The organism is Streptomyces sp. A18, assembly GCF_059026065.1.
Map to the genome: position 1 here is coordinate 57,189 of NZ_JBWLKL010000023.1, position 56,544 is coordinate 113,732.

The 56,544-nt window shown below is 69.7% G+C and carries 56 protein-coding genes and 2 pseudogenes (2 of these 58 running past the window's edge); 44 read left to right on the forward strand and 14 right to left on the reverse strand.

The window, feature by feature from the left end; all coding sequences use genetic code 11:
* From proS to AC5P1C_RS28955, 18 genes are all read left to right on the forward strand, one after another.
* A protein-coding gene (proS, locus tag AC5P1C_RS28870; RefSeq protein WP_493868865.1) for a proline--tRNA ligase crosses the window boundary here: on the forward strand, positions 1-51 show its 3' portion. 1,365 nt of this gene lie to the left of the window's left edge; only the last 51 of its 1,416 coding nucleotides appear in the window; the start codon falls outside the window, past its left edge; it ends in the stop codon at positions 49-51.
* A gap of 211 nt (positions 52-262) precedes the next feature.
* Positions 263-859, forward strand: coding sequence for a hypothetical protein (locus AC5P1C_RS28875; protein ID WP_351165389.1), 597 nt, complete (start codon positions 263-265; stop codon positions 857-859).
* Between the two features lie 210 nt (positions 860-1,069).
* On the forward strand, positions 1,070-1,507 hold the full coding sequence (rpsP, locus tag AC5P1C_RS28880; protein ID WP_493868866.1) for a 30S ribosomal protein S16: 438 nt from the start codon (positions 1,070-1,072) through the stop codon (positions 1,505-1,507).
* Positions 1,508-1,509: 2 nt separating this feature from the next.
* Positions 1,510-1,749 carry an RNA-binding protein gene (locus AC5P1C_RS28885; RefSeq protein ID WP_030361979.1) on the forward strand — a complete coding sequence of 80 codons (240 nt, stop codon included), beginning with the start codon at positions 1,510-1,512 and terminating at the stop codon, positions 1,747-1,749.
* 134 nt (positions 1,750-1,883) lie between these two features.
* A complete protein-coding gene (rimM, locus tag AC5P1C_RS28890) occupies positions 1,884-2,447 on the forward strand; it encodes a ribosome maturation factor RimM (RefSeq protein ID WP_493868867.1) in 564 nt (187 codons plus the stop codon).
* Positions 2,447-3,268: a tRNA (guanosine(37)-N1)-methyltransferase TrmD gene (gene trmD / locus AC5P1C_RS28895; RefSeq protein ID WP_493868868.1), complete on the forward strand. Its 822-nt coding sequence runs from the start codon at positions 2,447-2,449 to the stop codon at positions 3,266-3,268. Before rimM ends, trmD begins: the two co-directional genes overlap by 1 nt.
* A gap of 132 nt (positions 3,269-3,400) precedes the next feature.
* Positions 3,401-3,751, forward strand: coding sequence for a 50S ribosomal protein L19 (gene rplS, locus AC5P1C_RS28900; RefSeq protein WP_160507458.1), 351 nt, complete (start codon positions 3,401-3,403; stop codon positions 3,749-3,751).
* Between the two features lie 45 nt (positions 3,752-3,796).
* Positions 3,797-4,516 carry a signal peptidase I gene (gene lepB / locus AC5P1C_RS28905; protein ID WP_493868869.1) on the forward strand — a complete coding sequence of 240 codons (720 nt, stop codon included), beginning with the start codon at positions 3,797-3,799 and terminating at the stop codon, positions 4,514-4,516.
* Positions 4,509-5,621: a signal peptidase I gene (lepB, locus tag AC5P1C_RS28910; protein WP_493868870.1), complete on the forward strand. Its 1,113-nt coding sequence runs from the start codon at positions 4,509-4,511 to the stop codon at positions 5,619-5,621. Before lepB (AC5P1C_RS28905) ends, lepB (AC5P1C_RS28910) begins: the two co-directional genes overlap by 8 nt.
* Positions 5,575-6,447 (forward strand): signal peptidase I, encoded by an 873-nt coding sequence (gene lepB / locus AC5P1C_RS28915; RefSeq protein WP_493868871.1) that lies wholly within the window; start codon positions 5,575-5,577, stop codon positions 6,445-6,447. The genes lepB (AC5P1C_RS28910) and lepB (AC5P1C_RS28915) overlap by 47 nt, the downstream gene beginning before the upstream one ends.
* An 80-nt stretch (positions 6,448-6,527) precedes the next feature.
* On the forward strand, positions 6,528-7,295 hold the full coding sequence (gene lepB, locus AC5P1C_RS28920; RefSeq protein WP_493868872.1) for a signal peptidase I: 768 nt from the start codon (positions 6,528-6,530) through the stop codon (positions 7,293-7,295).
* Positions 7,285-7,806, forward strand: coding sequence for an NUDIX hydrolase (locus tag AC5P1C_RS28925; protein ID WP_493868873.1), 522 nt, complete (start codon positions 7,285-7,287; stop codon positions 7,804-7,806). The genes lepB (AC5P1C_RS28920) and AC5P1C_RS28925 overlap by 11 nt, the downstream gene beginning before the upstream one ends.
* 55 nt (positions 7,807-7,861) lie before the next feature.
* Positions 7,862-8,170 carry a DUF2469 domain-containing protein gene (locus AC5P1C_RS28930; RefSeq protein WP_003965949.1) on the forward strand — a complete coding sequence of 103 codons (309 nt, stop codon included), beginning with the start codon at positions 7,862-7,864 and terminating at the stop codon, positions 8,168-8,170.
* A 161-nt stretch (positions 8,171-8,331) separates the two neighbouring features.
* On the forward strand, positions 8,332-8,709 hold the full coding sequence (locus tag AC5P1C_RS28935; RefSeq protein ID WP_493868874.1) for a YraN family protein: 378 nt from the start codon (positions 8,332-8,334) through the stop codon (positions 8,707-8,709).
* Entirely contained in the window at positions 8,709-10,328 is a 1,620-nt protein-coding gene (locus AC5P1C_RS28940; RefSeq protein ID WP_493868875.1) for a YifB family Mg chelatase-like AAA ATPase, read from the forward strand. Before AC5P1C_RS28935 ends, AC5P1C_RS28940 begins: the two co-directional genes overlap by 1 nt.
* Entirely contained in the window at positions 10,325-11,494 is a 1,170-nt protein-coding gene (gene dprA, locus AC5P1C_RS28945; protein ID WP_493868876.1) for a DNA-processing protein DprA, read from the forward strand. Before AC5P1C_RS28940 ends, dprA begins: the two co-directional genes overlap by 4 nt.
* A 337-nt stretch (positions 11,495-11,831) precedes the next feature.
* Positions 11,832-12,674 carry an RNA polymerase sigma factor WhiG gene (gene whiG, locus AC5P1C_RS28950; protein ID WP_493868877.1) on the forward strand — a complete coding sequence of 281 codons (843 nt, stop codon included), beginning with the start codon at positions 11,832-11,834 and terminating at the stop codon, positions 12,672-12,674.
* A 131-nt stretch (positions 12,675-12,805) separates the two neighbouring features.
* Positions 12,806-13,363, forward strand: coding sequence for a TetR/AcrR family transcriptional regulator (locus tag AC5P1C_RS28955; RefSeq protein WP_493868918.1), 558 nt, complete (start codon positions 12,806-12,808; stop codon positions 13,361-13,363).
* Positions 13,364-13,556: 193 nt separating this feature from the next.
* Here the strand turns inward: AC5P1C_RS28955 and AC5P1C_RS28960 are convergent.
* A pseudogene (locus AC5P1C_RS28960) lies at positions 13,557-14,129 on the reverse strand (peptidoglycan DD-metalloendopeptidase family protein); the annotation flags it as partial.
* Positions 14,130-14,419: 290 nt separating this feature from the next.
* Here AC5P1C_RS28960 and rpsB point away from each other — a divergent pair.
* The 12 genes from rpsB to AC5P1C_RS29020 all read left to right on the forward strand — a co-directional run bounded on the left by rpsB (position 14,420) and on the right by AC5P1C_RS29020 (position 27,662).
* Positions 14,420-15,367, forward strand: coding sequence for a 30S ribosomal protein S2 (gene rpsB / locus AC5P1C_RS28965; protein ID WP_493868878.1), 948 nt, complete (start codon positions 14,420-14,422; stop codon positions 15,365-15,367).
* Positions 15,368-15,460: 93 nt separating this feature from the next.
* Positions 15,461-16,297 carry a translation elongation factor Ts gene (gene tsf / locus AC5P1C_RS28970; protein WP_493868879.1) on the forward strand — a complete coding sequence of 279 codons (837 nt, stop codon included), beginning with the start codon at positions 15,461-15,463 and terminating at the stop codon, positions 16,295-16,297.
* Between the two features lie 186 nt (positions 16,298-16,483).
* Complete coding sequence (gene pyrH, locus AC5P1C_RS28975) at positions 16,484-17,245, forward strand: UMP kinase (RefSeq protein WP_344525377.1); 762 nt, start codon at positions 16,484-16,486, stop codon at positions 17,243-17,245.
* A gap of 151 nt (positions 17,246-17,396) precedes the next feature.
* Positions 17,397-17,954, forward strand: a complete 558-nt coding sequence (gene frr / locus AC5P1C_RS28980; protein ID WP_127829926.1) for a ribosome recycling factor — start codon at positions 17,397-17,399, stop codon at positions 17,952-17,954.
* 34 nt (positions 17,955-17,988) lie between these two features.
* On the forward strand, positions 17,989-19,071 hold the full coding sequence (locus tag AC5P1C_RS28985; RefSeq protein WP_493868880.1) for a phosphatidate cytidylyltransferase: 1,083 nt from the start codon (positions 17,989-17,991) through the stop codon (positions 19,069-19,071).
* A gap of 195 nt (positions 19,072-19,266) precedes the next feature.
* Positions 19,267-20,496: an NAD(P)/FAD-dependent oxidoreductase gene (locus tag AC5P1C_RS28990; protein ID WP_493868881.1), complete on the forward strand. Its 1,230-nt coding sequence runs from the start codon at positions 19,267-19,269 to the stop codon at positions 20,494-20,496.
* A 10-nt stretch (positions 20,497-20,506) separates the two neighbouring features.
* The gene (locus AC5P1C_RS28995; protein ID WP_493868882.1) at positions 20,507-21,457 is read left to right on the forward strand and encodes a sigma-70 family RNA polymerase sigma factor; all 951 of its coding nucleotides are present in this window, start codon (positions 20,507-20,509) and stop codon (positions 21,455-21,457) included.
* An 80-nt stretch (positions 21,458-21,537) separates the two neighbouring features.
* Positions 21,538-22,644 (forward strand): dual-specificity RNA methyltransferase RlmN, encoded by a 1,107-nt coding sequence (gene rlmN / locus AC5P1C_RS29000; protein WP_249587471.1) that lies wholly within the window; start codon positions 21,538-21,540, stop codon positions 22,642-22,644.
* A 248-nt stretch (positions 22,645-22,892) separates the two neighbouring features.
* On the forward strand, positions 22,893-23,981 hold the full coding sequence (locus AC5P1C_RS29005; protein ID WP_493868919.1) for a thiamine ABC transporter substrate-binding protein: 1,089 nt from the start codon (positions 22,893-22,895) through the stop codon (positions 23,979-23,981).
* Between the two features lie 80 nt (positions 23,982-24,061).
* On the forward strand, positions 24,062-25,672 hold the full coding sequence (locus tag AC5P1C_RS29010) for an ABC transporter permease (protein ID WP_493868883.1): 1,611 nt from the start codon (positions 24,062-24,064) through the stop codon (positions 25,670-25,672).
* 53 nt (positions 25,673-25,725) lie between these two features.
* Positions 25,726-26,772: an ABC transporter ATP-binding protein gene (locus AC5P1C_RS29015; protein ID WP_493868884.1), complete on the forward strand. Its 1,047-nt coding sequence runs from the start codon at positions 25,726-25,728 to the stop codon at positions 26,770-26,772.
* A gap of 98 nt (positions 26,773-26,870) precedes the next feature.
* On the forward strand, positions 26,871-27,662 hold the full coding sequence (locus tag AC5P1C_RS29020) for a maleylpyruvate isomerase family mycothiol-dependent enzyme (protein ID WP_493868885.1): 792 nt from the start codon (positions 26,871-26,873) through the stop codon (positions 27,660-27,662).
* Positions 27,663-27,849: 187 nt separating this feature from the next.
* On the opposite strand, the gene AC5P1C_RS29025 is transcribed toward AC5P1C_RS29020, so the two are convergent.
* The 6 genes from AC5P1C_RS29025 to AC5P1C_RS29050 form a co-directional block, all read right to left on the reverse strand.
* Positions 27,850-28,998 (reverse strand): LOG family protein, encoded by a 1,149-nt coding sequence (locus tag AC5P1C_RS29025; protein WP_493868886.1) that lies wholly within the window; start codon positions 28,996-28,998, stop codon positions 27,850-27,852.
* Between the two features lie 113 nt (positions 28,999-29,111).
* Positions 29,112-29,516, reverse strand: a complete 405-nt coding sequence (locus AC5P1C_RS29030; RefSeq protein WP_493868887.1) for a VOC family protein — start codon at positions 29,514-29,516, stop codon at positions 29,112-29,114.
* Between the two features lie 144 nt (positions 29,517-29,660).
* Positions 29,661-30,827, reverse strand: coding sequence for a hypothetical protein (locus AC5P1C_RS29035; protein ID WP_493868888.1), 1,167 nt, complete (start codon positions 30,825-30,827; stop codon positions 29,661-29,663).
* Positions 30,809-31,621, reverse strand: a complete 813-nt coding sequence (locus AC5P1C_RS29040) for an ABC transporter ATP-binding protein (protein ID WP_493868889.1) — start codon at positions 31,619-31,621, stop codon at positions 30,809-30,811. Before AC5P1C_RS29040 ends, AC5P1C_RS29035 begins: the two co-directional genes overlap by 19 nt.
* A 207-nt stretch (positions 31,622-31,828) precedes the next feature.
* Positions 31,829-33,208, reverse strand: coding sequence for an aspartate aminotransferase family protein (locus tag AC5P1C_RS29045; RefSeq protein ID WP_493868890.1), 1,380 nt, complete (start codon positions 33,206-33,208; stop codon positions 31,829-31,831).
* On the reverse strand, positions 33,193-33,705 hold the full coding sequence (locus AC5P1C_RS29050; RefSeq protein ID WP_367049304.1) for an Lrp/AsnC family transcriptional regulator: 513 nt from the start codon (positions 33,703-33,705) through the stop codon (positions 33,193-33,195). The genes AC5P1C_RS29045 and AC5P1C_RS29050 overlap by 16 nt, the downstream gene beginning before the upstream one ends.
* 161 nt (positions 33,706-33,866) lie before the next feature.
* Between AC5P1C_RS29050 and AC5P1C_RS29055 the strand changes: the two genes are divergently transcribed.
* The 5 genes from AC5P1C_RS29055 (at position 33,867) to AC5P1C_RS29075 (ending at position 41,113) form a co-directional block, all read left to right on the forward strand.
* Positions 33,867-35,306 carry a gamma-aminobutyraldehyde dehydrogenase gene (locus tag AC5P1C_RS29055; protein WP_493868891.1) on the forward strand — a complete coding sequence of 480 codons (1,440 nt, stop codon included), beginning with the start codon at positions 33,867-33,869 and terminating at the stop codon, positions 35,304-35,306.
* Positions 35,307-35,480: 174 nt separating this feature from the next.
* Complete coding sequence (locus AC5P1C_RS29060) at positions 35,481-38,081, forward strand: MXAN_6230/SCO0854 family RING domain-containing protein (protein WP_493868892.1); 2,601 nt, start codon at positions 35,481-35,483, stop codon at positions 38,079-38,081.
* Between the two features lie 189 nt (positions 38,082-38,270).
* Positions 38,271-39,434 (forward strand): ABC transporter substrate-binding protein, encoded by a 1,164-nt coding sequence (locus AC5P1C_RS29065; protein ID WP_493868893.1) that lies wholly within the window; start codon positions 38,271-38,273, stop codon positions 39,432-39,434.
* 159 nt (positions 39,435-39,593) lie between these two features.
* Positions 39,594-40,421 carry a hypothetical protein gene (locus AC5P1C_RS29070; protein WP_493868894.1) on the forward strand — a complete coding sequence of 276 codons (828 nt, stop codon included), beginning with the start codon at positions 39,594-39,596 and terminating at the stop codon, positions 40,419-40,421.
* Positions 40,418-41,113 carry a class F sortase gene (locus tag AC5P1C_RS29075; protein ID WP_493868895.1) on the forward strand — a complete coding sequence of 232 codons (696 nt, stop codon included), beginning with the start codon at positions 40,418-40,420 and terminating at the stop codon, positions 41,111-41,113. Before AC5P1C_RS29070 ends, AC5P1C_RS29075 begins: the two co-directional genes overlap by 4 nt.
* Here AC5P1C_RS29075 and AC5P1C_RS29080 read toward each other — a convergent pair.
* The 4 genes from AC5P1C_RS29080 to AC5P1C_RS29095 form a co-directional block, all read right to left on the reverse strand.
* A complete protein-coding gene (locus tag AC5P1C_RS29080; protein ID WP_493868896.1) occupies positions 41,065-42,261 on the reverse strand; it encodes a serine hydrolase domain-containing protein in 1,197 nt (398 codons plus the stop codon). The genes AC5P1C_RS29075 and AC5P1C_RS29080 overlap by 49 nt on opposite strands.
* Before the next feature lie 187 nt (positions 42,262-42,448).
* Complete coding sequence (locus tag AC5P1C_RS29085; RefSeq protein ID WP_451216606.1) at positions 42,449-42,616, reverse strand: hypothetical protein; 168 nt, start codon at positions 42,614-42,616, stop codon at positions 42,449-42,451.
* A gap of 30 nt (positions 42,617-42,646) precedes the next feature.
* Positions 42,647-43,345 (reverse strand): glycerophosphodiester phosphodiesterase, encoded by a 699-nt coding sequence (locus AC5P1C_RS29090; protein WP_493868897.1) that lies wholly within the window; start codon positions 43,343-43,345, stop codon positions 42,647-42,649.
* A 20-nt stretch (positions 43,346-43,365) separates the two neighbouring features.
* The gene (locus tag AC5P1C_RS29095; protein ID WP_493868898.1) at positions 43,366-44,433 is read right to left on the reverse strand and encodes an adenosine deaminase; all 1,068 of its coding nucleotides are present in this window, start codon (positions 44,431-44,433) and stop codon (positions 43,366-43,368) included.
* 124 nt (positions 44,434-44,557) lie between these two features.
* Here AC5P1C_RS29095 and AC5P1C_RS29100 point away from each other — a divergent pair, with 124 nt between their 5' ends.
* Positions 44,558-45,262 (forward strand): DUF4190 domain-containing protein, encoded by a 705-nt coding sequence (locus AC5P1C_RS29100; RefSeq protein WP_493868899.1) that lies wholly within the window; start codon positions 44,558-44,560, stop codon positions 45,260-45,262.
* 34 nt (positions 45,263-45,296) lie between these two features.
* Here AC5P1C_RS29100 and ybiA read toward each other — a convergent pair whose 3' ends face one another.
* Positions 45,297-45,929, reverse strand: coding sequence for a riboflavin biosynthesis intermediates N-glycosidase (gene ybiA / locus AC5P1C_RS29105; RefSeq protein ID WP_493868900.1), 633 nt, complete (start codon positions 45,927-45,929; stop codon positions 45,297-45,299).
* A gap of 176 nt (positions 45,930-46,105) precedes the next feature.
* On the opposite strand from ybiA, the gene AC5P1C_RS29110 reads away from it, so the two are divergent.
* From AC5P1C_RS29110 to AC5P1C_RS29145, 8 genes and pseudogenes are all read left to right on the forward strand, one after another.
* A complete protein-coding gene (locus AC5P1C_RS29110) occupies positions 46,106-47,608 on the forward strand; it encodes a gamma-aminobutyraldehyde dehydrogenase (protein ID WP_493868901.1) in 1,503 nt (500 codons plus the stop codon).
* 62 nt (positions 47,609-47,670) lie between these two features.
* Positions 47,671-48,915, forward strand: coding sequence for an ABC transporter substrate-binding protein (locus AC5P1C_RS29115; RefSeq protein ID WP_493868902.1), 1,245 nt, complete (start codon positions 47,671-47,673; stop codon positions 48,913-48,915).
* A gap of 59 nt (positions 48,916-48,974) precedes the next feature.
* The gene (locus AC5P1C_RS29120; protein WP_493868903.1) at positions 48,975-50,135 is read left to right on the forward strand and encodes an ABC transporter ATP-binding protein; all 1,161 of its coding nucleotides are present in this window, start codon (positions 48,975-48,977) and stop codon (positions 50,133-50,135) included.
* Positions 50,132-51,061 carry an ABC transporter permease gene (locus tag AC5P1C_RS29125; RefSeq protein ID WP_493868904.1) on the forward strand — a complete coding sequence of 310 codons (930 nt, stop codon included), beginning with the start codon at positions 50,132-50,134 and terminating at the stop codon, positions 51,059-51,061. Before AC5P1C_RS29120 ends, AC5P1C_RS29125 begins: the two co-directional genes overlap by 4 nt.
* Positions 51,061-51,864 (forward strand): ABC transporter permease, encoded by an 804-nt coding sequence (locus tag AC5P1C_RS29130; protein ID WP_493868905.1) that lies wholly within the window; start codon positions 51,061-51,063, stop codon positions 51,862-51,864. The genes AC5P1C_RS29125 and AC5P1C_RS29130 overlap by 1 nt, the downstream gene beginning before the upstream one ends.
* Before the next feature lie 22 nt (positions 51,865-51,886).
* Complete coding sequence (locus AC5P1C_RS29135; protein ID WP_493868906.1) at positions 51,887-53,305, forward strand: NAD(P)/FAD-dependent oxidoreductase; 1,419 nt, start codon at positions 51,887-51,889, stop codon at positions 53,303-53,305.
* Between the two features lie 129 nt (positions 53,306-53,434).
* Positions 53,435-53,905 (forward strand): hypothetical protein, encoded by a 471-nt coding sequence (locus AC5P1C_RS29140; RefSeq protein ID WP_493868907.1) that lies wholly within the window; start codon positions 53,435-53,437, stop codon positions 53,903-53,905.
* Between the two features lie 215 nt (positions 53,906-54,120).
* Positions 54,121-55,125: pseudogene (locus tag AC5P1C_RS29145) on the forward strand (chitinase); the annotation flags it as partial.
* Here the strand turns inward: AC5P1C_RS29145 and AC5P1C_RS29150 are convergent.
* Both AC5P1C_RS29150 and gabT read right to left on the reverse strand, forming a co-directional pair.
* Positions 55,113-55,811, reverse strand: a complete 699-nt coding sequence (locus tag AC5P1C_RS29150; protein WP_493868908.1) for a phosphatase PAP2 family protein — start codon at positions 55,809-55,811, stop codon at positions 55,113-55,115. The pseudogene AC5P1C_RS29145 and the gene AC5P1C_RS29150 overlap by 13 nt on opposite strands.
* A gap of 379 nt (positions 55,812-56,190) precedes the next feature.
* Positions 56,191-56,544, reverse strand: partial view of a 4-aminobutyrate--2-oxoglutarate transaminase gene (gene gabT / locus AC5P1C_RS29155; protein WP_493868909.1) — the 3' end only. The gene runs 981 nt beyond the window's last position; 354 of the gene's 1,335 nt are visible here — the last part of the coding sequence; its start codon lies off the right edge, out of view; it ends in the stop codon at positions 56,191-56,193.

Below are 56,544 nucleotides of genomic sequence, written 5' to 3' on the forward strand. Positions count from 1 at the left end.
GACGCGGATGAGACCCCGGGTAACGTCGCTGTGGTCGCCCGCGCTTACTGACGAGCGCGCGCAAGCCAGGTGCGCGGGGCCCGACTACGCGCCGGGGCGTACGCGCTACTACGTACCGGCTTGCCATGACCTGCGAGGCTTCTGGGCAGATCAGCGCACCCGCCCTCGTCCGGACGCATCAATGGCAACTGACGGGTACGTGCAAATTATTTGGGATGCCCCGGAATGGAACCCCTGGGCGCCCCGGCTCGTTGTTCACGACGTGAGCACGACACCACCTGTTCTCGCCGCAGAGCTGGCACAGGCGTGGGCCGATATTCAGCGGCACCACCCCGAGCTGCCCGATCTTGCCGCGCCCGAATCCCTGATCGGAGAGTCGTCGTCCGCCTGCGGCGCCGAACTCTCCTTCGAGCGACTGCTCCATGAGGCAGTCCATGGCATCGCCGCGTCACGCGGCGTACGCGACACCTCACGCGCGGGCCGCTATCACAACCGCAGATTCCTCGCGATCGCCGAGGAGCTGGGCCTGGACCATCCCGAGGAGCCGCACCCCAGCAGTGGCTTCTCGCTGGTCACGCTCAACCCCGAGGCGAGGAAGCGCTACCGCCCGACGATCGAGCGGCTCCAGCGCGCCCTCAAGGCACACACCGCGGCGACCGCAGCCGACACGGCACGCAGCTTCCGGGGCCCGGCCGCCCGGCACGGCTCCTCCGGGGGCGGCGTCCGCGTCAAGGCGGTCTGTGACTGCGGGCGCAACGTCCGCGTGGTCCCGTCGGTCCTCGCCCAGGCGCCCATCGTCTGCGGCGGCTGCGGCAAGCCATTCCGTATTCCGGAAGTGGTCGGCGCTGCCGCCGGCTGACGGGGGCTGAGCTGGAGCTGTGTCGGTCGGGGCGCCCGGACCCGTTTCGGACGCCCCGGCGACGTATGGCACAATGGCTAGCTGTACTCGACAGCCGCATAGGAACCCTCTCGCCTCCGGCTGACGCGTCCATCGGGCACCCCGAGTACCGCAACCCCACGTGGCATCTCGTTGTGCCCAACCACGTCAAGACCAGGAGACACCACTCCAGTGGCAGTCAAGATCAAGCTGAAGCGTCTGGGCAAGATCCGTTCGCCTCACTACCGCATCGTCGTCGCCGACTCCCGTACCCGCCGTGATGGCCGGGCCATCGAGGAGATCGGCCTGTACCACCCGGTGCAGAACCCCTCGCGCATCGAGGTCGACTCGGAGCGCGCGCAGTACTGGCTCTCCGTCGGCGCTCAGCCGACCGAGCCGGTCATGGCGATCCTGAAGCTCACCGGTGACTGGCAGGCGCACAAGGGCCTTCCGGCCCCGGCGCCGCTGCTCGTCGCCGAGCCCAAGGACAAGCGCGCCGCGTTCGAGGCCTTCACCAAGGGCCTCGAGGGCGACGAGGCGAAGGGTGAGGCCATCACCCAGAAGGCCAAGAAGGCTGACAAGAAGGCGGACGCGGCCGAGGCCGCGCCCACCGAGTCGACCGAGGCCTGAGCATGCTCGAGGAGGCTCTCGAGCACCTCGTGAAGGGCATTGTCGACAACCCCGACGACGTGCAGGTCGCCTCGCGCAACCTGCGCCGGGGGCGTGTGCTCGAGGTCCGGGTCCACCCGGATGACCTCGGCAAGGTGATCGGCCGCAACGGCCGTACCGCGCGCGCTCTGCGGACCGTCGTGGGCGCCATCGGCGGCCGTGGTGTCCGCGTCGACCTCGTCGACGTGGACCAGGTTCACTGAACCACAGGTAGCACCGGCACGGGCCGGGGAGGGCTTCTGGGCCTTCCCCGGCCCGTAGTCGTCTGTAGTCGTCTGTAGCCGTCTGCAGTCGCCCGCGGGGCCCTTCCGTAGGCACACGACAGGAGAGAAAAGCAGTGCAGCTGGTAGTCGCGCGGATCGGCCGCGCCCATGGCATCAAGGGTGAGGTCACCGTCGAGGTGCGCACCGACGAGCCGGAGCTGCGGCTCGGTCCCGGCGCCGTCCTCGCCACCGACCCCGCCTCCACGGGGCCGCTGACCATCGAGACCGGCCGGGTGCACAGCGGCCGCCTGCTGCTGCGCTTCGAGGGCGTACGCGACCGCACGGGCGCCGAGGCGCTGCGCAACACGCTGCTGATCGCCGAGGTCGATCCGGAAGAGCTCCCGGAGGACGAGGACGAGTACTACGACCACCAGCTGATGGACCTCGACATCGTCACCAAGGACGGGATCGAGGTCGGCCGGATCACCGAGATCTCTCACCTGCCCTCGCAGGACCTGTTCATCGTGGAGCGGCCCGACGGCAGCGAGGTGATGATCCCCTTCGTGGAGGCGATCGTCACCGAGATCGACCTGGAGGAGCAGCGGGCGATCATCGACCCGCCGCCGGGTCTGATCGACGACCGCGCGGAGATCGCATCCGCCAGGGACGACGAGGCTCCTTCGGGGGACGACGCCTGATGCGGCTGGACGTCGTCACGATCTTCCCCGAGTACCTGGAACCCCTGAACGTCTCCCTCGTCGGCAAGGCACGCGCGCGTGGCCAACTCGACGTGAACGTGCACGACCTCAGGGAGTGGACGTACGACCGGCACAACACGGTCGACGACACCCCCTACGGCGGCGGCCCCGGCATGGTCATGAAGACCGAGCCCTGGGGCGCGGCCCTCGACGACGTGCTCGCCGAGGGGTACGAGGCGGGGGCCCACGGGCCCGTCCTGGTCGTCCCCACGCCCAGCGGACGCCCCTTCACCCAGGAACTCGCGGTCGAGCTCTCCGAGCGGCCCTGGCTGGTCTTCACGCCCGCGCGCTACGAGGGCATCGACCGCCGCGTCATCGACGAGTACGCGACCCGGATGCCCGTCTACGAAGTGTCGATCGGCGACTACGTCCTCGCGGGCGGCGAAGCAGCCGTCCTGGTCGTCACCGAGGCCGTGGCCCGGCTCCTGCCCGGAGTCCTCGGCAACGCCGAGTCCCACCGCGACGACTCCTTCGCCCCCGGCGCCATGGCGAACCTCCTCGAAGGCCCCGTCTACACCAAGCCTCCCCAGTGGCGCGGCCACGGCATCCCCGACGTGCTGGTCAGCGGCCACCACGGCAAGATCGCGCGCTGGCGCAGGGACGAGGCGCTGCGGCGCACGGTCCACAACAGGCCCGACCTGATCGAGCGTTGCGACCCCGCGGCCTTCGACAAGAAGGACCGCGAGATGCTCTCGATCCTGGGATGGCGGCCGGGCCCCGACGGCCGATTTGGGCGAGACCCCGAGGCCGTGGAAGAATAGGCCGCTGCTGTACGTCCAGCGTGCGCCCCTGCCACAGGGGGAACGACGCCCGCCCGACGCGAACAGCTATCGAATCCTCATCACGAATCTCCCGCTGATGACCTGTGGCATCAGTGAAGAAAGCAGACGATCATGGCTAACCTGCTCGACTCCGTCGACAGCGCTTCGCTGCGCACCGACATCCCGGCCTTCCGCCCGGGTGACACCGTCAACGTCCACGTCCGCGTCATCGAGGGCAACCGCTCCCGTGTGCAGCAGTTCAAGGGCGTAGTCATCCGTCGCCAGGGTGCCGGCGTGCGCGAGACCTTCACGGTCCGCAAGGTCTCCTTCTCCGTCGGCGTGGAGCGCACCTTCCCGGTGCACACCCCGATCGTCGAGAAGATCGAGCTCGTCAGCCGCGGCGCCGTGCGTCGCGCGAAGCTGTACTACCTCCGTGAGCTGCGCGGCAAGGCCGCGAAGATCAAGGAGAAGCGCGACAACTGAGCTCGCGCACGGGTCCACAGCGGAGCCGGATAGCATCTGGCCCCGATGGACACCGAAGCACAGCACACGGAGCGCGACCGCTCCTCCCCACCCACCGATTCCCCGAGCGCCGAGCGCGACGGGGAGTCCGCGGGGGCGGAGGACCGGTCGCGCTCCGCTTTTATGTCCTTCGTCTCCTGGGTACCCGGCGGCAGAGCCACGCTGACACTGCTGATCTGCACGGTGTTCCTGCTGCTCGTGAGCACCTTTGTGATGCAGCCGTTCGCGATCCCCAGTGGCTCCATGGAGCCCGCGTTCCGGGTCGGAGACCGGGTACTCGTCAACAAGTTGGCGTACCGTTTCGGTTCCGAGCCGCAGCGAGGTGACGCGGTCGTCTTCGACGGCAGCGGTTACTTCGGGGATGCCGACTACATCAAGCGGGTCGCAGGGGTGGGGGGAGACCGGGTGGTCTGCTGCGACGAGCGGGGGAGGATCAAGGTGAACGGCGAGCCTGTCGACGAGCCTTATCTGTTCCCGGGGGACGCCCCCTCGAAGGTGCCCTTCGTCGCCGTCGTGCCCGAAGGCAGCCTGTTCCTCCTCGGTGACCACCGCAGCGACTCCCGTGACTCCCGCGACCACCTGGGCCAGCCCGGCGGCGGCATGATCCCCGTCGACTCCGTGATCGGCAGAGCCGACTGGATCGCCTGGCCCATCGGGCACTGGACGTCCCTGGAGCGGCCCGACAGCTACGCGCGCGTGCCGGCACCAGGCGGCGCGCATGGGTAACCGCGGGCGGTCACGCGCTGCCAGTCACCGGGCCGACACCCGGCTGCCGACCGGATCCAGGCCGACCACCGGTCCCGTGCTGCCCGGAAGGGCCGAGCGGCGCAAGCTCGCCCGGAAGGTCAAGCGGCGCAGGCGACGCTCGGCGATCAAGGAGATACCGCTCCTCATAGGAGTCGCGCTGCTGATAGCCCTGGTCCTGAAGACCTTCCTGGTGCAGGCCTTCGTGATCCCCTCGGGCTCGATGGAGCAGACGATCAAGATCGGCGACCGCGTCCTCGTCGACAAGCTCACCCCGTGGTTCGGCTCCAAGCCCGAGCGCGGCGACGTCGTCGTCTTCGAGGACCCCGGCAACTGGCTCGAGGATGAACAGACCAAGAAGAAGGACGACCCCGTAGGCGTCAAGCAGGTCAAGGAAGGTCTGTCCTTCATCGGGCTGCTGCCGTCCGACAACGAACGGGACCTCATCAAGCGCGTGGTCGGCGTCGGTGGTGACACCGTGAAGTGCTGCGACAAGAACAAGAAACTCACGGTCAACGGAGTCCCGCTCACCGAGCCGTACATCAATCCGGGTGATGAGCCGTCGTCCTTCGAGTTCGAGGTGAAGGTCCCCGACGGGCGCCTGTTCGTCATGGGAGACCACCGCTCGGACTCGGCCGACTCCCGTTTCCACCGCACCGAGAAGTTCAGCGGCACCGTCTCGGAGGAGAGCGTGGTGGGGCGCGCGCTCGTCATCGCCTGGCCCTTCGACCACTGGCGCAAGCTGGAGGAGCCCGAGACGTACGCCTCCGTGCCCGACGCGGGTGCGGGGTCGCCCACTGCCCTCGGGGCGTCGCATAGGGTGGCTCCCGGCGATCGATACGGATTGACCGGACTCCCGACCCCTGCGGAACTCCCGCTCGTTATGGGAGTGGTGGGCCTGCATCGCATCTGGAGCGGGCAACAGCACGGACTGAGGAGTGGATGTGGGGGATGTGGCGGTCGGCGCACGATCCGGACACGGTGGGCCCGAGGAGCCAGGGCGATCAGACGAGCCGGAGGACGGGGCCGCGACGGACGGCGTGACCCCCGGGCGGGACGCCGCGGGCGCCAGCCCCGCAGCCGCTGAGTCCGACGGGAAGCCGGCCAAGGGGGCGAAGAAGCCCCGCTCCTTCTGGAAGGAGCTGCCGCTCCTCATCGGCATCGCGCTGATCCTGGCCCTGGTGATCAAGACCTTCCTGGTGCAGGCGTTCTCGATTCCCTCGGACTCGATGCAGAACACGCTCCAGCAGGGCGACCGCGTCCTGGTGGACAAGCTGACACCGTGGTTCGGCTCCGAGCCCGAGCGCGGCGAGGTCGTCGTCTTCAGGGACCCCGGGCACTGGCTGGACGGTGAGCCGACGCCCGACCCGAACGCGATTCAGAGGGTCCTCGGATGGGTCGGTCTGATGCCGTCCGCCGACGAGAAGGACCTGATCAAGCGGGTCATCGCGGTCGGCGGCGACACGGTGGAGTGCAAGGGCACAGGACCGGTGAAGGTCAACGGCAAGGCGCTGAACGAGCCGTACGTCTTCGAGGGCAACACCCCGTGCAGCGTCGACGACCAGGGCGGTCAGTTCAAGATCACCGTCCCCGCGGGCAAAATCTGGGTCATGGGTGACCACCGGCAGAACTCGCTGGACTCCCGCTACCACCAGAACCAGCCGGGCGGCGGCGCCGTCCCCGTGGACAACGTCGTGGGCCGCGCCATCGTCATCGCCTGGCCGCCCACCCGCTGGGCGACGCTGCCCAAGCCCGACACCTTCGACCAGCCGGGCATCAACGCCGCGATGAGCGCGGCACCGGCGGCCCTCGGGCTCGCGGGTGCGGTTCCGGTCGTGCTCTGGCGCAGGCGTCGGCTCACCGTGGCCGCTGCGCAGGCCGCGAGGGTTTCTGGCGGAGGTACCGCCGGGTAGGGTGCCGTCCCAGATCGCTGATCTTCCGTTCTCCTGTTCGTAGGGGCGCGGGGTCGACTCCGATATGGGGGAGCACTGGGATGAGCAGGACACAACGTACGGACGAGGGCCACGGACGGCTCGGCAGCACGCTGTCGGGACTGGCTGTGGCCCTCGGCTGTGTGCTCTTCCTGGGAGGCTTCGTCTGGGGCGCCGTCCTGTACCAGCCGTACACCGTGCCCACCGGCTCGATGACGCCGACGATCGGCGCGGGCGACCGGGTCCTGGCCGAGCGGATGGACGGCACTGACGTGCGCCGGGGCGATGTCGTCGTCTTCCGGCAGGCGAGCTGGGGCGACCTGCCGATGGTCAAGCGCGTGGTCGGCGTCGGCGGCGACCGGATCTCCTGCTGCACGGACGGCAAGCTGATGGTCAACGGCAAGCAGGTCGCAGAACCGTATCTTCCCGAGGGCAAGGGCGCCGCGGCCACCGGAATCCCGGCCACCACGGTCCCCAAGGGTAACCTCTTCCTGCTCGGTGACGAGCGCAGCGGCTCCCTGGACTCCAGCGTGCATCTGGGCGACTCCAACCACGGCTCGGTGCCGCGGAGCGCGGTGGAGGGGCGGGTCGACGCGGTGGCCTGGCCGACGGAGAGGTTCGGGACGCTGGAGCGCCCCGAGGGCTTCGCGGACATGCCGGGCGGCATCTCCGAACCGGGTCCCGTGCGGCTCATGGTGTGGGCGGTCGTGGCCGGTGCGGTCCTCATCCTGGGCGGCGCCGCGTACGGCCCGGTGGCCAAGCGGATGCGGCGCGGGCGCGAGCGTACGCAGAGCCGTGACCGTTCGGGGGCGACCGCCCATGTCGGCTGAGCCGCAGCCCGGGGCTCAGCCGGAGCCCGAAGCGCTGCGCAAGGTCGCGCGGGTGGTGCTGCTCGACCCGCAGGACCGGATCCTCCTGCTGCATGGCCACGAGCCGGAGGACAGGGCGGATGACTGGTGGTTCACGCCGGGCGGCGGTCTTGAGGGCGAAGAGACGCATGAACAGGCCGCGCTGAGAGAACTGATGGAAGAGACGGGCATCACCGAGGTCGAGCTCGGCCCCGCCCTGTGGCAGCGGATCTGCTCCTTCCCCTTCGCCGGACGGCGCTGGGACCAGGAGGAGCGGTACTACCTGGCGCGTACGTCACAGACGTCCACGCAGGCCACAGGGCTGACGGAGCTGGAACAGCGGAGTGTCGCCGGAGCGCGTTGGTGGACGTGCCAGGAACTGACCGAGGCACATGAGACGGTGTATCCGACCAGGCTCGCCGAGCTGCTTCGCAGGCTGCTCGACGAGGGTCCTCCGAGTCGGCTCGAGACCCTCGACACGGAAATCGTGTAGAGGCTCCAGGGGCTGACGCACAATAGGGGGACGCAAGGCTGAAGGGGAACATGCCATGAGCGCCGAGGACCTCGAGAAGTACGAGACCGAGATGGAGCTGAAGCTCTACCGGGAGTACCGCGATGTCGTCGGTCTGTTCAAATATGTGATCGAGACCGAACGGCGCTTCTATCTCACCAACGACTACGAGATGCAGGTGCACTCGGTCCAGGGTGAGGTTTTCTTCGAAGTATCCATGGCGGATGCCTGGGTCTGGGACATGTACAGGCCCGCACGGTTCGTGAAGCAGGTGCGTGTCCTCACCTTCAAGGACGTGAATATCGAGGAGCTCAACAAGAGCGATCTCGAGCTGCCGGGAGGCTGAGCCCGCTGAGGTCAGCCGGCGTCTTCCGCTGAGGTCGGTAAGAGCCCCCGCTGAGGTTCACCGCGGCGGGTGAGCGAGTTATCCACAACGCGTGAGTCATCCACCAAGATCCACATCGCTCGGGGCCGAGGCCCAGTGTGGGTGTCGGAGGTGGTGCCGACATGAACGCACGGGGGGCACTCGGGCAGTACGGCGAAGACCTGGCCGCGAGGCGGCTGGGCGAAGCCGGGATGACGGTTCTGGAGCGCAACTGGCGCGGTGGCAGGACCGGCGAGATCGACATCGTGGCCATGGACGGCGAAGCGCTGGTCGTCTGTGAGGTCAAGACGCGCAGGGCCGGCCTGGTCGGCTCGGGGGTCTATCAGCATCCGATGGCGGCCGTGGGCCGGGCCAAGGCGGAGCGGTTGCGGCGCCTCGCCGAGCGCTGGATCGAGGAGCGCGGCGGTCCACCGCCGGGCGGAGTGCGGATCGACCTCGTCGGCGTGCTGATCCCACGCCGCGGCGCCCCTGTCGTGGAGCACGCGCGGGGGGTGGCCTGATGGGCTTCGCACGTACGTGTTCCGTGGCGCTGGTGGGCGTCGAGGGCGTGGTCGTCGAGGTGCAGGCAGATCTGGAGCCCGGTGTCGCGGCGTTCACGCTGGTCGGGCTCCCGGACAAGAGCCTGACGGAGAGCAGGGACCGGGTCAGGGCCGCGGTGGTCAACTCGGGCGGGGAGTGGCCCCAGAAGAAGCTCACGGTGGGGCTCAGCCCGGCTTCGGTGCCCAAGGGAGGCAGTGGCTTCGATCTCGCGGTGGCCTGCGCGGTGCTCGGTGCGGCGGAGCGGATCGATCCGCGGATCCTCGCGGACATCGTGATGGTCGGTGAGCTGGGGCTCGACGGCCGGGTGCGGCCGGTCCGTGGCGTGCTGCCCGCAGTCCTCGCGGCGGCGGACGCGGGCTATGAGCAGGTCGTCGTCCCGGAGTGCACGGCGGCCGAGGCCGCGCTGGTGCCGGGGGTCTCGGTGCTCGGGGTGCGCAGCCTGCGGCAGCTGATCGCCGTGCTGACCGACGAGCCGGTGCCGGAGGAGGAGCCGGACGAGCCGGGGCGGCCCGACCCCATGCTCGCGGGGCTCTGCGTGCCGGGGACCGGCGTGGGCACGGGGCTCAGCGGCGGTCTGGACGACGCCCTTGCCCTGGACCTCGCCGATGTCGTCGGGCAGGCAGCGGCCCGCACCGCCGTGGAGGTGGCGGCCACGGGCGGGCACCACCTCTTCCTTCAGGGACCGCCGGGCGCGGGAAAGACCATGCTCGCGGAGCGGTTGCCCGCGATCCTGCCCCGGCTGACCAGGGAGGAGTCCCTGGAGGTGACCGCCGTCCACTCCGTGGCGGGCATGCTGCCGCCGGGCAAGCCCCTGGTGGACACCGCGCCCTACTGCGCGCCGCACCACTCCGCGACGATGCAGTCGTTGGTGGGCGGCGGCAAGGGGGTCGCGCGGCCCGGGGCGGTCTCGTTGGCCCACCGTGGCGTGCTCTTTCTCGACGAGGCGCCGGAGTTCAGCGGCCAGACCCTGGACTCCTTGCGTCAGCCCCTCGAATCGGGCCACGTCGTGATCGCTCGCAGTGCGGGAGTGGTGCGGTTGCCCGCGAAATTCCTCATGGTCCTCGCGGCCAACCCCTGCCCCTGCGGTCGGCACACGCTGCTGGGCGACGGCTGCGAATGCCCGGCGTCCATCGTCCGCCGCTACCAGGCGCGGCTCTCGGGCCCGCTGCTCGACAGGGTCGATCTGAAGGTCGCGGTGGAGCCCGTCACACGATCCGAGCTCGCCGGGTCCGGCCCGCGGGGCGACTCCACGCAGACAGTCGCCGACCGGGTGCGCATCGCCCGGGAGAGAGCGGCGGCAAGACTGAGCGGCACGGGCTGGCGGACGAACAGTGAGGTGCCGGGGCACGCGCTGCGCACGCGGTGGCCCGCCGAGCCGGGAGCCCTGGACGCCGCGGAACTGGACCTGGAGCGTGGCTTCCTGACCGCCCGTGGGCTCGACCGCGTCCTGCGGGTCGCCTGGACCGTCGCGGACCTTGCGGGCCGGGACCGGCCTGCGGCCCAGGACGTCGCCTTGGCGCTGCAGTTGCGTACGGGGGTGTCGCGCGGCGTGCCGATGGCGATCGGGGCGCTGACATGACCTCTGCGGGGGGATCGGCCGCCTCGGGGGAGAAGCGTCTGGCGAGGGCCGCCCTGACCCGGATCCTCGAGCCGGGGGACGAGGTGGGCGGGCGGTGGTTGCGGGAGACCGGGGCCGTCGAAGTGGTGCGGCGGCTGGCCGAGGGGGAGGAGCGGCTGGACGGGGTGACTCCGGCGCGGTGGGAAGGGCTGCGGGCGCGGGCAGCGAAGGCGCAGCCGGAGCGGGACCTGGCGATGGCGCGGGACGCGGGGGTGCGGTTCGTGTGCCCGGGGGAGGCCGAGTGGCCCGTCCAGCTGGACGACCTGGGGGACGCGCGGCCGGTGGGGCTGTGGGTGCGGGGGCAGCCCAGCCTGCGGATATGGGCGCTGCGGTCGGTGGCCGTGGTCGGCGCCAGGGCCTGCACGGAGTACGGGGCGCACATGGCGGCCGCCCTCGGCGCGGGGCTCGCGGAGCGGGGCTGGGTGGTCGTGTCGGGCGGCGCCTATGGGGTGGACGGGGCCGCTCACCGGGGAGCGCTGGGGGCCGGTGGGGCCACGGTGGCCGTGCTCGCGTGCGGGGTCGACCGTGCCTATCCGCGAGGACATGCCGAGTTGATCAAGAGGATCGCGGAACAGGGGCTTGTGGTGGGGGAGTTGCCGCCGGGAGACCACCCGACGCCGAGCAGATTCATCCTCCGTAACCGTGTGATTGCCGCCCTCACCCGGGGCAGCGTCGTCGTCGAGGCCGCCTATCGCAGCGGCGCGCTCGCCACGGCGCGCAGTGCGCAGGCGCTCGGCCGGTTCACGATGGGGGTGCCTGGCCCCGCGACCAGTGGTCTCTCGGCGGGGGTGCATGAACTGCTGCGGGGTGACGGCGTCCTGGTGACCGACGCGGCGGAAGTCGTCGAGCTGGTGGGCGACATGGGCGAGCTCGCACCCGAGCGGCGCGGCCCCGTCGTGCCGCGCGATCTGCTCACCCCGGACGCCGCGCGTGTCCTGGCGGCGCTGCCCGCCCGGGGGAGCGCGTCGGCCAGGGAGATCGCCCTTGGCGCGGGCACGGTGGTGGACGAAGCAATCGGTCGGCTGTACGAGTTGCGCTCACTGGGGTTCGTCGAACGACACGGCGACAGCTGGCAGTTGACACGCCAGGCGATCGTGTCGGTCTTCCCGGAGGGAGGGGGATCGTGACCGAGCGTGTTCGGCCGTCCGGATGAACCCCGACACCCTTGGAGATGCGCGTAGTTGGCGCTCCGCGGTCGTCACGTACGGCGACGAGGGGGACTCGGTGGGGCGGCCAGCGGAACGTATCTGCGTACGCGAGATCCCCTATTGTTCGCACACTGCGACACTCCAGTCACGCTACGCTCACAAGGATTCCGACGCGGACAGGCAGCCACACGCAACCACAGGCAAACAGACGGACAACCTCATTCACTTCACGCGAACTCACCACCTCGCGGGCGCGGGCGAATCCATCGGCCCGCACGACCTCACCAGTTCACGGCAGAACGGCTCAAGGCGACGCATGCCCCAGCACACCTCAGGGTCCGATCGGGCGGCAGTTCCTCCCGCCGCCCGTAGTGGCGAGCGGGAGCGGCCCCCCGCACCCTCGTCGCTGGACGAGCTGTGGCGGTCGTACAAGGAGACGGGGGACGGGCGGCTGCGCGAGCAGTTGATCCTGCACTACTCGCCGTTGGTCAAGTACGTCGCGGGCCGGGTCAGCGTGGGGCTGCCGCCCAATGTCGAGCAGGCGGACTTCGTCTCGTCCGGGGTGTTCGGGCTGATCGACGCGATCGAGAAGTTCGACATCGAGCGGTCCATCAAGTTCGAGACGTACGCGATCACCCGTATCCGTGGCGCGATGATCGACGAACTCCGGGCGCTCGACTGGATTCCCCGGTCCGTGCGGCAGAAGGCGCGCAACGTCGAGAGGGCCTACGCCACGCTCGAGGCGCAGTTGAGGCGGACGCCGTCCGAGAGCGAGGTAGCCCAGGAGATGGGGGTCGCGCTGGAGGAACTGCACGCCGTTTTCAGCCAGTTGTCGCTGGCGAACGTCGTGGCTCTGGAGGAGCTCCTGCACGTCGGCGGCGAGGGCGGCAATCGCCTGAGCCTGATGGACACGCTCGAGGACACCGCTGCCGACAACCCCGTGGAGGTCGCCGAGGACCGCGAGCTGCGGCGGCTGCTCGCGCGCGCGATCAATACGCTGCCGGAGCGGGAGAAGACCGTCGTCACGCTCTACTACTACGAAGGCCTCACGCTCGCCGAGATCGGCAATGTGCTCGGTGTGACCGAGAGCCGGGTGAGCCAGATCCACACGAAATCGGTGCTCCAGCTGCGGGCGAAGCTGGCGAGTTTCGGCCGCTGAGCGCGCTGAATCGTCCCTGCCCCGGCCTGCGCCGCGCGGTGCGGGCACGGGCTTCTCCGGAGTGGATCGACTCCCGTCCCGGCGTCCACGTCCGTAGAGTGGAGGGCGTGCCAAGGATTCGAGCGGCCTCTGTGGCCGAGCACCGGTCGATGCAGCGCGGCGCCCTCCTGGACGCCGCGCGGTCCCTGCTGTCCGAGGGCGGTACGGAGGCGTTGACCTTCCCCGCCCTCGCCGAACGCACGGGGCTCGCACGGTCATCCGTGTATGAGTACTTCCGGTCGCGTGCCGCGGTCGTGGAGGAGCTCTGCGAGGTCGACTTCCCCGTCTGGGCGGCGGAGGTCTCGGCGGCGATGGAGCGGGCGGACTCCGCCGAGGGCAAGGTCGAGGCGTACGTCCGGCGACAGCTGACCCTGGTCGGGGACCGGCGGCACCGAGCTGTGGTCGCCATCTCGGCCAGCGAGCTGGACGCCGGTGCGAGGGAGAAGATCCGCGCTGCGCACGGCGGCCTGATCGCCATCATCGTCGAGGCGCTCGAGACGCTGGGGCACGAGCAGCCCCGGATGGCGGCGATGCTGCTGCAGGGCATCGTGGACGCCGCGGTCCGGCGGATCGAGCTCGGCGTCGCCGAGGAGCCGACCGCCATCACGGAGGCGGCGGTCGCCATGGCGTTGAGGGGTGTGCGGGGCTGAGGCTCCGGATATCGGCGGCCGGCAGCGCGACGCCCGTCCGAGCCAAGCCGGGCCCCGTCCGCGCCAAGCCCAGCCCCGCCGTCCGAGCCAAGCCCGACCCCCTCCACGCCGGGAGCAATCCCGGACGCGGCGCGAGCAAGCCTGCCCGCGCCGCGAACAACCCCGGACGCGCCGCCCGCATCGCGAACAACCCCGGACGCGGCACATCGATCACCGGCAGCAAGCGGGACGCCCCGCGCCGCAGTAGCCACGGTGGCAGCAGTGACAGCGGGTCCAGATATGCCTCGGCCCTCAGCAGGCCCCAGTGGAGGCAGCTGCCCCGGCAGTGGCCCGTGGGGAGTTCCAGTACCCCCAGCGCCTCGCCCACCGCCACTTCGTCGCCCTTCTCGACCGCGGCCCGCAGCGGCTCGTACGTCGTGCGCAGGGGTGGATCCCCCGTGCCCGCCAGCTCCACCGCGATCACGCCTCGGCCCGCCACCCGCCCGGCGAAGGAGACCCTGCCCGGAGCCGCCGCCCGGACCACGGAGCCCGGCGGCGCCGCGAGGTCCACGCCCCGGTGACCCCGGCCGTACTCCGTCGCTGGCGGCTCCCAGCCCCGTACGACAGGAGGCCGTACCCCCACGGGCCACGCACCGCCCACCTTCGGCACCGGCTCCCCGGCGGGCCCGGCGGACCCGGCGGCACCAGCGGGCAGTGCCACCCCAGCGATCAGCGCCACGGTCAGCGCCACAATCAGCAGCAGCGCCAGGCTCAGACTTCTCCGCATGTGAGACATGCCAGAACCGTCCCGCGCCCGGCCCCTCCGCAGGGATCATGGCTCGGATCTGTGGATGACCAGCCGGTTGTGGACAGCGGCGTCACCCGCTGCCTCGCGGGTCCCGTACACTTCTTGTGGCGATCCGGGTCACCGGGTCGACTTCGCACGCCCCGACACCAGGCCATGAAAAGCCAGGTGCCAGCGCCTCTCGGTCCTTTGTGGCACGGCGCATCGCGGGCGTCAGGCGCGACCGCCATCCGGCGGACGCGGCACAACCGAGAACACCAAGGAGTACGGCCATGGCCGTCGTCACGATGCGGGAGCTGCTGGAAAGCGGCGTCCACTTCGGTCACCAGACCCGTCGTTGGAACCCGAAGATGAAGCGCTTCATCTTCACGGAGCGCAACGGCATCTACATCATCGACCTGCTCCAGTCGCTGTCGTACATCGACCGCGCCTACGAGTTCGTCAAGGAGACCGTCGCCCACGGCGGCACGGTCATGTTCGTCGGCACGAAGAAGCAGGCGCAGGAGGCCATCGCCGAGCAGGCGACCCGCGTCGGCATGCCCTACGTGAACCAGCGCTGGCTGGGCGGCATGCTCACCAACTTCTCGACCGTCTACAAGCGCCTGCAGCGCCTGAAGGAGCTCGAGCAGATCGACTTCGAGGATGTGGCCGCGTCCGGCCTCACCAAGAAGGAGCTGCTCGTCCTCTCCCGCGAGAAGGCCAAGCTGGAGAAGACCCTCGGCGGTATCCGCGAGATGTCCAAGGTGCCCAGCGCCGTCTGGATCGTGGACACCAAGAAGGAGCACATCGCTGTCGGCGAGGCCCGGAAGCTCAACATCCCGGTCGTCGCGATCCTCGACACGAACTGTGACCCCGACGAGGTCGACTACAAGATCCCGGGCAACGACGACGCGATCCGCTCCGTCACCCTGCTCACCCGCGTGATCGCCGACGCCGTCGCCGAGGGCCTCATCGCCCGTTCCGGCGTCGCCACGGGCGACCAGAAGCCGGGCGAGAAGGCCGCCGGCGAGCCGCTCGCCGAGTGGGAGCGTGACCTGCTCGAGGGCGAGAAGAAGGCTGACGAGCCCAAGGCCGACGAGCCGAAGGCCGCCGAGGCCGAGGCCGAGGCCGAGGTTCAGAAGTCCGCCGAGACGGAGAAGGCCGCCGACGCCGAGCAGGCCGAGGCCCCCGCCGAGGTTGCTGCCGCCGAGGCCCCCGCCGCGGAGACCGAGCAGGCCTGACCTTCACAGGTTCGGTAGTTGACGGCGGGGGCCCTCAGGCCCCCGCCGTTCACCCGTAGATCTTTCAGACCTCCGAAAGAGAATTTCAGGATCATGGCGAACTACACCGCCGCTGACGTCAAGAAGCTCCGTGAGCTCACGGGCGCCGGCATGATGGACTGCAAGAAGGCGCTCGACGAGGCCGACGGCAGCGTCGACAAGGCCGTCGAGGCCCTGCGCATCAAGGGCCAGAAGGGCGTCGCCAAGCGCGAGGGCCGCTCCGCCGAGAACGGCGCCGTGGTCTCCCTCATCGCCGACGACAACACTTCCGGCGTGATCGTCGAGCTGAAGTGCGAGACGGACTTCGTCGCCAAGGGCGAGAAGTTCCAGGCCGTCGCGAACTCGCTGGCCGCGCACATCGCCAAGACGTCCCCCGCCGACATCGAGGCGCTCCTCGCGTCCGAGATCGAGGCCGGCAAGACCGTCCAGGCGTACGTCGACGAGGCCAACGCCAACCTCGGCGAGAAGATCGTCCTGGACCGCTTCGCCCAGTTCGCGGGCACGTACGTCACCGCGTACATGCACCGCACCATGCCCGACCTGCCCCCGCAGATCGGTGTCCTGGTCGAGCTGGACAAGGCCGACGCCGACCTCGCCAAGGGCATCGCGCAGCACATCGCCGCCTTCGCGCCGAAGTACCTCTCCCGTGAGGACGTCCCGGCCGAGGTCGTCGAGTCCGAGCGCCGCGTCGCCGAGGAGACCACCCGCGCCGAGGGCAAGCCCGAGGCCGCGCTGCCCAAGATCGTCGAGGGTCGCGTCAACGGCTTCTTCAAGGAGGCCACCCTCCTCGGTCAGCCGTACGCGCTCGACAACAAGAAGTCCGTCCAGAAGGTTCTGGACGAGGCCGGTGTCACCCTGAAGCGCTTCTCGCGCATCAAGGTCGGCATCTGAGTCCGTACCGCGATCGACGGTAGACCCCGCTAGGGTCGACAGCGGTCGCCCGCGTACCCCACGTGGTGCGCGACGTACGACCGCAGATCTGACGAGGAGGCCATTGCCGAGCATGGGATGCGAACAACACCCCACCGGCAGTGGCCTTCTTCGTATGTGCGCCGAGCAAAAAGAAGCGAGAACTCCATGACCACCAAGGCCGACACAAACAGTGGTGACGACAAAGTCGCCGGTCGTTTCCTGCTGAAGCTCTCCGGCGAGGCATTCGCCGGCGGGGGAGGCCTTGGCGTCGACCCCGACGTGGTGCACGCGATCGCCAAGGAGATCGCCGCGGTCGTCCGTGACGGTGCCCAGATCGCGGCCGTCATCGGAGGCGGCAACTTCTTCCGCGGCGCCGAACTGCAGCAGCGCGGCATGGACCGTGCGCGCTCCGACTACATGGGCATGCTCGGCACCGTCATGAACTGCCTTGCGCTGCAGGACTTCCTGGAGAAGGAAGGCATCGAGTGCCGTGTCCAGACCGCCATCACGATGGGCCAGGTCGCGGAGCCGTACATCCCGCTGCGCGCCGTACGGCACCTGGAGAAGGGCCGTGTGGTCATCTTCGGCGCCGGTATGGGCATGCCGTACTTCTCCACCGACACGACCGCGGCGCAGCGCGCCCTGGAGATCGACGCCGAGGCCCTGCTCATGGGCAAGAACGGTGTCGACGGGGTCTACGACTCCGACCCCAAGACCAACCCGGACGCGGTGAAGTACGACGCGCTCGGCTACGGCGAGGTCATCACCCGCGACCTGAAGGTCGCCGACATGACCGCGATCACCCTGTGCCGCGACAACAAGTTGCCCATCCTGGTCTTCGAGTTGCTGACCACCGGCAATATCGCCCGTGCCGTCAAGGGTGAGAAGATCGGCACACTCGTGGGCGACGAGGGCACCCGCGCCTGATCTCGGCGCCGCCCCCGAGGGATGGACAAAGCCCTGCCGGTCGGACACGGTGCAGGGAAAAGAGACGCGACGCAGCCGACACCCCATGGACTCCCCCTACTTCACCGTGTGGGGGCGCCCGCAGCCCACTCACAACACGCAGGAGCAAGTGGTGATCGAAGAGACCCTCCTCGAGGCCGAGGAGAAGATGGAGAAGGCCGTCGTGGTCGCCAAGGAGGACTTCGCCGCGATTCGCACAGGCCGTGCGCACCCGGCGATGTTCAACAAGATCGTGGCCGACTACTACGGCGCCCTTACGCCGATCAATCAGCTGGCCTCGTTCTCGGTGCCCGAGCCGCGGATGGCCGTGGTGACCCCGTTCGACAAGAGCGCGCTGCGCAACATCGAGCAGGCGATCCGCGACTCCGACCTCGGCGTCAACCCGAGCAATGATGGAAACATCATCCGGGTGACGTTCCCCGAGCTGACGCAGGACCGTCGCAAGGAGTACATCAAGGTCGCCAAGACCAAGGCCGAGGACTCCAAGATCTCGATCCGCTCCATCCGCCGCAAGGCCAAGGAAGCGATCGACAAGGCCATCAAGGACGGCGACATCGGCGAGGACGAGGGGCGTCGCGCGGAGAAGGAGCTCGACGACACCACCGCGAAGTACGTCGCCCAGGTGGACGAGCTGCTCAAGCACAAGGAAGCCGAGCTGCTCGAGGTCTGAGGGCTCGAGGTCTGAAGACTGAGGAATCCGATCCGTGAACGACTCTTCCTGGGGGGCGCCTCCCAGAGCCGGGTACTGGGGTCCGCCCGACCAGGGCCCTGCTCAAGGGGCTGCCCCGGCAGGTCCCGCGTACGATGCGCATGAATCCCTGTATCCAGCAGAGACGCAGCCCATGCCCATCGTGCCCGACGTGCCTGACGTGCCGGACGTGCCTGACGTACCCCAGGAGCCCATGCCCAGCGCAGCACAGCCCGCCCCCGAGGCGCCGCGAGCGCCTCAAGCGCCCAAGGCGCCGCAGAAGAAGAGCGCGGGCCGTGATCTCGGGGCGGCCATAGGAGTCGGCGTGGGGCTCGGCGCGGTGATCGTCGCGTCGCTCTTCATCGTGAAGGCCGTCTTCATCGGCGTCATAGCGGTCGCCGTCGTGGTCGGTCTCTGGGAGCTCACCTCGCGGCTCCAGGAGCGCAAGGGCATCAAGGCGCCGCTGGTCCCGCTCGCGGTGGGCGGCGCCGCGATGGTCGTCGCCGGATACGTCCGCGGTGCCGAGGGCGCCTGGGTAGCCATGGCGCTCACGGCGCTCGCGGTGCTCGTCTGGCGGATGACCGAACCGCCCGAGGGCTATCTGAAGGACGTCACGGCGGGCGTCTTCGCGGCGTTCTACGTCCCGTTCCTCGCCACGTTCGTGGCGCTGATGCTCACCGCGGACGACGGCCCGCAGCGGGTGCTCACGTTCCTGCTCCTGACCGTGGTCAGCGACACCGGGGCGTACGCGATCGGCTGGCGCTTCGGCAAGCACAAGCTCGCCCCGCGCATCAGCCCCGGCAAGACCCGCGAGGGCCTGGTCGGCGCGGTGACGTTCGCGATGGCGGCGGGCGCGCTGTGCATGGAGTTCCTGATCGACGGCGGCACGTGGTGGCAGGGGCTGCTCATCGGCTTCGCCGTCGCCGCGAGCGCGACGCTCGGTGACCTCGGTGAGTCGATGATCAAGCGGGACCTCGGCATCAAGGACATGGGCACGCTGCTCCCGGGCCACGGGGGCATCATGGACCGCCTCGACTCGCTGCTGCCGACCGCGCCGGTGGTGTGGCTGTTGCTTGTCATCTTTGTGGGGTCTGCCTGACCTGCGTCTTTGCAGGAAGAAGACTTCGTAGGAAGAAGACTTCGCAGGGAGAAGGGCTTGCTTTCCTACGTGAAGGGCTCACCGTCCAGCAGGACGGCGGGCCCTTTTCCGGTGACCGGCGTCACACCCGGCCCCTGTCAGCAATGGGGGCGCCATCTCGTTCAAGGGGCACGCGAACGAGACAGGAGCAACGCCATGAAGCACCGCATCGTCGTACTCGGCGCCGGATACGCCGGGGCCTTCGCCGCCGGGAACCTGGCCCGCCGGCTGTCCCCCGCGGACACCGAGATCACCGTCGTCAACGCCGTGCCCGACTTCGTCGAGCGGATGCGGCTCCACCAGGTGGCGAGCGGACAGGACGTCACGTTCCGCAAGCTCGCCGACGTGTTCGCGGGCACTGGGGTGCGGCTGCGCCTGGCTCAGGTCACCGGTGTCGACCCCGAGCGCAGGACTGTCGCGGTGGCTGACGAGAACGGCGACGGAGGGCGCGGCGACGGAGAGGGCGGTGACGGAGGGGGCGGCGAGCTCGCGTACGACACCCTTCTCTACGCGCTCGGCAGTTCCGTGGCCCACCACGGCGTCCCCGGTGCGGCCGAGTACGCCTTCGACGTGACAGGCCGGCCCTCGGCGCTGCGGTTGCGCGAGCGCCTGGCGGCCCTGGGCGAGGGCGGCACCGTCCTTGTCGTCGGTGAGGGGCTCACCGGCATCGAGACCGTCACCGAGTTCGCCGAGTCCCGGCCCGACCTCTCGGTGGCGCTGGCCGCCCGCGGCGAACTGGGCGCGTGGCTCTCCCCGAAGGCCCGCCGTCACCTGCGCCGGGCCTTCGACCGGCTCGGTGTCACCGTCCACGAGCACACCGCGATCGAAGCCGTCGAGCCGACACGGGCGATCACCGCCGACGGTACGGCGATCCCGGCCGACGTGACGGTGTGGTCGGCCGGATTCGCCGTGCACCCCATCGCGGCGGCAAGCGGCCTGGAGGTCGCAGAGTCCGGCCAGATCGTCGTCGACCGCACCATGCGCTCGGTCTCGCACCCGGATGTCTACGCGGCCGGTGACTGCGCCTACGCGATCGGCGAGAACGGCCGCCCGCTGCCGATGTCGTGCGCATCGGCCGGCTTCACCAACATGCAGGCGACCGCAGCGATCATCGCGCGCCTGACGGGCGGTGAGGTCCCGACCGTCGGGCTGAAGTACTACGGCAACCACATCAGCCTCGGGCGGCGGGACGCGATCTTCCAGATGGTGGACGGGGACGTCCGGTCGAAGGCCTGGTATCTGGGCGGCAAGGCCGCCGCGCGGCTCAAGGCGGGCGTGCTGGTCGGGGCCGGGTTCGGCATCGCACACCCGACCTTCGGCATGCCGAAGCGGAAGCGCCGCCTGGCCACCGCATCCGACCGGCCCGGCGTGAGGGTCGCCGCCTAGGCTGCCCCGTATGGACAGCGCAGCAATCGAACGGTTCGAGGCCAGCCGGGGCCGGCTGGCCTCGCTCGCGTACCGTCTGCTCGGCTCGGCCGCCGACGCCGAGGACGCCGTGCAGGACACGTTCCTGCGCTGGCAGGCCACGGACCGCGAACGGGTCGATGTGCCGGAGGCGTGGTTGACCAAGGTCGTCACCAACCTCTGCATCGACCGGCTCCGCTCGGCGCAGGTGCGCCACGAGCGGGCGGCCGGTGCCTGGCTGCCCGAGCCGCTCCTCGACGGCGACCCGATGCTCGGCCCGGCCGACACCTTCGAGCAGCGCGAATCGGTGTCCTTGGCCGTACTGACCCTCTTGGAGCGCCTCTCCCCGGTCGAACGGGCGGTGTACGTCCTGCGCGAGGCCTTCTCGTACGGCCACTCCGAGATCGCCGCGATCCTCGACATCACCGTCTCCGCGAGCCAGCAGCATGCCCACCGGGCCCGGATCCGGGTCGCCGCCGAGCGCCGCGGCGGCGCCGGGACGGGGACCGAGACCGACCCCGCGTCCGCGCGCCGGGTCGTCGAGGAATTCCTCGCCGCAGCCACGTCGGGCCGCACAGACCGCCTGGTGGCGCTGCTCACCGACGACGCGACGGCGGTCTCGGACGGCGCAGGCCTCGGCAGGCGGCTGCTGCGGTACGAGACGGCCGAGCGGGTCGCCTCCTTCGTACGGGCCGGTTTCAAGCCCACGCAGGCGAAGCGCCGCCTTGCCGGCGGCACCCCCGCCATCCATGTGGTGCGGGTCAACGGCTCCCCGGCGGTCGTGGCCGTGGTGGACGGCAGGGTCGTGGGCGCCGTGGCTTTCGAAGTCAGCGACGGCAAGGTCGCGTCCCTGCGAGGCATCGCAGCGGCGTCCCGCCTCGGACGCCTGAACGAGGCCTGGCAACAGCGGGAACCCGACGCACCGGTCATCGCCGCGTGGTGACCGGAGCCGACCGGTACCCGACCGCCACCGGTGGGACGTGACCCGACGGGGGTCCAGCCGTCTGCGACACTGGATGAACCATGCCTGTACCCGGAGAACTCACCTTTGTCGCGCCCCGCGGAGCCAAGAAGCCGCCGCGGCATCTCGCCGACCTCACGCCCGCCGAGCGCAAGGAAGCCGTCGCCGCCGTCGGCGAGAAACCGTTTCGCGCCAAGCAGCTCTCGCAGCACTACTTCGCTCGCTACGCGCACGACCCGGAGCAGTGGACCGATATCCCCGCCGGATCCCGCGGGAAGTTGCAGGAGGCGCTGCTTCCTGAGCTGATGTCCGTGGTGCGGCACATCAGCTGTGACGACGACACCACGCGCAAGACGCTGTGGCGGTTGTTTGACGGGACGCTTGTCGAGTCCGTGCTCATGCGCTATCCGGACCGCGTGACGATGTGCATCTCGTCGCAGGCCGGGTGCGGGATGAACTGCCCGTTCTGTGCGACGGGGCAGGCCGGGCTCGACCGGAATCTGTCGACCGCCGAGATCGTGCACCAGATCGTGGACGGTATGCGTGCGCTCAGGGACGGGGAGATCCCCGGTGGCCCCGCGCGGCTGAGCAACATCGTCTTCATGGGCATGGGCGAGCCGCTCGCCAACTACAACCGGGTGACCGGGGCCATCCGCAGGCTCACCGATCCCGAGCCCGATGGCGTGGGTCTCTCCCAGCGTGGGATCACCGTGTCCACGGTCGGGCTTGTGCCCGCCATCCACCGGTTCGCCGACGAGGGCTTCAAGTGCCGCCTCGCCATCTCGCTGCACGCGCCCGACGACGAGCTGCGCGACACCCTCGTACCCGTCAACACGCGGTGGAATGTGCGTGAGGTCCTTGACGCGGGATGGGAGTACGCCGCGAAGTCGGGGCGTCGGCTCTCCATCGAGTACGCGCTGATCCGGGACATCAACGACCACGCGTGGCGCGGTGACCGGCTCGGGCGGCTGCTCAAGAACAAGCCCGTGCACGTGAACCTGATCCCGCTGAACCCGACGCCGGGTTCGAAGTGGACGGCATCGCGGCCGGAGGACGAGAAGGCCTTCGTGGACGCCATCGCCGCCCATGGGGTGCCTGTCACGGTTCGTGACACCCGTGGCCAGGAGATCGACGGGGCGTGCGGTCAGCTCGCCGCGTCGGAGCGTTAGGCTGGCCGAAAGACAACTTCATAGCCGGAACACATCTTCATATTCCGACAGGGGAGCGCCACAGCGCTGAGAGTGCGGCAGCCAAGGACAGGTTGGCCGCAGACCCTCTGAACCTTGCCCCGGTCATTCGGGGTAGGAAGTTCGGACACCACTCAAGCTGTTGCGCCCTGCCCGCGGACCGTACGGTCCGCGGGCAGGGCCGCGTCTCTTCCTGGTCACTCCAGGAGGAATGAACTCAGTTGAACTCAGTGAGCACCACCAAGAAGATCACCGTCACCGCGGTCGCGGTGACCCTCGGGCTCGTCACGCTCTCCGCGTGCGGCAGCTCGTCGGACAGCGGCGACAAGGCCGCCGACGCCAAGAGCGTCACGCTCGTCAGCCATGACTCCTTCAACGTCTCCAAGGACGTACTGAAGGCGTTCGAGAAGAGCTCCGGATACAAGGTCGACGTCCTCAAGGACGGGGACGCCGGCGCTGCCGTGAACAAGGCGATCCTGTCGAAGGACAACCCCCAAGGGGACGTCTTCTTCGGCGTCGACAACACCCTGCTATCGCGCGCGCTCGACAACGACCTCTTCCAGTCGTACGAGGCCAAGGGCTCGGACCAGGTCAAGGCGCAGTTCCGCGTCGACCAGGACAAGCACCGCGTGACGCCCGTCGACAGCGGCGACATCTGCGTCAACTACGACAAGAAGTACTTCGCCGACAAGAAGCTCGCGCCGCCGAAGTCCTTGGCGGACCTGACCAAGCCCGCCTACAAGGACTTGCTGGTCACCGAGAACGCCGCCACCTCCTCTCCCGGCCTCGGGTTCCTGCTCGGCACCGCCGCCCAGTACGGCGACGATGGCTGGCAGGGCTACTGGAAGAAGCTCAAGGACAACGGCGTCAAGGTCGTCGACGGCTGGGAGCAGGCGTACAACGAGGAGTTCTCCGGCTCCGCGGGCGGCAAGAAGGCCAAGGGCGACAGGCCGCTCGTCGTTTCGTACGCCTCGTCCCCGCCCGTCGAGGTGCTCTACGCCAAGCCGCAGCCCAAGGAGGCGCCGACCGGCGTCGCGACAGGCACCTGCTTCCGGCAGGTCGAGTACGCGGGTCTGCTCAGCAACGCCAAGAACGAGAAGGGCGGCAAGGCGCTGCTCGACTTCCTGATCGGCAGCAAGTTCCAGAACGACATGCCGCTGAACATGTTCGTGAACCCGGTGCGCGAGGGTGCGGAACTGCCCGAGCTGTTCGTCGAGCACGGCGTGACGGTCGACAGGCCGAAGACCCTGGCGCCGAAGAAGATCGCCGACAACCGCGAGCAGTGGGTCAAGTCGTGGACCTCGCTCGTACTGAAGTAAGCAAGCCCGGTAAGGGGGAGTCCCCCGAGGGCAACTCCGGTAAGGGACTCTCGCGTGGGAGCGCGGCTCGGCTCGGTCTGATGGCCGTGCCGGTCGCGTTCTTCGCGGTGTTCTTCGCCTATCCGGTCGCCGCGATCGTCGCGCGGGGCCTGAAGGTGGACGGGGCTTGGCAGTTCGGGCGGATCGCGGACGTCATCGGGCAGTCCGACGTCCGGCACGTGCTGTGGTTCACCACCTGGCAGGCGCTCGCGTCGACCGCGCTCACGCTCCTGATCGCGCTCCCCGGCGCGTACGTCTTCGCGCGCTTCGAGTTCAGGGGCAAGCAGGTGCTGCGGGCCGTCGTCACCGTGCCCTTCGTGCTGCCGACCGTCGTCGTCGGGACCGCGTTCCTCGCGCTGCTCGGCCGGGGCGGTCTGCTCGACGAGATGTGGGGCGTGCGGCTCGACACCACCGTCTGGGCGATCCTGCTCGCGCACGTGTTCTTCAACTACGCCGTCGTCGTACGGACCGTAGGCGGCCTCTGGTCGCAGCTCGACCCGCGGCAGGAGGAGGCCGCGCGGATGCTCGGCGCCTCACGCTGGACGGCCTGGCGGACGGTGACGCTGCCCGCGCTCGGTCCCGCGGTCGCCGCCGCGTCCCTCATGGTCTTCCTGTTCACCTTCACCTCCTTCGGCGTCGTACAGATCCTCGGCGGGCCCGCGTACTCGACGCTCGAAGTCGAGATCTACCGGCAGACCGCCCAGCTCCTCGACCTGCCGACGGCCGCCGTCCTGACGATCGTGCAGTTCGCGGCGGTCGGCCTCATCCTCGCCGTGCACGCGTGGACCGTGCGCCGGCGGGAGACCGCGCTCAAGCTGGTCGATGCCTCCGCGGTCGCGCGTCGCCCGCGCGGCGCGGGACAGTGGGCGTTGCTCGGCGGGGTCATGGCCACGATCGCCGTGCTGATACTGCTGCCGCTCGGCGTGCTGATCGAGCGGTCGCTGAGCGGGCCGGGCGGCTATGGCTTCGCGTACTACAGGGAGCTGACCTCGACGGACGGCGGGGCCTTCCTCGTCCCGCCGATCGAAGCGGTCTGGAATTCGCTCCAGTACGCGCTCGCCGCCACCGCCATCGCCCTGGTGATCGGCGGCCTCGCGGCGGCGGCGCTCACCCGGAAGGCCGGTCGTGTGGTGCGCGGCTTCGACGCGCTGCTGATGCTGCCGCTCGGGGTCTCCGCGGTGACGGTCGGCTTCGGGTTCCTGATCACACTGGACAAGCCGCCGCTGGACCTGCGGTCCACCTGGATCCTGGTGCCGCTCGCGCAGGCGCTCGTGGGCGTGCCCTTCGTCGTACGCACCATGCTTCCCGTCCTGCGCGCGGTGGACGGACGGCTGCGCGAGGCGGCAGCCGTGCTCGGGGCCTCGCCGCTGCGGGCATGGCGGGAGGTCGACCTGCCGATGGTGCGGCGGGCGCTGCTCATCGCCGCCGGATTCGCCTTCGCCGTGTCACTGGGGGAGTTCGGCGCGACGGTGTTCATCGCGCGGCCGGACAACCCGACGCTTCCGGTGGCCGTGGCGCGGCTGCTCGGGCGGGCGGGTGAGCTCAACTACGGGCAGGCCATGGCACTTTCGACGATCTTGATGGTGGTGTGCGCGGTGTCGCTGCTGCTGCTCGAACGGCTCCGTACGGACCGCACGACTGGGGAGTTCTGATGGATGTGGGTTTGGGTGTGAGTGCGGGTTCGGGTTCGGGTTTGGGTGTGGGTGTGGGCGCCGATTCCGGTGCCGATGCGGGGCTGTTGACGCTGGCGGATGCGACCGTGCGGTTCGGGGCGCGGGCCGTGCTCGACCGCGTCGGGCTCGCGGTCGACGAGCACGAGATCGTGTGCGTGCTCGGGCCAAGCGGCAGCGGCAAGTCGACCTTGCTGCGGGCGGTCGCGGGTCTGCAGGAGTTGGATGGCGGTCAGGTTCTGCTGGACGGGAGGGATCAGCGGGGCGTGCCCGCGCACAAGCGTGGGGTCGGCCTGATGTTCCAGGACCACCAGCTGTTCCCGCAGCGTGACGTGGCGGGCAATGTCGCCTTCGGGCTGCGGATGCACGGGGCTTCGCGGGGCGAACAGGCCGACCGGGTGGCCGAGTTGCTCGAACTCGTGGGTCTGCCGGGTGCGCAGCGGCGCGCCGTCGCCTCGCTCTCGGGCGGCGAGCAGCAGCGAGTCGCGCTGGCGCGTGCGCTCGCGCCGCGACCTCGGCTCCTCATGCTCGACGAGCCGCTCGGGCAGCTCGACCGGTCGCTGCGGGAGCGTCTTGTCGTCGAACTCCGCGAACTCTTCGACGAGTTGGGCACGACGGTGCTCGCGGTCACGCACGACCAGGGCGAGGCCTTCGCCCTCGCGGACCGGGTGGTGGTGATGCGGGAGGGGCGGATCGCCCAGTCCGGTACACCACTTGAGGTCTGGCGGAACCCTGCGGACGAGTTCGTCGCGCGGTTCCTGGGCTTCGACAACATCGTCGACGCGACGGTGGCCGGTGACGTGGCGGACACCGCCTGGGGCAAGATCCCGGCGCCGGAGGACGCGGTGGACGGGCGGTGCCGGCTGCTGGTGCGGCCCGCCGGGGTGCGGCTCGTGGCGGCCGATGAGGGGCTGCCGTGCGCGGTGACGGCGCGTACCTTCCGGGGCACGCATGTCGCCGTTCATCTGGAGCCTCGGGTGGGGCCGCGGCTTGAGGCTGCCTGTGCGTTGCGGGATGCGCCTGGGGTGGGGGAGACGGTGGGGGTCGCGTTTGATGTGGGGGATGTCGTGGTGCTGGGCTGAGGTGGAGTGGCTTGGGGGGAGTGGCCTGGTGTTGGGGCGGGCTGGGGTGGGGTGAAAATCGGGTGCTTGGAGGTAGTCGTCGGCCTAAGGTGCGCTTCATGACCTCCTTGGAGTACGACCGCCACTGTGCCGAAGTCGTGGGACAACTGGCCCTGTTGCGGGACACCCTGGCCGGAGCTGATCTTTCGGCCACTGTGCCGACTTGCCCGGAGTGGACCTTGGGGCACCTCGCCCGCCACACCGGAGGTGCCGTGCGCTGGGCCGAGCGGCTGGTGGCCACGGGGGCCACGGCGGACGTCCCGGAGGAGGAGATCCCGGGTATTCACGGCCCGGAGGGTGACGATCCCGCTGCCCTGGACGCCTGGCTCGCCGAGACCGCCGAGCTGGCCGGGAAGACGTTCCCCGCCGCGCGGGCCGATACTCCGGTGTGGACCTGGGCAGAGCCGCAGGTTGCCGGGTTCTGGGCGCGGCGCATGACGCATGAGGTAGCTGTTCACCGGGCGGACGCGGCGATCGCTGCGGGGGTTCCGTACGAGGTCGATCCTGACGTGGCCGTCGACGCGATCGACGAGTGGCTGGAGATCGTGCGGTATGTGCAGCGGACTGAACCGGAGGACAAAGCCGCCGAGTTGCGTGGTGCGGGGCGCAGCATTCATCTGCATGCGACCGATGCGGCGCCGGAGCTGAATGCCGAGTGGGTCATCGAGTTCGGGGATGACGGGTTCGCGTGGCGGCGGGGGCACGAGAAGGCGGACGTTGCTCTGCGGGGGCCGCTTACTGAGGTGTTGCTTGCGTTCTATCGGCGGCGGTCGTTGGACAGCGGGGCTGTCGAGGTGCTGGGGGAGCGGGGGCTGCTGGAGTTCTGGTTGGAGCGGGCTTCGTTCGAGTGAGTTATCCCCAACCCCGCCCCTTCCCGAAAACCCGCTCGGCGCGGGAGCCTTGGCTGCCGTCATCACCGGCTCCGCCGAGTTCGTCCTCAAGCGCCGGACGGGCTGGAGGGGTGGTGCGCTGCGGCCTTGGTTGCCGTCATCACCGGCTCCGCCGAGCTCGTCCTCAAGCGCCGGACCGGCTGACGGGTCAGCCGGTCGCGATGGATGTCAGGGCGGCCGGTGCCTCCTCCACCGAGTCCACCAGCGCGATCCTCGACTCCATCGACCTGCCCCGCGCCAGCGCCTGCAGCAAGGGCCAGGCCGGGAGTCGGGTCGTCCAGTGGGCCTCGTTCACCAGGATCATGGGTGCCGGTTCGCCTCGGGACTCGTAGTAGTTCGGGGTTGCCGCGTCGAAGATTTCCTGGAGTGTTCCCGCCGCGCCGGGGAGGAAGATCACGCCCGCGTTCGAGCGCGCCAGGAGGCCGTCCTCGCGGGTGGCGTTGGCGAAGTACTTGGCCAGGTGCGTGGCGAAGGCGTTCGGCGGCTCGTGGCCGTAGAACCAGGTGGGGATGCCCACCGACGAACCGCCGGACGGCCAGCGCTCGCGGACGTCGAACGCCGCCCGCGCCCACTCGGTGATCGAGGGGGTGAAGGACGGTGCCTTGGCGAGGAGTTCGAGCGCCTCGTCCAGCATCTCGTCGCGGAAGACGGACGCGTACGCGCCCAGGTTCGCCGCCTCCATCGCGCCGGGGCCGCCGCCCGTGGCGACCGTGAACCCCGCGCGGGCGAGTGAGCGGCCGAGACGGGCCGCGCCCTCGTACGCCTCCGTGCCGCGGGCCATCGCGTGGCCGCCCATGACGCCCACCACCCGCGCGCTGACGAGCAGTTCGTCGAGGGCGTCGGAGATCGAGTCGTCGTGGATCGCGCGGAGCATCGAGGAGAAGACGTCGCCGTCTGCCTTCGTCTCCTGGAACCAGGCGTAGGCGCGGGCGTCAGGAGTCGCCTCGTATCCGCCCTCGGAGAGTCCCGCGAAGAGCTCGGTCGGCGTGTAGAGCAGGCCGCGGTACGGGTCGAACGGCAGGCCGGGGACGGGCGGGAACACCAGCGCCCCGGCGGTCCGCATCGCGTCCACCGCGGCCTGGTCCATCGGGCACCCGAGGAACACCGCGCCCGTGGCGTCGCAGGCCGCCAACGCGGACGTACGCTCCGTCAGGTCTATGGCCTGGACACGGCACCCGGCGAGCGAGCCGCTCGCGGCGATCTCGTCGAACTCCTCGAGCGACTCGATCTCGCGGTCGCCGCCCGGGAGTCGGGGGGAGGGCCTGGGGGCGAATGCGGGTTCGGGAGTCGGCTGCATCCGCCCATGCTAAGCAGGCCGCGGCGGGCTTCGGTCGTCAGCCCGGATGTACCTCGGGTCTCAGCCCTGGACCACCTCTTGTCTCAGCCCTGGACTACCTCGGGTCTCAGGTCTCAGCCCTGGACCTCGGACTCGTCCATCCACATGATTTCCCAGGTGTGGCCGTCCAGGTCGTCGAAGGCGCGGCCGTACATCATGCCGAAGTCCTGCGTCCTGCCCGCCGTGCCACCCGCCGCCACCGCCTTGTCGACCAGCTCGTCGACCTTGTCGCGGCTCTCGGCGCTCAGACAGAGCAGCGTCTCGCTGGTCGTCGTCGAGTCAGCGATCGTCTTCTTCGTGAAGTCCTGGTAGCGCGGCTTGCTCAGCAGCATCGCGATGATCGTGTCGCTGATCACGACGCAGGCGCAGTCGTCCGTCGAGAACTGCGGGTTGATCGTGTAGCCGAGCTCCGTGAAGAACTTCTTCGAGGTGTCGACGTCGTTCACGGCGAGGTTCACGAAGATCATCTGCTGGTACATGGGGTGTCTCCCGTTGCGGTGAGGTCTGCGGTGAAGTTCTGCGTGGCGCGTGCGTTCCGTGCCTTACGGACGGGTAGACGTGCGGCCGACGCGGAACTCATCGCCCATCGCGGATTTTCTTCCCGCGACTTCGACGACAGCTCCTCAGCCCGCGAGCGGCATCGCGGCCAGTTCCGCGACCACCCAGGTCAGCGGCCCGAACACGGCAGCGAGCACGCCCGCCCGCAGCGCCGCGGTGCCGCGCAGCATCGAGGCGGGCGCCCCGAGCTGGAGCAGCGCGGACGTCGTCTCCGAGCGCGCGTGCTTGGCCTCGACCGCGGCCGTGGCCAGCGTGAGGACCGCGCAGCCCGCGACGAGCAGCGAGCCGAGCGTGGTCAGCGGGCCGACCGCGGGCCGGTCGCCGGAGTAGAGCGTGAGCGCCGCGTACGCCCCTGAGCCCACCACGCAGAGCACCCCTAGGGGCCGCCCGATCCGCCGGGCCTCCTCCTGTAGCCCGCGCCCGGCGAGCAGCCGCATCGCTCCGGGCCTGGCCGCCTGCAGGATCCGGCCGCACAGATACGTGAGGCCGGGGGCCGCGAGCATGAGGCCGATCGCCGTGAGCGTCCATCCGGCGAGCACACCCGTGGGGCTGCCGGTCAGACCGCCCGGCATCGTGAGGTCCGATGAACCGGAGGAGCGGCTCGCGTACGTCTCGACGGCGAGGCCGGCCGCCAGGAGCGCGACCCCCCAGGGCAGTCCGCTCGGCGGTGCGACGGGAGCGTCGGGCCGCGGGGTTTCGTCCTGCTCGTCGGCGCGCTTCGGGGCCCGGGGCCGCAGTACGGCCGCGCTGGCCGCGGAGGCGATCAACGGGACCAGGGCGAGCAGGGTGAGCGCGGCCGGGAGGGGCAACGGGTAATCGGCGGCGAGCAGTTCGGCTGCGGCGCCGTCGAACGGCAGGCCCGTCAGGTCGCCGCGCAGGTGCAGGAAGAACAGGAGCGCCACCATCGAGCCGAGCGTGCACGCCACGGCCGTGGAGATCGCGGCGAGCACGGTGAGCTTGGCCGGGCCGAGCCCCACCGCGGAGAGCCCGGAGCGTGGCCGGGTCGCCGGATCGGTGCGCGCGACGGTGACGGCGAAGTACACGGTGGCGGCGATCGGCGCGACGCACCAGGCGAGCCGCATCAGGGCCCCGCCGGACGCGTCCGGGTGCCCCATCGCGTATCCCAGGGTGCACAGCAGCAGGAATCCGGTGCCGGCCGACGCGGCGGCCACGAGCAGTCGGCGCAGCTGGACCAGGGGATGGGCCCCGCGGGCTAGACGGAGAGCGAGCACGCGGCCCGGCCTTCCGCGTCGTCGGAATCACCCTCGGCGGGGGCAGGGGCGGGAGCGCCGCCCTCATCCGAGCCGCCGACCTCCGTCGCGAGCTCGCCTGACCCCGGCAGGTGCACCGTGTTCACGCGCCTTCCGTCGAGCAGAGTGACCGTCCGGTCGGCGAGGGCGGCGACCTCCGCGTCGTGCGTGGCCAGGACGACGGTGATGCCGTGCGAGCGGGCCGCGGTCGTCAGCGTACGAAGGACGTGGGCGCGGTCGGCGCGGTGCAGCGGCGCGGTCGGCTCGTCGGCGAAGATCACGGAGGGCATGGTGACCAGGGCGCGGGCGATGGCGATGCGCTGGCGCTGGGCCTGCAGCAGTGCGTGCGGCCGTTTGCGGGCGCAGTCACCGATGTCGAGGCGGTCGAGCCACTCCTGGGCCGTGGTCTTCGATACGCGGTGCGAGGCGCCGCGCAGCATCAGCGGCATCGCGACGTTCTCCCAGCCCGTGAGCTCGGGCACGAGGTGCGGCTCCGGGTCGATCCAGCCGAAGCGGTCGCGGCGCAGACGCTCGCGGACCGCCGGTCCCATCGTGTGCACCGGCGCGCTGTTGAACCAGACCTCGCCCTGCTCGGGCAGGAGTTGGCCGGAGAGGCAGCGCAGGAGCGTGGTCTTGCCGCTGCCGCGTGGGCCGGTGACGGCGAGGATCTCGCCCTCCCGGACACCGAGCGATACGCCGGTGAGCGCGGGCGATCCGTTGTGTGTGACGTGCAGGGCGCGTGCCCACAGCACGTCGTTGTCCGGCGGAGCCACCATCACGTACACCTCGGTTCAGATCAGTTTGCCTCCCCCGTACGGGGGAACGAAGGCGGGGCCGATCGGTCACTGGGCACGCTAGGGATCCAGGCCGCGATGCCTGGAAACGACGCGGCCCGGGGGCGCCCGTTCTCACTCGAACGGGCGCCCCCGGGGCCGGTGTTGATCACTCGATCACACTATGGGTCCCGGAGGGGGCCCCAGGGATCAGAGCTTCGTCCAGGCCTCCGTGAGGACCTGGCGCAGGATGCCCTCGATCTCGTCGAAGGTCTCCTGGGTGGAGATCAGCGGCGGGGCGAGCTGGACGACCGGGTCGCCACGGTCGTCGGCGCGGCAGTACAGGCCGTTCTCGTACAGCGCCTTGGAGAGGAAGCCGTACAGGACGCGCTCGGTCTCCTCGTCGTTGAACGTCTCCTTGGTGGCCTTGTCCTTCACGAGCTCGATGCCGTAGAAGAAGCCGTTGCCGCGGACGTCGCCGACTATCGGCAGGTCGTGCAGCTTGCGGAGGGTCTGGTAGAACGCGTCCTCGTTGTCGAGGACGTGCTGGTTGAGACCCTCCTTCTCGAAGATGTCGAGGTTGGCGATGCCGACCGCGGCCGAGACCGGGTGGCCGCCGAAGGTGTAGCCGTGCAGGAAGGTGTTGTCACCCTTGTAGAACGGCTCGGCGAGCTTGTCCGAGATGATGCAGGCGCCGATCGGGGAGTAGCCCGAGGTCATGCCCTTGGCGCAGGTGATCATGTCCGGGACGTAGTCGAACTTGTCACAGGCGAACATCGTGCCGAGTCGGCCGAAGGAGCAGATGACCTCGTCCGAGACGAGCAGCACGTCGTACTTGTCGCAGATCTCGCGCACCCGCTGGAAGTACCCGGGCGGGGGCGGGAAGCAGCCGCCGGCGTTCTGCACCGGCTCCAGGAACACGGCGGCGACCGTGTCGGGGCCCTCGAAGAGGATCTCCTGCTCGATCTGGTCGGCGGCCCAGCGGCCGAAGGCCACCGGGTCGTCGCCGTGGATCGGGGCGCGGTAGATGTTCGTGTTCGGCACCTTGTGCGCGCCCGGGACGAGCGGCTCGAAGGGGGCCTTGAGGGCGGGCAGGCCGGTGATGGACAGGGCGCCCTGCGGGGTGCCGTGGTAGGCGACCGCGCGGGAGATGACCTTGTACTTCGTGTGGTTGCCGGTGAGCTTGTGGTACTGCTTCGCCAGCTTCCACGCGGTCTCGACGGCCTCGCCGCCACCGGTGGTGAAGAAGACCTTGTTGAGGTCGCCCGGCGCGTAGTTCGCCAGACGTTCCGCCAGCTCGACGGCCTTCGGGTGGGCGTAGCTCCACACCGGGAAGAAGGCCAGCTCCTGAGCCTGCTTGTAGGCGGTCTCGGCGAGCTCGTGACGACCGTGTCCGGCGTTGACCACGAAGAGGCCGGAGAGGCCGTCGAGGTACTTCTTGCCCTTGTCGTCGTAGATGTAGGTGCCTTCGCCACGCACGATGGTGGGCACGGGTGCGTTCTCGTAGTCCGACATGCGGGTGAAGTGCATCCACAAGTGGTCGTACGCGGTTCGGCTGAGGTCCTTGCTCACGGCTATCGGGTTCCCCACATATAGGTCTGCTTCTTGAGCTTCAGATAGACGAAGCTCTCGGTGGAGCGCACGCCGGGGAGGGCGCGGATGCGCTTGTTGATCACGTCGAGAAGGTGGTCGTCGTCCTCACAGACGACCTCCACCATCAGGTCGAAGGAGCCCGCGGTCATCACCACGTACTCACACTCGGCCATGGCCGTCAGCGCTTCCGCGACGGGATCCAGGTCGCCCTCGACGTTGATGCCGACCATCGCCTGCCGTCGGAATCCCACGGTGAGCGGGTCCGTGACGGCGACGATCTGCATGACGCCCTGGTCGAGCAGCTTCTGGACGCGTTGGCGCACGGCCGCTTCGGAAAGGCCCACGGCCTTGCCGATGGCGGCGTACGGACGGCGTCCGTCCTCCTGAAGCTGTTCGATGATCGCCAGGGAGACGGCGTCGATGGACGAAGAACCGTTCCCGTGTCGGGAACTGCTGGAATCTGCGCTGCGACTGGCCACGACCCCATGGTGCACAGGACTCGACAGTTCCGCAAGGCCAGATCGATGAAATTCGTTGTCTGGAGCTTCGATCGTCACGGATTTCGCAGTTCTGGGCCTCCGGGTATGTTGAAAGCGTCGGTACACCGACTAGGGTGGGTGTCTCATCCACTGGACATCTGACTGGAGGGCCGGAAGTGACCACCGAGCTGCGCCGTCTGCGTAACTACATCAACGGCGAATTCCGGGACGCCGCCGACGGGCGGACCACCGAGGTCGTCAACCCGGCCAACGGCGAGTCCTACGCCACCGCGCCCCTGTCGGGGCAGGCCGACGTGGACGCCGCCATGGAGGCCGCCGCCGCCGCGTTCCCCGCCTGGCGTGACCTGACGCCCGCCGAGCGCCAGAAGGCCCTGCTGAAGATCGCCGACGCCTTCGAGGAGCGCGCCGAGGAGCTCATCGCGGCCGAGGTCGAGAACACGGGCAAGCCGACCGGGCTCACGCGGTCCGAGGAAATCCCGCCCATGGTCGACCAGATCCGCTTCTTCGCGGGTGCGGCCCGCATGCTCGAAGGCCGCGCGGCCGGCGAGTACATGGAGGGTCTGACCTCCATCATCCGCCGCGAGCCGATCGGCGTCTGCGCGCAGGTCGCGCCCTGGAACTACCCGATGATGATGGGCGTATGGAAGTTCGCCCCGGCGCTCGCCGCGGGCAACACCGTCGTCCTCAAGCCCTCGGACACGACCCCCGCGTCGACCGTCCTGATGGCCGAGATCATCGGCTCGATCGTCCCCAAGGGCGTCTTCAACGTCGTCTGCGGTGACCGCGACACCGGCCGCGCGATGGTCGAGCACAACACCCCGGCGATGGCCTCCATCACCGGCTCCGTGCGCGCCGGCATGCAGGTCGCCGAGTCCGCCTCCAAGGACCTCAAGCGGGTCCACCTGGAGCTGGGCGGCAAGGCCCCGGTCGTCGTCTTCGAGGACGCCGACATCGCCAAGGCCGTCGAGGACATCTCCGTGGCGGGCTTCTTCAACGCGGGCCAGGACTGCACGGCCGCCACGCGCGTGCTCGTCCACGAGTCCATCCACGACGAGTTCGTCACCGCGCTCGCCAAGGCCGCGGCCGACACGAAGACCGGCCAGCCGGACGACGAGGACGTGCTCTTCGGCCCGCTCAACAACGCCAACCAGCTGAAGCAGGTCTCCGGCTTCATCGACCGCCTTCCGGCGCACGCCAAGGTCGAGGCGGGCGGCCAGCGGGTCGGCGAGAAGGGCTTCTTCTACGCCCCGACCGTCGTCTCGGGCCTCAAGCAGGACGACGAGATCATCCAGAACGAGGTCTTCGGCCCGGTCATCACCGTCCAGTCCTTCACGGACGAGGCGCAGGCCGTGTCGTACGCGAACGGCGTGGACTACGCCCTCGCCTCCTCGGTCTGGACGCAGAACCACGCGCGCGCCATGCGCATGTCGAAGGTCCTCGACTTCGGCTGCGTCTGGATCAACACGCACATCCCGCTGGTCGCGGAGATGCCGCACGGCGGCTTCAAGAAGTCCGGCTACGGCAAGGACCTTTCCGCGTACGGCTTCGACGACTACACGCGCATCAAGCACGTGATGACGTCGATCGAGGGCTGAGCCTCCTCGTCACTGGGCTAATGGGGATGCCCGGCTCGGCCGCCCCCGCGTACCGTCACGTACGCGGGGGCGGCTCCGTTGTGTGCTTCCTTCTTTCTCATCTCTGCAAAAGATCCGTAGCGCACGCACTCTCCGCCCCCGCCTTTTCCGTACCTACGGGGGTGGGACCTTCTGATGACGACGGCTGACGACCTCGCCGGGCTGCTGCTGCGCCGCCGGCAGAGTGTGTACGTTCCCGAAGGCGCCGGGCGGTCCGCCGAGAGCGATGCAGGCGTGGTCGTCCTCGAAGCCGAACTCGCCGATCGCGGGCACCTGTTGACCGCCCCGCTGCGCCGTGCGCTGACCGGACTCTCCGTCGCCGACCTCGCCGCGACCGGCATGAAGCTGCTCACCGACGTCGACGCGCTGATGGGCTCAGACCGTCACCATGCCCCGCTGTTCCAGCGCTTCCCCGACGAGGCCCCGTACCAGCACGCGTACGACCGCTACACCTCCCTCGTCGTCGCGCAGCTCGCCGCCCAGCCGCACCAGCCCTGCATGAACTGCGCGGGCACCAAGGCCCGCGTCCGGGCGCTCGCACCCTGCGCGCACCTGCTGTGCGACGACTGCCACCGCAAGGAGCTGGACACGGGCTGCTGCGACGAGTGCTGCGTCTGGTATGCCTGCCCCATCTGCGAGAACCGCTACGAGACGGACGGGCCCACCGACCCCTGGATCGACACCGGCGCGGGGCTCGGCGGTGACGGCGGTGAGGTCCTGCGCGCGCTGTGCCTGGCGGCTCCGGGCGACGCTTCCGCCGAACTCGCCGCCCTGCTTGCCCGCCGTACGCCCCTGAACCCCCAGGACCACGACGATCTGGTGCTGCTTCTGGGGTACGCGGATTTCGTTGACGCCGCCGACTGGCTTCCGGACGCGATTCCTCTGCGCGAGAGCAAGGCCCTCGCCCTCGCGCCGCTGCTGGATGTGCCGGGCGGGCGTGCCCTTTTGGGGCAGCACGTGGACACCGCCACCGACGTGCTGCGCATCCTCGTCGTACGTTCCGAAGGCGACCCCGATCTGCTCGAACTGCCGCGCCTGAGCGGGCTTCCGCGTCCCGTCCGCCGTGAACTCCTGGCCCTGCTCGACGGGTTCGACCTGCGGCGACTCGCCGAGGACATGGCCCGCCACCCGCGTGCCTGGAAGCGGGTCGGCGAAATCCTGCACCCCTTCGAGCAGGCCCACCGGCACGCACGCGTAGCGCTCGCCTTCGCCGTCCTGCGCGGGACCCGCATCGGCGACACCGCGCTCTCGGAGGTGCTGCTCACCGAGGCCGCACGCCACGAGGATGTCCGCATGGCAGGCGACCGGCTGCGGATCGTCACCTGGCAGGGGCGCGTCGAGGAGGCCATCGGCCGCTGGGACACCACGGCCGCGGCCGGGCTGCTGCGCGAACGCCCGGGTGAACTCCTGCGCCGACTGGACCTGTTGCTCGCCCGGTCGGGTTCGGCGACCCTGCCGGAGGCCGTGGGCGAGGCGCTCGCGGAGGCTCTGCCCCGCTCCGGACCCGGGCCGCTGCTCGGCGCGTACGGCCGCATGAAAGTCCGTTCCGTGCCGGGGCACCGCCGTGTGTTCTTCCCGCGCGGGCGCGTCACCCAGGCCTACGCGGTCAACGACGACCGCCCGCCGCTGCCGCCCCGGGTGGCCGGGCGTGCCGGTGAGCTGATCGAGGCGGAGGCCGTGCGGCGGCTGGCTTCTCGGGAGGGCGAGCGGTACGACGTGGCCGTCCTGGACGCCTCGCTGGCCGATCTGCCCGTGCCGTTCGCCGAGCGGGCGTCGGCGGCGTCGCTGGTCGCGGTGCCTCGGGGCAGCTCGCTGCCCATGCCCGCGGACAGCGAGACCGTACGGCTCTTCCTGCACTGGCTGCAGCCCAAGGGTATGCGCGTCGACCTCGACCTGTCCGTCGCTCTCTACGACGACCTGTGGCGCTTCATCGGCCTGTGCGACTACACGCACCTGACGTACGCGGGGGGCGCCGCCCGGCACTCCGGGGACCTGACATCGGCGCCCGCCCCGCACGGCGCCACCGAGTACCTGGACCTCGACCTGCCGCGCCTCGCCCACGTGGGGGTGCGCTTCGTCGTGCCCGCGGTCCTCTCGTACAACAACGTCCCCTTCGACGAACTCCCGGACGCCTTCGCGGGGTTCATGGCCGTGGAAGGCAAGGGGCGGGCCGTCTACGACCCGCGCACGGTCCGGCAGCGCTTCGACCTCGCGGGTGACGCCGCGCTGCGCGTGCCGATGATCGTCGACCTGCGGACGCGCCGCGCCTGGTGGGCCGACGTCACCCTCGCCACGGGCGACGGCAGCCACGACGTGTGGCGTTACCGCAAGCAGCTCGGGCGTATGGGCAACGACCTGCTCGACACCTTCCAGCCGTGCGGCCGGGCCACCCTGTGGGACCTCGCCTGCTGGACGGCGGCGGCCCGCACCGAAGGACCCGTGTACGTGCGTGGCCGTGGCCACGTCCTGTGGGGATACCGCCGGGGGGAGGACGAGCCGCGGGCGGACTTCGCGCTGCGCGTCCGCGACGGCTGGGAGCCGGACGCGTTGCGGGCGGAGCCAGGGCCGGAGCTGGCGGGCCGCCGGGCTCTTCTGGCGCTCCTGTACGGGGAGTTGGAGGGCACGGAGGGCGTCGCTTCCGGCACGGTGTACCGGCTCTACCCGGGTCCGGTGGACGCGGCGGCGCCGGAGCGGATCACCGCGGGGGACTTGGCGGGATGGCTTGCGCCGGGGTGAGCGGGGGCAGTGCGGCATCCGTTGACGGCATGCGGTGGCGGCATCTGGTGGCGGCATCCGTTGGCGGCCTCCGCTGATCGACAGGGTGTCGCTTCACGACCGCGCGGCTCGACGCAGCGTCCATTGCCTGTACGTGACACGCAGGCGCATGCTGCCGGGGTGCGAGCGAACCCCAGAGCAGCCTCCTCAATGTCCCGCCGGTCCCTGCTGCGTGCCATCGGCGGCGGGGCGGCCGTCAGCGCGCTCGCGGGCTGCGGCGTGCCCGCCGCGTACATCGCGCCCGGCGAGCGCGCGGCCGGGGACCGCTCCCGGCAGGACAAGACGCTGACGTTCGCCAACTGGCCGCTGTACATCGACACGGACGACGAGGACTCGACGAAGCGGCCCTCGCTCGACGCCTTCGAGAAGCGGACCGGCATCGACGTCCGCTACACGGAGGAGATCAACGACAACGACGAGTTCTTCGGCAAGATAAGCCCGTCCCTGATGAACCACCAGGAGACGGGCCGCGATCTGATCGTCATCAGCGACTGGATGTGCGCCCGCTTCGTACGCCTGGGCTGGGTGCAGGAGATGGACAGGACCCGGCAGCCGAACGTCACCAAGTACCTTGATCCGCTGCTGCGTTCACCGAGCTTCGACCCGGGCCGCAAACACACGGTGCCGTGGCAGTCGGGCATCACCGGCATCGCGTACAACAAGCGCGAGCTGGGCCGGGAGATCAAGCACGTGTCCGACCTGTGGGCCGACGACCTCAAGGGCCGGGTCACGCTGCTCTCCGGGCTCGACGAGTCGTTCGCGCTGCTGATGCAGGGCGACGGGGTCGACATCACGAAGTGGAAGGCCGACGACTTCGACCGGGTGTGCGACAGGGTGGAGAAGCTGGTGGCTTCGAAGCACATCCGCCGCTTCACGGGCAACGACTACATCAAGGACCTGTCGAGCGGTGACGTCCTGGCCTGCCAGGCCTACAGCGGTGACGTGATCCAACTCCAGGCGGACGACCCGGACATCGAGTTCGTCGTCCCCGAGGAGGGGGCGGAGCTGTGGGCGGAATCCCTGATGATCCCCAACCTGGCCCGCCACAAGCAGAACGCGGAACGGCTCATCGACTACTACTACGAGCCGGAGGTGGCCGCGGAGCTGGCCGCCTGGGTCAACTACGTCTGCCCGGTCCCTGCGGCCCGCGACATCCTCGCCTCGTCCAAGGACAAGGAACTGGCCGCGCTGGCCGATGACCCGCTGATCTTCCCGGACGACGCGATGCGGGGGCGGCTCGCGATCGCGCGGGACATCACGGCGGAGGAGCGGACGGAGTTCGCGAAGCGGTGGAACGCGATCGCGGGGCTGTAGGGGGGGCCGAAACAGGGCCGTCGTTTCGTTGATCAGATCTTTGAACACCCACGAGTCTCGCTGCGTTTCATAGGTAACTGCTCGGCGCAGCGCTCGGGCATCGCCAGGATCCGTACGACTTGCGGCCTTCCCCACGGCGGCCGCGGAAAAGGAACGAACGTGATGCCCAAGCGAATGGGTCTGCTCGCGGCGCTCGCCGCGCTGCCCGCCGGCCTCCTCACCGTCGCCGTCTCGTCCCCGGTGTTCGCGGCGGAGACCCCGGCCTTCCAGATCGACCTGGAGCAGCTGAACGGCTCCGGCTCCACGGGAACGGCCCTCCTGAGCCTGCGCGGCAACGCGCTGACCGTGTGGATCAAGTCCGAGGGTCTGGTGCCAGGACAGCCATCGGCGCAGCACCTGCACGGGTCCACCGACGGGCACGACTTCCAGTGCCCGGACGGCGGCGACGACACGAACGGCGACGGCATCCTCGACAACACCGAGGCCACCGTCCACTACGGCGACATCAACATCTCGCTGACCGAGTCCGGCGGCACCGACGCGGGCAGCGGCCTCGCCGTGGACCGGATGCCGGTGGCCGACGCGCAGGGCAAGGTCTCCTACAAGCGGACCATCACCGTCGGTCAGGACGTGGTGGACCAGATCAAGGACCTGCACATCGTGCAGCACGGCGTCGACCGCAACGACAACGGCAAGTACGACTTCGAGGGCGCCGGCAAGAGCGAACTCGACCCGAAGCTCCCCCAGGAGGCCACCGCCCCGACCAACTGCGGTGTGGTCAAGGGCGCTGCGGTCGGTTCCGTCCCCGTCGGCGGGGTCGAGACCGGCAGCGGTGCCGCCGATGACGGGATGTCCACCGGTGGCGTGGTCGGTACCGCCGGGGCCGCGGCAGTGACGGCCGCCGGTCTCGTGCTGCTCGCGCGGCGGAGGACGGCGGCCGGAGCCGAGGCGACCGTCGCGGTCGTGAAGACCGGGGAGGCCGCGTGAGCCGCTCGGTCCGGAGGGCGTGGGCGGGGGTGCGGCATGCCTCCGCCGCCGCGGTCGCCGCCGTCGCGGCGGCCTTGGTGCTCAGCGCCTGCGCGGGGCAGGACAGCGGCACGGATACGGCCGCTTCGTCGGCGGCTCCGCGGCAGGGCGCGGAGGGTGGCCGGACGCCGACGGCCGGGGCGGAGCCGGGAGCGGAACCGGAGTCGGGGTCGGGGTCCGACCAGGCCGCCACCGCCCTGGAGCGCTCGGTGCCCCAGCGCGTCGCCATCCCCTCCCTGGGCGTGTCGAGCGAGCTGGAGACGCTGGGGCAGGACAAGGACGGGGCGATGACGACACCGAAGAACCCCGACCTGGCGGGCTGGTACGAACCCGGTCCCACCCCTGGCTCCCAGGGCCCGGCAGTGATCGCCGGGCACGTGACCTGGAACGGCGCGGACGCCGTCTTCAAGGGGCTGAAGACGATGAAGGCCGGGGACACCATCGAGGTGACACGCGAGGACGGGAAGACCGCCACCTTCACGGTGGAGCGCGTCGAGGAGCACCCGAAGAAGAAGTTCCCCACCCTGGACGTCTACAAGAACATCGACCACGCGGGGCTGCGCCTGATCACCTGCGGCGGCGAGTTCGACGCGGACCGGAACTACTACCCCAACAACGTGACGGTCTTCGCGGACATGACGGGCGTCGCGTAGGCGGCCTGTGCGATCCGCTCGGCGACCGGGTTCATGTCCTTGCCCTTGGCGTCGGTCGCGTTGACCGAGTAGACGAGGGTCCGGGAGCCGTTCTCGGTGGAGGCGATCATGTTCGTGTAGCCGTATCGGGAGCCGGTCTTGAGCCAGATCACCTTGCCCTGGAACTCCATCCGCTGGAGCCCGGCACCGAACATGGCTTCCGGAACGCCCGGCGCCAGCTCGGGCAGCGTGAACATCTCCTTCAGCTGCGGCTGGGGCACGACCTCTCCGGCGAACAGCGCCTGCGTGAACACCTCCAGGTCGGCGGTGGACGAGATCATGTCGCCCGCCGCGAACCGGTCCGACTGGTTCCACTCCGTGACATCGACGAGGCGGGTGGTGCCGTCCGGCTGCTTCATGCTCTGGTAACCGCGGTTGTGCGGGCCGCGGATGCGGGGGTCGGCGCCGGGGAAGTAGGTGTCGCGGAGGTGGAGAGGGCGGAAGATCCGCCGAGCGGCCTGGTCGGCGTACGAGTCACCGGTGACGCGCTCGATCAGCAGGCCGAGCACGGTGTAGCCGATGTTGCGGTAGTGCTGCTCGTCGCCGGGGTCGTGCTCGGGACCCTTGGAGATGGCCGACGCGACGACCTTCCGCGGCTTCAACGTGTCGTAGCGATGGGCGTATTCGTCGTCGAAGCCGTCGCCCGACTTCAGGCCGCTGGTGTAGTTGAGGAGGCTGCGGACGGGGATGGGCTCGAACTGTTCCTGCTTCGGGAACAGCTCCGGCATGTAGTGCTGCACCGGCTTGTCGAGGTCCAGCTCGCCCTCCGCGGCCAGCTGCAGCGCCACGGCCGCGGTCACGATCTTGGTGATCGACCCGGCGCGGAACCGCCCGTGCGGGTCCGCTTTCCTGTCCGTCACCAGGTCGTGTACGCCGGAACTCCCGCGCCAGCTCCCGTCGGTGCCGCCTACGCGGACGAGGGCGGCGGTCGCGTCGGCATCCGGAAGCCCCTTGATCGCCTTGCGCAGGGCCTTGCCGTTGGGCGCGGAGTCCTGCACGGAAGCCGTCACGGCCGGGGTGCGCGCGTCCGCGAGGGCGGGGACGGTCGAGGCACCGGCGAAGCCGATGACGAGGGCGGCGGCGAGAGCAGTACGGGCACGGAACTGCACGGTGCGACTCCAGGGTGGGGTGGGCTGTGGTGTGGTGCTTCCCATCCTGGTGAGCGGCGGGGCGGGACGGATCCTCACTGCGGAGGGCGTGGGACCGGTGGCCCCTGAGGGGGCAACACCCATGTGCGTCAGGGGCGTTGGCGGGCTGTCCCCTAGGGGTGTCGGTTCGTGCCTCGGAGTGCGGCCGTCACTTCGCCATGAGCAGGATGACCAGCACGATGCCGACCAGCAGGGCGATGGTCAGCATGCGGCCCACGGGGTGCCGTGGATTGAGGCGGTGGCCGCGGTAGCCCCGTTCGTCGCGCTCGTACACGAAGAGCGGCTCTTCCCGCTTGTCGTCGTCGCTGTTCCCCATGGACCACAAGCTAGTTGAGGGACCGTCCGGCTACGAGGGTGCGCCGTCGGGCCGTGTCCGCAGGGCCTGCAGCGTGTCGACGCGGTTGGTCGTGATCGCGTCGACGCCGATGTCGATGAGACGGCGCATCGAGCGCTTCGTGTCGGGGGTCCAGGCCGAGACGAGCAGCCCCTGGCGCTGAACGTGTGCGGTCAGGTCGCGCTGGAGCAGCGAGAAACGGTAGTTGAGCCAGCGGGGCTTGATCGCGTCGAGCACGGCCTGGCGCGGCGGGGCGAGAGTCGTCCAGGTCAGGGCGATCTCGGCGGCGGGATCCGCCGCGCGCACCGCGAGCATCGTCCGGGCGCCCGCGCAGTAGTACGCACGCTCCGCCGCCCCGCAGTCGGCGATGGCGCCGACGACCGTGCGCACGGACTCCGGTGTCGCGCCCGGCAGATCGACCATGAGCCGGTGGCCGTCGGTCGCCGCGACCGCTTCCTCCAGGGTGGGTACGCCGCCTTCGGTGAGGCCGCGCACCTCGTCCGCGGAGAGCGTGGACAGGGGGCGGTCGAGGCCCCACAGCCGCTTGAGGGTCGCGTCGTGCAGCAGGACGGGGACGCCGTCACGGCTGAGGCGGACGTCGATCTCCACCGCGTCCGCGCCCAGGCCCAGCGCGGAGCGCAGGGACGGGAGGGTGTTCTCGCGGACGCGGTAGGGATCGCCTCGGTGGGCCACGGCTGTCACGGTGCGCATGGGCCCATTGTGGTGCCGACTCAGGGGGCGAGCCAGGCCTGCGTGTACGTGTCGATCTCCGCGACGAGCTTCGACTTGCCCGCCGGATCGAGGAACGACGCGTCGACGGCGTTCTTCGCCAGGGCCGCGATGCCCCGCTCGTCGAGGTCGAGAAGGCGGGCCGCGACCGCGTACTCGTTGTTGAGGTCGGTCCCGAACATGGGCGGGTCGTCGGAGTTGATGGTCACCGGTACCCCGGCGGCGACGAACTGCTTGATGGGGTGCTCGTCGAGGGTGGCGACGGCGCGGGTCGCGATGTTCGACGTCGGGCAGACCTCGAGCGGGATGTGGTGCTCCGCGAGGTGGGCGAGGAGCTTCGGGTCCTGCGCCGAGCTCGTGCCGTGGCCGATGCGCTCGGCGCGCAGGTCAGTGAGGGCGTCCCAGACGGTCCCGGGCCCCGTGGTCTCGCCCGCGTGCGGGACGGAGTGCAGGCCCGCCGCGATCGCGCGGTCGAAGTACGGCTTGAACTGCGGCCGCGGCACGCCGATCTCGGGCCCGCCGAGCCCGAAGGAGACCAGGCCCTCGGGGCGCAGCTTGTCAGTGGTCGCGAGCCGGAGCGTCTCCTCGGCGGATTCGAGCCCCGCCTCGCCGGGGATGTCGAAGCACCAGCGCAGTACGACGCCGAGCTCGTCCTCGGCCGCCTTGCGGGCGTCTTCTATGGCGTCCATGAAGGCGCGGTCGTCGATGCCGCGGCGCACGGAGCTGTAGGGGGTGACGGTCAGCTCCGCGTAGCGGATGTTCTGCCGGGCCATGTCGCGGGCGACTTCGTACGTGAGCAGGCGTACGTCGTCCGCGGTGCGGACCAGGTCCACGACCGAGAGGTACACCTGGATGAAGTGGGCGAAGTCCGTGAACTGGAAGTAGTCGGTGAGGGCCTCTACGTCCGTGGGCACCTTGGAGTCGGGGTGGCGGGCGGAGAGGGCCGAGACGATGCGGGGGGATGCCGAGCCGACGTGGTGCACATGCAGTTCCGCCTTGGGCAGTCCGGCGATGAAGGCATGCGGGTCGCGTGCGTCGCGTGGCTCACGGGTGCTGGTCGGATCGGTCACGGTTTCCTCCCCAGGAACGGAAATGATCGGCTGATCGATGGGTCGGGGATCATCGTAGGCGGCGTGCCTGCGGCCGGGGGCAATGGCCGTAGCATGACGGAACGTACGAAAGAGGTGACGGCGCATGTCCCAGGGTTCGGGGGAGTCGGGTACGTCCGAGGGGCGGGACCCTTGGGCTCCGCCGGAGGACGAGGTCCCGCCGGGGCGTGGGGCTGCCGGGGTGCCCTCGGGGCCGGTGCCGCTGGAGAAGCGGGATCCGTGGGCGGCGCCGCCCACGCGCGAGCAGGCGGGGCAGGCGGGGCAGCCGTCGCCCTTCGCGGCTCCGCAGGGTCCGCCTCCGGCGGGTGCGGGCCAGGGTGAGCCGGTGCCGCCGCCTCCGATCGGGCCTGAGGGGCCTGGGCAGGTGCCGTACGGGTACCCCGGGTACTCCGCCGGCTACTCCGGCTACGCCGGTCATCCGGGCTACCAGGGGCATCAGGGCTACCCCGGATATCCCGGATATCCCGGTTACCCCGGTTATGCCGGCTATCCGGGCCACCAGGGGCAGGGCCCTCCCGGGTACGGCTGGCCCGCGATGCCGATGGGCCCCTCCAACGGGATGGGTGTGACCGCCCTCGTCCTCGGGATCATCTCGGCCGTCGGCTTCTGCCTGTGGCCCCTGGCGATCGTGCTCGGCATCCTCGCGATCATCTTCGGATCGATCGGCCGCGGCAAGGCGGGGCGCGGGGAGGCGACCAACCCCGGTCAGGCCCTGGCCGGGATCATCTGCGGTGCGGGGGGCATCGTGCTGGGGGTCGGGCTCCTGGTCGCGCTGATCGTCGGCGCCTAGGAGTGTCCTGAGCGGCCGAGGCCGCTGCCGCTGCCTAAGCCGAGCGCAAGCGATCCCGCGCCTCCATCAACGCGAAGCCCAGCAGATTGAGCCCCCGCCACCTCGCCGGATCCTGCGCCCGCTCGTCGTCGGCCGCCAGGCCAATGCCCCAGATGCGGTCCATCGGGCTCGCCTCGACCAGTACCCGGGACCCCGTCCCGACCAGGAAAGAGCGCAGCGCTTCGGTCGACGTGAACTTGTGGACGCTGCCTTCCACCACGATCCCGAAGCGCTCCCGCTCCCATATCGCCTCGTCGAAGCCCCGGACCAGGCGCCCCTTCTTCTTCGCCTCCGCGGGCGTACGCGCGGCGAGGACCGCCGCCTCCGCCTCCGCGTCGGAGAAGAGCCGGGCCTTGGCGGCCATCATCCAGTGCTCCGCCGTCCCGTACTCCACGCCGTCCACCGTGAACGGCGACTGCCACCACTGGCTGAAGCAGCTCGCGCCGAGCGTCCCGTCACGGCGTGGTGTGTGCCCCCAGAAGTGCAGATACTTGACCCGCCCTCCCGTCTCCCGCCCTTCCAAGGCCGCGCTGCGCGCCTCCTCCTTTTCCGCGCGCACCGCGCGTACCAGCGCATCCACCGAGTCGATCTTCGTCATGCACGCGATCTTGGCACGCACCACTGACATTCCGTCCTGGGTTTTCCAGGACGACTCGACACCTGGTCGACAGATTCCGTCGCGTAACCAAAAGGCAACAACGGAATCACTTGTTGGGGGACCGCTGCTCTGTCAGGATCGGCACTCAAATCGATCTGGAGCTACGCCGACCCCCTGGGACGGGGGCGACGGCGGAGGAGAGCGTCATGCACAACTTCCAGGCGCAGGACCACTTCGCGGACGGCGCCCAGTACATCGCCGGACGGCTGACCAAGGGCACATCGGGCCGCACCCACGCCGTCGTCGACCCGGCCACCGGCGACGAGGTCCACCGCTACGAACTCGCGGGCGAGAAGGACGTGGACGCCGCTGTCGCCGCCGCCGCGCACGCCTTCCCCGAGTGGGCGGGCGCCACCCCCGGCGAGCGCTCCGACGCCATGCACCGCTTCGCCGGCGTACTGGCCGAGCGCGCGGAGGAGTTCGCGCAGGCCGAGTCGCTCCAGTGCGGCAAGCCCATCAAGCTCAGCCGGGAGTTCGACGTACCGGGCACCGTCGACAACGCGTCCTTCTTCGCGGGAGCGGCACGGCATCTCCAGGGCCAGTCGGCCGGTGAGTACTCCGGCGACCACACCTCGTACGTACGGCGTGAGCCCATCGGGGTCGTCGGCTCCATCGCCCCCTGGAACTACCCCCTCCAGATGGCCGCCTGGAAGGTCCTCCCGGCCATCGCCGCGGGCAACACGATCGTCCTCAAGCCCGCCGAACTCACCCCCTTCACCTCGCTCCTCTTCGCGCAGGCCGCCACCGAGGCGGGCATCCCGGACGGCGTCGTCAACATCGTCAGCGGGGCCGGGCGCGACGCGGGCGAGCGGCTCGTGGGCCACCCTGACGTCGCCATGACCTCCTTCACCGGGTCCACCGGCGTCGGCAAGCGCGTCGCCGAGATCGCCACATCCACCGTGAAGCGGCTGCACCTGGAGCTCGGCGGCAAGGCGCCGTTCGTCGTCTTCGACGACGCCGACCTCGAGGCCGCCGTGCACGGCGCGGTCGCCGGCGCGCTCATCAACACCGGTCAGGACTGCACGGCCGCCACGCGCGCGTACGTCCAACGGCCGCTGTACGACGCCTTCGTGGACGGCGTCGCCGCCCTCATGGAGACCGTCCGGCTCGGTGACCCCTTCGCCGAGGACACCGACCTGGGGCCGCTCATCTCGCACGTCCACCGCGACCGCGTCGCCGGTTTCGTCGACCGGGCACGCTCCTACGCGCGCGTGGTCACCGGCGGCGAGGCGCTCGACCACCCCGGCGCCTTCTACAGGCCCACCCTCATCGCCGACGCCGCGCAGGACAGCGAGATCGTGCAGGCCGAGATCTTCGGTCCCGTGCTCGTGGTGCTGCCGTTCGACTCCGACGAGGAAGGCATCCGGCTCGCGAACGACACCCCCTACGGCCTTGCCGCGTCCGCCTGGAGCCGAGACGTGTTCCGCGCCAACCGCGCGACCCGTGAGATCAAGGCGGGCTGCGTGTGGGTCAACGACCACATCCCGATCCTCAGCGAGATGCCGCACGGCGGGTACAAGGCCTCCGGCTACGGAAAGGACATGTCCGCCTACTCCTTCGAGGAGTACACCCAGATCAAGCACGTCATGTTCGACAACACCGCGGTCGTCCGCAAGGACTGGCACCGCACCGTCTTCGGGGACCGATAGCCGACAGCTGGAGGGCCGCCCGACCAGCGGTCGTCCATCCTCCCGAAAGGGCAACCAAGCGCATGGAGCAGTACGAGCCCGACTCCCTCTCCCCGGCCCAACTGGCCGCCATGCACCGCAGCTTCAGGAACGGCAGGGCCGCCCTCACCCGCCGCTCCCTGCTGCGCGCCTCCGCCACTGGCGCGTTCGCCGTCGGCGGCCTCGGTGCGCTCAGCGCCTGCGGGATCCCGGCAGCGAGCAAGGGCCAGGGCGACGTCTCGTCCGAGGACCACTCGGCCAAGGAGAAGCAGATCAACTTCTCCAACTGGACCGAGTACATGGACGTCGACGACGATGAACGCCGCCCCACCCTGGACGCGTTCACCAAGCGCACCGGGATCAAGGTCAAGTACACCGAGGACATCAACGACAACGTCGAGTTCTTCGGGAAGATCAAGCCGCAGCTCGCGGCGGGCCAGGACACCGGCCGCGACCTCATCTGCGTCACGGACTGGCTCGCGGCCCGGCTCATCCGCTTCGGCTGGGTCCAGAAACTGGACCCGGCCAACCTGCCGCACGCGTACACCAACCTGGCCGCCCAGTTCCGCGACCCGGACTGGGACCCCGGAAGGGCCTACTCGTACCCCTGGACCGGCATCTCCACGGTCATCGCGTACAACAAGAAGGCGACCGACGGCGAGGACATCACCTCGGTGTCGCAGCTCCTGGACAACCCCAAGCTCAAGGGGCGCGTCGGCTTCCTCTCCGAGATGCGCGACAGCGTCGGCATGACGCTCATCGACATGGGCAAGGACCCGGCGAAGTTCACCGACGACGACTTCGACGCGGCCATCGCCCGCCTCCAGAAGGCCGTCGACAAGAAGCAGATCCGCCGCTTCACGGGCAACGACTACACCGCGGACCTCGCCAAGGGCGACATCGCGGCATGTCTGGGCTGGGCGGGCGACATCGTCCAGCTGCAGGCCGACAACCCCGACATCGACTTCCACATCCCGGACCAGGGCTACATCACGTCCACGGACAACCTGCTCGTCCCGAACAAGGCGCGCCACAAGCGCAACGCCGAGCGGCTCATCGACTACTACTACGAGCCGGAGCCCGCCGCACGCCTCGCCGCGTACATCAACTACGTCTGCCCCGTGGACGGTGTGCGCCCCGAGCTCGCGAAGCTCGACAAGGACGCCGCGAACAACCCGCTGATCCTCCCGGACAAGGAGATGGCCGCGAAGTCCCGCGGGTTCCGCTCGCTGACGCCGAAGGAAGAGACGGCGTACGAGGAGAAGTTCGCCAAGCTGACCGGTTCCTAGGCGGCGCCCCCACGCCCCTTCGTAGTCCCCTTGTCTCCCCTCGACCCCCTGGACGCACCATGACGACTGCTACAGAACACGGCGGCGACGTCCGCCTCACCGGGATCAGCAAGACGTACGGCTCCTTCAAGGCCGTCCGCCCCCTCGACCTCACCGTGCCGCAGGGCTCCTTCTTCGCGCTGCTCGGCGCGTCCGGCTGTGGCAAGACCACCACGCTCCGCATGATCGCGGGCCTTGAGGAGCCCAGCTCGGGCACCGTGCACCTGGGCGAGCAGGACGTCACGGCGCTGCCGCCGTACAAGCGGCCCGTCAACACGGTCTTCCAGTCGTACGCGCTCTTCCCGCACCTCGACATCTTCGAGAACGTCGCCTTCGGCCTCCGCCGTCGCGGCATCAAGTCCGTTAAGGGCCAGGTCGGCGAGATGCTCGACCTCGTCCAGCTCGGCGAGCAGGCCCGCAAGAAGCCGCACCAGCTCTCCGGCGGCCAGCAGCAGCGCGTCGCCGTGGCCCGCGCCCTGATCAACCACCCCAAGGTGCTGCTCCTGGACGAGCCGCTCGGCGCCCTCGACCTCAAGCTGCGCCGCCAGATGCAGCTCGAACTCAAGCGCATCCAGACCGAGGTGGGCATCACGTTCATCCACGTCACGCACGACCAGGAGGAGGCCATGACGATGGCCGACCAGGTCGCGGTGATGAACGCGGGCCAGGTCGAACAGCTCGGCGCCCCCGCCGACCTCTACGAGAACCCCCGCACCACCTTCGTCGCCAACTTCCTCGGCACGTCGAACTTCATCGAGGCCGAGATCGCGGGCCGCAGCGGCGACGACCTCACCCTCAAGGCAGGCGACGGCAAGCTCACGCTGCCCGCCGCGCGATGTACGGCGCCCACCACCACGGGCGGCAAGGTCATCCTCGGCGTACGCCCCGAGAAGATCTCCCTCACGCACGCCGACGACGCGGGGCAGATCCCGGAGGGCCGCAACCGCATCACGGGCCGCATCGCCGACAGCAGCTTCATCGGCGTATCGACGCAGTACGTCATCAACAGCCCGCTCTGCGACGCGTTCGAGGTCTACGCCCAGAACATCGAGCGCGACACCCGCCTGGTCCCCGGCGTCCAGGTCGTCCTGCACTGGAACCCCGCGCACACCTTCGGCCTGGACGCCGCCCAGGACATCGAGGCGGGCGTCGAGAAGGTCGAGGAGGACGCCTCCGCATGACGACGACCCTCACCGAAGCGCCGCCGACCAAAGAGCCGGACGAGGCGCCCCGCAAGGTCCGCAAGCGAGGGCGCCTCGTCCCCTACTGGCTGCTTCTCCCCGGCATCCTCTGGCTCGTCGTGTTCTTCGCGCTCCCGCTGGTCTACCAGGCATCGACCTCCGTCCAGACGGGCTCCCTCGAAGACGGCTTCAAGGTCACCTGGCACTTCGCCACCTACTGGGACGCGCTGAGGGACTACTGGCCGCAGTTCCTGCGCTCGGTTACGTACGCGGGCGCCGCCACGATCCTGTGTCTGCTGCTCGGCTATCCGCTCGCATATCTGATCGCGTTCCGCGCGGGCCGCTGGCGCAATCTCATCCTGGTCCTGGTCATCGCGCCGTTCTTCACCAGTTTCCTCATCCGTACGCTGGCGTGGAAGACGATCCTCGCGGACGGTGGGCCCCTGGTGGGTGCCCTCAACTCGCTGCACGTCCTGGACGTCACCAGCTGGCTCGGCTGGACGGAGGGCGACCGGGTCCTCGCCACACCCCTGGCGGTGATCTGCGGACTCACGTACAACTTCCTGCCGTTCATGATCCTGCCGCTCTACACCTCCCTGGAGCGCATCGACGGCCGGCTGCACGAGGCGGCGGGCGACCTCTACGCGAAGCCGTCCACCACCTTCCGCAAGGTGACCTTCCCGCTCTCCATGCCGGGCGTCGTCTCCGGCACGCTGCTCACCTTCATTCCGGCGGCGGGCGACTACGTCAACGCGGATCTGCTCGGCTCCACCGACACCCGCATGGTCGGAAACGTCATCCAGACGCAATTCCTGCGCATTCTGGATTACCCGACGGCGGCGGCCCTCTCCTTCATCCTGATGGCGGCGATCCTCGTCATGGTCACGTTCTACATCCGTAAGTCCGGGACGGAGGATCTCGTCTGATGGCTGCCTTCTTCCGCTGGCTCCGCGGCAAATTCGTCGTCATCGCGGGTGTGCTGACGCTCGCGTATCTGCTGCTCCCGAACATCGTCGTGACGGTGTTCTCCTTCAACAAGCCGAAGGGGCGCTTCAATTACGCCTGGCAGGACTTCTCGCTCGACGCCTGGAAGGACCCCTGCGGCGTCGCCGACATGTGCGGCTCGCTCAGCCTGAGCCTGCAGATCGCGGCCTGGGCGACGATCGGCGCGACCGTGCTCGGCACGATGATCGCCTTCGCGCTGGTGCGCTACCGCTTCCGGGCGCGCGGCGCGGTCAGTTCGCTGATCTTCCTGCCGATGGCGATGCCCGAGGTCGTCATGGCCGCCTCGCTGCTCACGCTGTTCCTCAACATGGGCGCGCAGCTCGGCTTCTGGACGATTCTCATCGCCCACATCATGTTCTGCCTCAGCTTCGTGGTGACCGCCGTCAAGGCGCGCGTGATGTCCATGGACCCGCGCCTGGAACAGGCCGCACAGGACCTTTACGCGGGCCCCGTGCAGACCTTCGTCCGGGTCACGCTGCCGATCGCGGCACCTGGAATCGCGGCGGGCGCGCTGCTCGCCTTCGCGCTCTCCTTCGACGACTTCATCATCACGAATTTCAACGCGGGCTCCACCGTGACGTTCCCCATGTTCGTCTGGGGATCGGCACAGCGCGGTACGCCCGTGCAGATCAATGTCATCGGTACGGCGATGTTCCTGGTCGCCGTTCTCCTGGTGCTCGGCGGGATGATCGTCGGAAAGCGCCGCAACAAACAAGCTCGCTAGGAATTCTGAAGGAGTGGAAATCATGGCCCCAAGCGCCATGACCCGTTGGACCAAGTCCCTCTCCGACGCCCAGCCGGTCTCGTACTGGCTGGACGACCCGGGCAAGCCCCGCGCCGAACCCGCCCTCACCGGTGACGAGCAGTGCGACCTGTTGGTCGTCGGCGGCGGCTACAGCGGACTGTGGAACGCGCTCATCGCCAAGGAGCGCGACCCGCACACCGATGTGATCCTGGTCGAAGGCCGAGAGGCGGGCTGGGCCGCCTCAGGCCGCAACGGCGGCTTCTGCGCCGCGTCCCTCACGCACGGCATCTCGAACGGCCTGTCCCGCTGGCCCGGCGAGATCGCGAAGCTGGAGGAGCTGGGCGCCCGCAACCTCGACGAGATCGAGGCGGCCGTCAAGCGTTACTCCATCGACTGCGACTTCGAACGCACCGGTGAGATCGACGTGGCCACGGAGCCGCACCAGCTCGCCGAACTGCACGAGATGTACGAGGAGATGGCGGAGCACGGCCTCGCGGGCGGCTCCGAGCTGCTCGACGCGGACGCCGTGCGCGCCCACGTCGACTCGCCGACCTTCCTCGGCGGCCTCTGGGACCGCGATGGCGTCGCGATGCTCCACCCGGCGAAGCTCGCCTGGGGCCTCAAGCGCGCCTGCCTGGAGAAGGGCGTACGCGTCTACGAGCACACGCCCGCGCTCCAACTCGCCTCGTCCGGCGCGGGGATGGCCGTACGCACTCCGTACGGCCGGATCCGCGCCCGCCGGGTCGCGCTCGCCACGAACATCTTCCCGTCGCTGGTCAAGCGCGTGCGCGCGTACACCGTCCCGGTCTACGACTACGCGCTGATGACGGAGCCGCTGACCGAGGAGCAGCTGGCGGCCATCGGCTGGCGGAACCGCCAGGGCCTGGGCGACAGCGCCAATCAGTTCCACTACTTCCGGCTCTCCGCCGACAACCGCGTCCTGTGGGGCGGTTACGACGCGATCTATCCGTTCGGCGGCAAGCTGCGCGCCGAGCACGACGACCGCCCCGAGACGTACGCGAAGCTCGCGGGCCACTTCTTCACCTGCTTCCCGCAGTTGGAGGGGGTCAAGTTCACGCACGCGTGGGGCGGTGCGATCGACACGTGCTCGCGCTTCTCGGCGTTCTTCGGCACGGCCCACGCGGGGCGCGTCGCGTACGCGGCGGGATACACCGGCCTCGGCGTCGGGGCGACGCGCTTCGGGGCCGACGTCATGCTGGACCTGCTCTCCGGCGAGCGCACGGAGCGTACGTCCCTGGAGATGGTGCGCACGAAGCCGCTGCCGTTCCCGCCCGAGCCGTTCGCGTGGACGGGTGTGGCACTGACCAAGTGGTCGCTGGCCCGCGCGGACGAGAACGGCGGCAGGCGCAACCTGTGGCTGAAGACGATGGACAAGCTGGGCCTGGGCTTCGACAGCTGACCGGCTCGGTCGGTCGGCGGCTGTCGACTGTTCGTCAACAAGTTTCCGGAACCCGCGTAATGCTCCGGCCCGACCCCCCTCTCTCCTGTGACATGCACAGCTGGTCCACAGGAAAAGGGAGGTCCCGCCATGACTGGCTCGGAGGCGAAGTCGGCGGTCGAATGGCTCGTGTCGGTGGCGCCGGACCCGGACGCCTGCCGGTGGGAATGGGAGCGCAACCCCCTGGGGGTCGCGCTCCTTCCGGCGGGCAGGGTCTGGGACGTACTCATCCTTCCCGGCGAACTCGGCTACCCCACGCTTGACGTCCTGACCCGCTGCATCGACCGTCCGGGCCCGGTGCTCGCCGACTTCGGCGACTCCCGCATGGGGTTCTTCGTGCCGGCGGGCACGGTCTCGCGCTGGATCGGCACGGGCGTGCGCGGCGCGGGCCGCGGGACGTGGATCGTGGTCCCTTATCCGGGGCGTTCCACGGGCGGGGTCCGCTGGCTGGTCCCGCCCGACGGCTCGGGCACGCTGACGGATCCGGCACTCCTCGAACTCGCGATGCACGAGGCGGCGGCGCAGTTGGCGCCGCGGGAGGGGGAGTCGCCGAGTTCTTGACGGGGTCTTGACAACTGCATTGGTCTGGACCAAATTGAGCGGCCCACCCTCCAACCCCCCAATGCCCGGAGGAAGTCGTGGATCGTTCCTTGTCGCGTCACCTGAGATGTCTCACCGTGGCGGCCACGGCCTGCGCGCTCGCCGCGTCCGGCCTGCTCGCCGCCGAGGCCTCGGCGGGTCCTTCGACGGAGCCGAAGCCGAAGGCCGCCGCCGACCACGCCCTGGTCGGCTATCTGCACGCGAGCTTCGCCAACGGGTCCGGCTACACCCGGCTCGCGGACGTCCCCGACAGCTGGGACATCATCGACCTCGCCTTCGGCGAGCCGACATCGGCCACGTCCGGCGACATCCGCTTCAGCCTCTGTCCGCGGACCGAGTGTCCCGGCGTCGAGTCGAAGGAGGAGTTCAAGGCCGCGGTCAAGGCCAAGCAGGCGGCGGGCAAGAAGGTCCTGATCTCCATCGGCGGCCAGAACGGCCAGGTCCAGCTGACCACCACCCAGGCCCGCGACACCTTCGTCTCATCGGTCTCCGCGATCATCGACGAGTACGGACTCGACGGCCTGGACATCGACTTCGAGGGCCACTCCCTCTCGCTGAACGCCGACGACACCGACTTCAAGAACCCCACGACGCCCTCGATCGTGAACCTCATCGCGGCGGTCAAGACCCTCAAGTCCAAGTACGGCAGCGGCTTCACGCTCACGATGGCCCCCGAGACCTTCTTCGTGCAGCTCGGCTACCAGTTCTACGGAACGGGCAAGTGGGGCGGCCAGGACCCGCGCGCCGGCGCGTACCTGCCGGTCATCCACGCCCTGCGCGACGACCTCACGCTGCTGCACGTCCAGGACTACAACTCCGGCCCGATCATGGGCCTGGACAACCAGTACCACTCCATGGGCGGCGCGGACTTCCACATCGCGATGACCGACATGCTGCTCACCGGCTTCCCGGTGGCGGGGGACACGAACAACGTCTTCCCCGCGCTTCCCCCGGAGAAGGTGGCCATCGGCATGCCCGCCTCGACGAACGCGGGCAACGGCCACGTCCCCACGACGGAGGTCAACAAGTCCCTGGACTGCCTGACGAAGGGCACCAGCTGCGGCTCGTACAAGACGCACGGCACGTGGCCGGACCTGCGCGGCCTGATGACCTGGTCCATCAACTGGGATCGCCACAACAACTGGGAGTTCTCGAAGAACTTCGACGGCTACTTCGGCTGAGCCGTGTCCTCGTCGGTGGCGCGGTGCCCGTACCGCGCCACGACCAGGACCATCACCTGCAGCACCATCCCGAACAGGCACCAGCTGGCCACGACATCCAGCGGCCAGTGATACCCGCGGCGCACGAGCCCGAGCCCGACCCCGAAGTTCAACAGGCCGCAGGCGATGACCAGTTCACGCCGTGCATACGTGCCGCGCAGATAGGGCAGCACGAGCAGCGCCGCCCCGCCGTAGGCGACCATGGCGGTGGCGGTGTGGCCCGAGGGGTAATAGCCGCTGCCGTCCATGCCGGGCGGCCCTGTGCGGTCGATGAGCTCCTTGAGCGGGATCACGAGCACCGGGACGGCAGCCATGGCCACGACGGCGACGACTGGGGCCGTCCACCAGCGGTACGTACGGGCGCGACGCCCGCGCCATCCGGCGTAGGCGGCGGCGACGGCGAGGACCGGCGCGGCGACGGCGACCCCGCCCAGATCGGCGAGGAGCTCGGCGACGCCGTCCGGGATGCGGCTTCCGGTGATCCAGGGGCCGAGCCGCTCGTCCGCGTCGCGGAGGGGGCCGTCGGCGATCACTTGCCAGGTGATGAGCGCGAAGACGAACGCGCAGAGGCAGAAGAGGAAAATGGTCGGCCGCCCCGGAACAGGGGGGGTAGTTCCGAGGCGGCCGTCCTGACCGGTGTTCCGCACGCCCCGGGGGGTTTGGGGCGTGCGGCCATCCGATCGGTGAGGAGTTCCGGAGCCAGAAGCTCCGGGTGTGTGCGCGAGGGCACGACCAGGACGGGGCTGGGGAGGCTCCGCCCGGGTGTCGCCCACAGTTTCCTGTGGGCGGGGTGTTTCTCTCATCTGCAGAAACCGTACGTCAGGTGGTGACCGGCCGACAGGCGGAACGGCAACCCGTCATGGGGCTCGCACACGTTCTTCACATGCCCTGACGGTCGCCCCAGGTCACGGGCCTCGCACCGCGCGGGGCACACACACGTCGGGGCATATGCGGACGCATACGGAGCCGGGATCTTCCCCTTTTGGGGTGATCCCGGCTCCGGTGAGCGCTACCGCTCGTATGCGATCAGACGCGGGCGAACGCGGCCTCGATGATGTCCAGGCCCTCGTTCAGGAGGTCCTCGCCGATGACCAGCGGCGGCAGGAAGCGCAGGACGTTGCCGTACGTGCCGCAGGTGAGGACGAGCAGGCCCTCCGCGTGGCAGGCCTTGGCGAGCGCGGCCGTCGCCTCCGCGTTCGGCTCCTTCGTGGCGCGGTCCTTGACCAGCTCGATGGCGATCATGGCGCCGCGGCCACGGATGTCGCCGACGATGTCGTACTTCTCCGCGATGGCGGACAGGCGCGCCTTCATCGTCGCCTCGATGGCCTTCGCCTTGCCGTTGAGGTCGAGCTCCTTCATCGTCTCGATGGCACCGAGCGC

Coding starts and splice junctions, on each gene's coding strand:
- AC5P1C_RS29125 (WP_493868904.1), top strand. CDS start 50,132: ATGACGACGACCCTCACCGAAGCGCCGCCGACCAAAGAGCCGGACGAG.
- AC5P1C_RS28995 (WP_493868882.1), top strand. CDS start 20,507: ATGGACAGCGCAGCAATCGAACGGTTCGAGGCCAGCCGGGGCCGGCTG.
- AC5P1C_RS29130 (WP_493868905.1), top strand. CDS start 51,061: ATGGCTGCCTTCTTCCGCTGGCTCCGCGGCAAATTCGTCGTCATCGCG.
- AC5P1C_RS29140 (WP_493868907.1), top strand. CDS start 53,435: ATGACTGGCTCGGAGGCGAAGTCGGCGGTCGAATGGCTCGTGTCGGTG.
- AC5P1C_RS29085 (WP_451216606.1), bottom strand. CDS start 42,616: ATGGGGAACAGCGACGACGACAAGCGGGAAGAGCCGCTCTTCGTGTAC.
- lepB (WP_493868872.1), top strand. CDS start 6,528: ATGAGCAGGACACAACGTACGGACGAGGGCCACGGACGGCTCGGCAGC.
- AC5P1C_RS29115 (WP_493868902.1), top strand. CDS start 47,671: ATGGAGCAGTACGAGCCCGACTCCCTCTCCCCGGCCCAACTGGCCGCC.
- AC5P1C_RS29120 (WP_493868903.1), top strand. CDS start 48,975: ATGACGACTGCTACAGAACACGGCGGCGACGTCCGCCTCACCGGGATC.
- AC5P1C_RS28990 (WP_493868881.1), top strand. CDS start 19,267: ATGAAGCACCGCATCGTCGTACTCGGCGCCGGATACGCCGGGGCCTTC.
- AC5P1C_RS29020 (WP_493868885.1), top strand. CDS start 26,871: ATGACCTCCTTGGAGTACGACCGCCACTGTGCCGAAGTCGTGGGACAA.
- AC5P1C_RS29065 (WP_493868893.1), top strand. CDS start 38,271: ATGTCCCGCCGGTCCCTGCTGCGTGCCATCGGCGGCGGGGCGGCCGTC.
- AC5P1C_RS29090 (WP_493868897.1), bottom strand. CDS start 43,345: ATGCGCACCGTGACAGCCGTGGCCCACCGAGGCGATCCCTACCGCGTC.
- rlmN (WP_249587471.1), top strand. CDS start 21,538: ATGCCTGTACCCGGAGAACTCACCTTTGTCGCGCCCCGCGGAGCCAAG.
- AC5P1C_RS28925 (WP_493868873.1), top strand. CDS start 7,285: ATGTCGGCTGAGCCGCAGCCCGGGGCTCAGCCGGAGCCCGAAGCGCTG.
- ybiA (WP_493868900.1), bottom strand. CDS start 45,929: ATGTCAGTGGTGCGTGCCAAGATCGCGTGCATGACGAAGATCGACTCG.
- trmD (WP_493868868.1), top strand. CDS start 2,447: ATGCGGCTGGACGTCGTCACGATCTTCCCCGAGTACCTGGAACCCCTG.
- rpsB (WP_493868878.1), top strand. CDS start 14,420: ATGGCCGTCGTCACGATGCGGGAGCTGCTGGAAAGCGGCGTCCACTTC.
- tsf (WP_493868879.1), top strand. CDS start 15,461: ATGGCGAACTACACCGCCGCTGACGTCAAGAAGCTCCGTGAGCTCACG.
- AC5P1C_RS28930 (WP_003965949.1), top strand. CDS start 7,862: ATGAGCGCCGAGGACCTCGAGAAGTACGAGACCGAGATGGAGCTGAAG.
- AC5P1C_RS29100 (WP_493868899.1), top strand. CDS start 44,558: ATGTCCCAGGGTTCGGGGGAGTCGGGTACGTCCGAGGGGCGGGACCCT.
- AC5P1C_RS28935 (WP_493868874.1), top strand. CDS start 8,332: ATGAACGCACGGGGGGCACTCGGGCAGTACGGCGAAGACCTGGCCGCG.
- AC5P1C_RS29030 (WP_493868887.1), bottom strand. CDS start 29,516: ATGTACCAGCAGATGATCTTCGTGAACCTCGCCGTGAACGACGTCGAC.
- lepB (WP_493868870.1), top strand. CDS start 4,509: ATGGGTAACCGCGGGCGGTCACGCGCTGCCAGTCACCGGGCCGACACC.
- AC5P1C_RS29010 (WP_493868883.1), top strand. CDS start 24,062: ATGGCCGTGCCGGTCGCGTTCTTCGCGGTGTTCTTCGCCTATCCGGTC.
- AC5P1C_RS29040 (WP_493868889.1), bottom strand. CDS start 31,621: ATGGTGGCTCCGCCGGACAACGACGTGCTGTGGGCACGCGCCCTGCAC.
- AC5P1C_RS28885 (WP_030361979.1), top strand. CDS start 1,510: ATGCTCGAGGAGGCTCTCGAGCACCTCGTGAAGGGCATTGTCGACAAC.
- whiG (WP_493868877.1), top strand. CDS start 11,832: ATGCCCCAGCACACCTCAGGGTCCGATCGGGCGGCAGTTCCTCCCGCC.
- AC5P1C_RS29060 (WP_493868892.1), top strand. CDS start 35,481: ATGACGACGGCTGACGACCTCGCCGGGCTGCTGCTGCGCCGCCGGCAG.
- AC5P1C_RS28940 (WP_493868875.1), top strand. CDS start 8,709: ATGGGCTTCGCACGTACGTGTTCCGTGGCGCTGGTGGGCGTCGAGGGC.
- rplS (WP_160507458.1), top strand. CDS start 3,401: ATGGCTAACCTGCTCGACTCCGTCGACAGCGCTTCGCTGCGCACCGAC.
- lepB (WP_493868869.1), top strand. CDS start 3,797: ATGGACACCGAAGCACAGCACACGGAGCGCGACCGCTCCTCCCCACCC.
- AC5P1C_RS29135 (WP_493868906.1), top strand. CDS start 51,887: ATGGCCCCAAGCGCCATGACCCGTTGGACCAAGTCCCTCTCCGACGCC.
- dprA (WP_493868876.1), top strand. CDS start 10,325: ATGACCTCTGCGGGGGGATCGGCCGCCTCGGGGGAGAAGCGTCTGGCG.
- AC5P1C_RS29110 (WP_493868901.1), top strand. CDS start 46,106: ATGCACAACTTCCAGGCGCAGGACCACTTCGCGGACGGCGCCCAGTAC.
- pyrH (WP_344525377.1), top strand. CDS start 16,484: ATGACCACCAAGGCCGACACAAACAGTGGTGACGACAAAGTCGCCGGT.
- AC5P1C_RS29025 (WP_493868886.1), bottom strand. CDS start 28,998: ATGCAGCCGACTCCCGAACCCGCATTCGCCCCCAGGCCCTCCCCCCGA.